Origin of the sequence: Actinacidiphila cocklensis (assembly GCF_907177275.1) — a bacterium.
Lineage (GTDB): Bacteria > Actinomycetota > Actinomycetes > Streptomycetales > Streptomycetaceae > Actinacidiphila > Actinacidiphila cocklensis.
Genome location: NZ_CAJSLV010000060.1, coordinates 1 through 57,413, shown reverse-complemented (window position 1 = coordinate 57,413; position 57,413 = coordinate 1). Strand labels below are relative to the sequence as shown.

The window sequence follows — 57,413 nt, the reverse complement described above, 5'->3', positions numbered from 1 at the left end:
GCAGTCTCTCCGCGAGGGCCGTCCGCGATCAAGAGCCGACGTCGATCTCCAGCCCCAACCGCGTGAGACGGTCGAAGATCGACCACACCTGGGCCGCCATTCGATCGATCCGCGCCGCCCATCCGGACGGCGCCCCGATCTACGTGATCCTCGACAACCTCTCCCACCTGAAATGGACAATCCGCACGTGGGCTGCCCAGAACAAGGTCGATCTGTGCTTCACCCCCACCTATGCCTCCTGGGCCAACCCGATCGAGGCCCGCTTCGGACCCTTGCGGCAGTTCACCGTGGCCAACTCGAACCACCCCAACCACACGGTCCAGACCCGCGCCCTGCACACCAGCGTGCGGTGGCGCGACCACATCCGCCGCCACCCCGACGTCCTCGCACCGCAGCGACGCGAACGCGCGCGCATCCGAAGCGAGAGGCACATCCGCTGGGGCGGCCGGCCCGCCACGATGACTGCCTGAGCAACTACACCTGCTCCTGAAACACCCTGATCTCGGCCGGCGTGAATGCTCTGACCGTCGTCCAAGCCGAGCGCTCGGTCAGCTCTCGGGCCCATTCTTCGAGATCAGCTCCATCACCGTGGAAGAACCAGGAGTCGAAGCTTCCCAGGGCTTCCAGGGCACGTTCGGATCCGTATCGGATCTCGCAGTGGACCTGCACGTAGTGGTCGTGATCACCATCGTCGTCGACGACCTCGAACTGCCGTGTGAGGTCCACCATGAACCTCGCCGGACCGTCGAAAGAGTAGGTCCCGTACTGGAAAAGGAGGCCATCAGTATCAGGAGCGTCCGAGACGTCGAACCGCAGTCGGCTGAAACGGAGGAAGGCCCGCCAGACGCCCTCAGAGCCGAGACCAGCAAGCTCCTGATGCCCCGCTCCAAGCTCGCCTTCAAGCAGCGCCACAGCGTCATCTATCGGCGGCCTCCGCGCCATCCCGCCTCCTTCACCACAGCAATTCAGCCTACTCAACCCGGCAAAGGCTCCCGGTCACAGCACTCGTCATCGGTCGCTGCGGTCGGGGGCGTTGTGGAGGAAGCAGACCTCGGCAGCGGCCCACGCTCACCGGCTGCCGGTGCTGATCTGCAACGTCGACGTCCACCGGCGCTGCGGCAGGATCTGATGCGCCGCCACCCGCAGACCGGGGCGGTTGAGGCGCGAGCCGCGGCGGGTTTCTGTTCACGAGTTCCGTGTCTGGCTCAACTACTGTGGACCGGCAACCGACGTCGCCATGCTTGCACTGGACTAAGTTCCAGGTCGGCTGCGGTGCCGACGGGATTTGAACCCGCGGACGGATAGGGGCAGGCCCGCCCCGCCTCCATCAGTCGCCGTGAGAGGGACCTCGCTCACGGCGATCGCAATGGGCCGCTCTGCCACGGCACCGCAGCCTGCGAGAATGCGCGCCATCCCGCTCCGGCTCACGGTAGAGGATCGTCCTGCGTACGGCGAGCCGTTATCCACCACCGGCACCGGCTGCAGCAGACCCCAGAAGTTGAGCCAGAACCTGTTCTCGTGAACAGAGCCACGCGGCTGGCAGCTGGCGGAATTCACGGGGAAGACGGCATGGTCCCGTACCCCGTCCTCACCTGTGTGCCCCCGTGAGTTCTCATGCTGGTACGGCTTGTAGCATAAGCGAGTTCCTGCGCGCCGTATATCGGCTGGTGGCGGCAGTATGCGGGTACGATCCGCTTCCAGCCCCGCGATCCACCACCGTGAAGGAACGACTCATGTCTGAAGACCAAGCACCCAGTGTCAAGGCGCAGTACGCCGCCCAAGTGGCTGCAGACCTTCAGCGCAACGCCGAGGCACAGGAACGGGTAGCTGCCGAAGTTGCCTCGCTCGATGCGCAGTTGCAGGTGCTTCGGCAGGATCAGGTTCTCCTGCTGAGTGTGCAGCGTGCCCTGGATGATGAGGCGGCCGACACCACGGCTGAAGGTGAGGTTGCGCAGGTTCCTGAGCAGCGGTCTGGCACCTCCCGGTCCGCTCGATCCCCGCGTAGGAAGGCAGTTGCCTCCAGGCCCGGCAAGGGCAGTGCCGCAGGGACAAGCCCGAAGGTGCGAGGTAGGAGCGGCGGGCCGACGCTCGTCTCCTTGGTCGGCGGTTTCCTCGGTCAGAACTCGGGGCCACACTCGGCCGCCGAGATCACCGCCGCTCTCGCCCAGGGCCATCCTGACCGGGACATCAAGGCCACGGCGGTCCGCAACGCTGTGGAGGGGCTTGTTGCTAAGGGGCAGGCGGGCCGCACCCGGCAGGGTTCCTCCGTCTTCTACACCCCCGCGAAGGACAAGCCGGCCGATGCGCCCGAGCCTGTCACGGCATAAGTGTGCTGCCCGAGTTCCGCACTCCAGGGCTGCAGTTGGGGTTGAGGCCCGCAGGTCCGTGCCATCTGCCGACCACGGGCGCCCACGGCACAGCGCGAGCGATAGGGCCTGCCAGGGGCTCACCGGGGCGGTCACGGGCAGCGCCGGCCAGTCGTCCGCGGTGTGTCGCAGGTCCCCACGAACAGGGTGCCCAGCGGCGCATCGAGCGGCGCTAGGACATCCTCGGCCATGCGCGACCGGGGTCCGCGGCTGCGGGTGTCCGGTGAAGTGGCACAACGCTGGCACCAACTGGTCGACGGGTACAGCCAGCACGTGGGCGGCCCGCTCGATACGGAAGGACACGCCCTTCGTCTTTTCGCAGGGCGTGCGGCTGGGCTCTCGTGGTGACCGGTCGACGTCCGTTCGGCGCCGGCCGGTGTCGGGCGTTCTTCCCCTCGCAGCCGGGGCATCAGATCACTCGATCGGGTGGAGTCCCCGGCACAGGCCACGACTCAGCGTCAGGTGAACCACCCGCTGTTGCCTGGCTTGCCGACCGTGCGCAGGTCGCGCAGGGCCTCCTCGACTTGGAATCGCGCTTCGTGCTCGGCGGTGCGGGAATCGGCTACGGCGTCGCCTCGCTCCTCTACGAGCTCGTCGTAGATCGGTGAGTCGTGCTTGCTGTCCGACATGTCGTTTCCTCCCCGTGTCGCCCAGGCAGGGCGAGCTATCGATTCTACGAGGGCCAACAGCCGCATCGGATGGCGCCCCGGGGCAGGTTCGTGCCAGGCGCACGGGCCTCCGGCGGCGATACCTCGGAGCGTGCCGAGTCACACGGGCACCGGGACTGGTCAGGGGCCGCTCGCGCAGGAACGCCTGTCGTGAGAGGGCCGAGATGGTCTGTCCTGCGCGTTCTGGGGCTATCCCACCCTCACCGGCGGCGGCGACCTCACCCGCGACGGCATCGCCGACCTGTGGCTCTGCGCAGGAACCGGCCAAGCCGCGCCTCGCGAACCGCACCTGGATCGGCGGCGGACGGCGGGGCTACAACCTGATCCTCCGAAGACGGCAGCGGACCCGGCGTCCGAAGGGGCGTGTGACGGGGGGGCAGTCGACCGCTGTCGTTCGTCACGGCGCGCAAGCGACCTGCGCGAACGAGGGCGCTGAGACCGTGCCGCATGCTCAGCGCCTTCGTCACAGCGGTGCCGGATTGGTCAGAGGAGCGTGTTGTAGATGTTCATGCCGCCGCCGGCGAGGGTGCGGCCGGCGTAGGGGGCGGCGGGGTTGCCGGTGCCGCGGTAGTACCAGAACGTGCCGGCGGAGTCGCGGGCGACGAGGTCGGGGTGGCCGTTGCCGGTCATGTCGCCGATGCCGACGATGCTGGTGTAGCCGTGCCAGCCGCCGCTGATGCGGACGCGGCCCGCGTAGGGGGCGGCGGGGTTGCCGGTGCCGGGGTAGTACCAGAGGACGCCGGAGCTGTCGCGGGCCAGCAGGTCGGGGTGGCCGTCGCCCGTGATGTCTCCGGCGCCGACGATCCGGTCGTAGATGGTCCAACCGGTGCCCACGCGGATGCGGTTGGCGAACGGGGCCTGGCTGTTGCCAGTGCCGCGGTAGTACCAGAGGACGCCGGTGGCGTCCCGGGCCAGCAGGTCGGGGTGGCCGTCGCCCGTGATGTCTCCGGCGCCGACGATCCGGTCGTAGATGGTCCAGCCGGTGCCGACACGGATGCGGCGGGCGAGCGGGGCCTGGCTGTTGCCAGTGCCGCGGTAGTACCAGAGCGCGCCGGAGCTGTCCCGGGCGACGAGGTCGCCGGTGCCGTCGGCCTTGAGCGGACCGAGGGCAGTGATCATGTTGTAGATGTTCCAGCCGGTGCCGACGCGGGTCCGCGGAGCGAAGGTGCCGGGACGGGAAGCGATCGGGGTGGCCTGGTGCTGCCACAGGACGCCCGCACTGTCGCGGCCATAGAGGGTGGCGCGTTCGCCGGCGGGGATCGAGTCAGCGGTCAGGTCTACTCCTCTCGTGGACTCGGCGTAGGGTCTGCCGTCACCGCCGATGGTCTGGAAGTGGATCCACAGTCTGCCCGCGGGCAGGCCCCAGTCCGCTGTGAGATGGAAGGACTCTGTGCTCATGCCGTTACCGGTCCACGGCCTGAGAGGGACCTGCACGCTCAAGGACCCGTCGGGGTCCAAGGTCCAGGGCTCGGAGGCGTAGGAGGTCCCGTCGGGTGAGTACCCGACGTGGAGGCCGGTGGCCAGTTCCTCCACGGTGTAGCCGGCGGCGGCGAGCATGCTGGCGTGGAGCGTCAGGCGGGTTGCTGTTCCGCCCGCTACCGACAGGCCGTCCTGTGTCGCCACCATGACCGTCACCGCCTGGGTATTGCCCGTCGCGATCGCAGGAGGTGATGCGGCCGGCATGGGCGCCCCGTCCGGGGTGTACCAGGTCGTCGACACTTTCGGCTCGCTGACGAGGATCTCGCCGCCGGCGTAGGGGCCGCTGTGCGCGATCATCGTGTCGTCGGCCCCGTTCAGCACCCGTGCACTGACGTAGATGGGGCCCGGGATCGGGGCCTGGGCTGAGACGTGCAGGTGCGTCGTTCCTGCCGGCAGCGGTGCGCCGGGGATGCCGTTGTGGTCGCTGTCTTCCTTCCCGAGGGTGAGGGTCGGGTTCTCGCCGGCACTGACGGCGATGGGCAGGACCGTGCCCGCGTCGTCGGTGATCCGCAGGCGGTTGCCGCCGCCCGAGAACTCCAGGCGTATGTACGCGTCAGTCGCCGTCGGCTCTGCCACGGTGAGATCGAGATTTCCCGGGTCGCCGTAGAGGTCGATGTGGGTGTCACCGACGGAGATGCCCGCCGCAGGGGGCGGGGTGTCCGCCGCAGCCGATGACGATGCGCTCACAGCCGTACCCGCGGCCAGAACCACGGCGGCCGCAGCCGCAACGCGAGAAGAGGAAACGTGCTTCACGTGCGCAATCTCCAGGATTGTCGGGCGGGAACATGCAGTACCCAACTGGAATGATAGGAGCAGGCAGGAGAAGCCCGATCGCCCGCCCGGAGGGCTCCGCGTGCCGGGATACCAGGCCGTCGTGCTCGGGTCAGAAGCGCGGAGGCCCGGCCGGCGGCAACGACCACGACTCCGCGTCTGCGTCCGCCCTTCGGACGCCCATGCCGCACAGAGCGCGGTCGCAGTGCCGGGGAGGCTCGGCAGATACCTGCCCCGCCCTCAGGGGGTGTCAGGCCGCCGCCAGGTCCCACCTCGTTGGGTACTTGTCGCGGTGTGCGGCACGTCCATGACGACGCGGTGGGCGATGCCGGGTCTGTGCTCACCTCGAGCGCCCGGCGAGCCCGGTGGCGGTCCCGACCTGTCCGGCAGCCCGTGAGATGCGAGCTGCCACCTGGCGTTCACCCCTACGGCTGCCGGCCTGTGTCGCTGCCGCGCGGACAGCGGCCTTGTGCATCTCGGCGACCGGGGCCGGGAGTTGCTGGTGCAGGAGTCCATTGGGGCTCGCACGTCCCAGCGGGCGCCGTGGCCTCTCCTGCCAGGGCTCGGGTGTGCAGGTGCCCGCCGATGAGCCACCAATGATTGCGTTCGCTCCTTTTGATTCTTGTGGACCCTCTGAGTACATGATCCTTTCTGAGGCGAATCGACCCGCGCGTGATCTAGAGCACACTACGACCCGGTTCTGATCAATTGTGCAATTGCATCTGACGTAGCGCCAGGTCAGGAGCACGAACCTCGATGATCGTTCAACTCGTTGTATCCAGTGATCATCTCTGCGTGATTTTCCTGGGCGTCCCATGCGTGACGCCTGCGCGTAATCGCTTAGGTGGTGCCAAGGCCGCACTCCCCCGGCAACGACGCGGGGCGGGGCGCGGCAACCCTCAAGGAACGGGACAGCGATGACGCCCATGCACCGCCGGAGGCCGGCATGAACAACGACGCGCCGAACCAGGCCGCCGCGGCCCCCGACAGCCAAACCGTCGGTGCCCTGCCGCACCTGCCGCTGGAGTACGAAGCCTTCTACCTGGGCCACCAGGCGGCCTTCCACGACTACGCCGAGGTCAACCTCGGCCACCACGAGAACGCAGTGGAGACCGTGCACCGCGGCTTCCTGGAGATCCTCGGCAGCTGGGAGACCCTGCTGAGCGCCGGCAACCTCGAACAGCAAGCCTGGGCCATCATGCGGCGCCTGGTCACCACACAGCTGGAGGCCGACGGCCGCCCACCGGCCCTGGTGATCAACGGCCCCATACACCGGGCGCTGAGCACCACCCAGATCCTCGATGCGGCCCGCGACCAACTGCAGTTGATGGACAGCAGCCGCGGCCTGTATGCCGCGATAGCCGACCTGCCCGCCCGCCAGAGCGACGTCATCGTCCTGCGCTACGTGATCGGTTACGACAGCGCCCGGATCGCCTGGCTGCTGGGCCTGAAGAACGAGCGCACCGTCGACTACCAGCTGCGCAGGGCCAGGGAACGGCTCCGCGTCCAACTCGGCCTGCCCGCCGAGACCGCACCCCGGAGAGGAGCACGCCCGTGACCCCCAGCCTCGACACCCTCCTTGCAGACGCCCGGATCCCCACATCCTCGCACGCCTTCGACGTCGCGGCCGGCCTGCGGCGCCTGGCCGCGGACGCCGTGACCGGCGCACCCACCCTTGAGGTCGTCCGCGCCTCCCAGGCCGCACGGCGACTGAGCATCATGTGCCGGTGGGCGCTGAACGCCCCCGACGCAGCCACCCACGTCGGCCGGCTCGTCCAGGACCCGGCAGAAGACCGCCGCGCCGCCGACACCGACGCTGCGAACCTGCCCACCGCCGAGCGCCACGCCTTCGAAGACAAGCTCGACATCCAGGGCGCAGCGGTCTTCGCGTGCCTGCTCAGCCTGACCGACCAGCCCGAGAGCGCGCAGTTCTGGTGGCAACTGGCCGCGGGCGCCGGCAACCGGGTCGCCGCGTACTGCCTGCACCTGCACCACCTCGTCCTCGGCGAGACCCGCGAAGCACAGCACTGGTACCACCAGGTCATTCGGACCATCGAAGACTGCGTCGACCTCGCTGATACCGCCTTCATTGACGGACTGGGCACGGTCGCCGGCTACCGCGGCCGCCACAGCCCGGCCACCGGCGCTCCGCTCGCCAATGGTCTGGAGGTCGAAGTCGACCGGCTGGCCTCCCGCCATCCCAGCGGCATCGTCAGCCGCCCCGACCGCCAACTCGCCGACCGGCTGGCGGACTTCGCCAAGGGCCGCTGAACCCCACAGCAGACCCCGCCAGCCCTTCCGGCAGAAAACAGCAAGGAGTCCTGTCCGACCACGGTTTGCCGGCCCCGGCCGAACGGACTCCTCACCACAGCGTTCCCGAGAACAGGACCACTTCATGCAGGATAGGACGTTGTAGGTGCCGAGAACCACGTCCGCGCTGGTCATGCGGCATGTTGGTACTCGTGGAGTATGCCGCCGAGGCGATCGTGTCTGCGGACGTCGAGGTGGGCGAGTTGGTTGGATTCGAGGGTTTCCGGGAGAGGGCGTAGGGGTGCGGCGCCGGTGAGTGCTCGGTGGGGTCTGTGTTCGTTGTGGAACTGTTCGTATTCGCGTAGGGCGTGCATGAGGTGGGCTTGGTCCCAGATGAGGGTGCGGTCGAGTAGTTCGGCTCGGCAGGAGCGGATCCAGCGTTCCATGATCGCGTTCATGCGGGGCATCTTCACCCCGGTCTTGACGGCCTCGACGCCCTGATCGGCGAGTACGGAGTCGAAGCTGCTGGGGTAGCGTACGTCGCGGTCGCGGATCAGGTATTTGATCCTTGCTCCGGAGTCTTGGATGTCCATGGCCAGGTTGCGGGCGAGTTGGGTGACCCAGGCAGCGGTGGGTTGCGTAGTGGCGCCGAGGATGCGGACGCGTCGGGTCGCGTGCTCGATCACCGTCAGGACGGTCAGGGTCGCGCCGGTGAGGGTCTTGGTCTCGAAGAAGTCGGCGGCGAGGATGGCTTCGGCCTGGGAGCGGAGGAAGGTCGCCCAGGTGGTGTGTTGCCGGTCGGGCGCGGGCGGGATGCCGTGTTCCTTGAGGATGGTCCACACGGTGGAGGCGGCGACCTTGATTCCGAGTGCGGCGAGTTCGCCGTGTACGCGTCTGTACCCCCAGCTGGGGTTCTCGTGTACGAGGCGCAGGACCAGGACGCGGATGGACCGGACGGTGCGGGGCCGGCCCGGGCGCTTGGGACGGGAGGCTTTCGCGTGGCGGCGTCGGAGCAACTTGCGATGCCAGCGCAGCACGGTGTCGGGGGAGACGATCAGGTGGAGCTGACGCAGCCGCTTGTGGGGAAGGTGGTGGAGCAGCGCCGCGAGGAGTGCCCGGTCGGGCCAGGTGAGTTGCGGTTTGCCTGTCTGCCGCTGCAGGACGACCAGTTGGTGGCGTAGGGCCAGGATCTCCAGGTCTTTCTCGTGGCTGCTCATCGGCAGCAGTCGTATGAAGCTGACGGCGGTCGACAGGGTGAGGGATACGGAAGTCGCAACAGCACAGTCGAGCATCCTCGCAGCCGGCCGAGGCGGCTCCACGAGCAGCCTTCCCTGCATCGGACGCTCAACTGCCAGCGCGCACCGCTGACCCCGAACCAGGGCTGTGACCGGCGCGGATGCAATATCCGGCACCTACAGGGTGTGGGGCTGTAATTTTGAAGAGGTTGTCGCCGTGAGCGCACCCCCGACAGGTGTGTGGCGCCACTCCGACCGTTCGGCCGGGCGGAAACGAAATCGTGGCCGAAGTCCAAAGGGCTCCGGCCACGACCGCGATGATCAGGGTCAGTCGCCTGAATAGCCGAAAATGCCCACGTGGGTGGGCTGGTCGTCGGTGTGCAGGATGACGTAGATGCCGGTCCATCGCATGCGGCACTCTTCGAGCAGGGACTCCTCGAAGCGGTGGGCCCGGTGGGCTGCGGCGATTTGCTCCTCATATTGCTGGACCGTGGGACGGTCGGTCCCGAAGTAGTGAGCGAGGCGGCCCGGGGCCAGCGGACGCAGGCTGTTGTAGTCCTCGTCCTTGTCAGGGTCCGGGACGTCGGTCGTGTGGACGACGCGTTGGATGTCGAGGATCGAGTGGGTGCCTTCTTCGCCCATGAAGTCCTCGTCAGCATGCAGGTCTGCGAGGCTTCGGTAGGTGCGGGCGTCGCCGTACTTCTGGTGGAAGATCTGTGCGTGCAGGGCCTCCAGGGAGGCCTCGACGCTCCCTGCGTAGGGGGTGATGTACTCCCACGTGCTGGCTCCCATTGCGCCGCCTTTCCTTGAGCGAGATCGGCGTCACCCTAGATGAGGGGTGTGACAGGCGGCGGTTCGGCCGGACGGTGGCCGAGATTCCGGGTCGTTCTAGCCTCGGCACCTCTTCTGGGTGCGATGTGCCGCCTGTGAGCAGGCATCTCTGTGTCAACCGGCAGAACCGGCCGTGGCCGGACGACGACAGCCTCGTGACAGCAGACCGGGCTCACACAACTGCACGCCGCCAGGCGGAACAGCGCTTCCTACCGCTGACGCCCACCCGCTGTCACCAAGGTGTCTGCTCACACCCCCGACAGCGGATTCTTCGTCGCAGGTCAGGCTATCTGGCTGGGGCATCGGGTGATCGTGCTGCTCGCGATACGGGCGCGGCCCCGGTGTGCTGCCAGGCCAAGGGGCGCCCTTCGTCGTCTCAGAGTTGCGGAAGGTGATTCCGCGAGTTCGGGGCGTGCTCCTCGTTCTCCCTGGGCAGGCGGGGAGGTCCGTCCTGCTCATTCAAGAGCAGGACGAGACGGGTGCAATGGCCACCCTCTTGTGCAACATCATGTGGACGCCTCCACCCGTCGCTGACCTACTCGACGACGGTCCCCCCCAGCACCTGCGCAATGCGGGGTGCCATTTTCCTGCTGAGGGCGAGGGCGTCGTCCCCGACGCTGGCGAGGCTGACGGCCCAGGTGTCGCCGATGACGGCCACCCTTTCTGCGCTCTTGGAGAGGTCGGCCCACTTGGTCACTGCTTCGTGGTTGCGGAACAGGTTGATCCCGGAGTCGCCGGGCGCCGGCCCGGGTGTCTCGGTGATGAGGACGTCCCAGGAACTGGTTATGTCCTTGTTGGTATCGGTGAGGTCGTTCCAGTAGAGGTTCGCTACGGCGAATCCGGCGGCTTCGAGCGTGTCGGCAATGGCCCGCGCAGTGGTGTAGTGGCCGGTGGCGTCGTTCGCCGCGGGCGTTCTGGCGGCGCCTTGTGCGGCTGAGGGCGTCACGGTCTGGGTTCCGGTCGGCTCAAGGGTGGCCCAGACGACGGCTCCGATGATGAGCCCGGTGATGCCCGTGGTCGCGATGACGGTGCGTCTGTGCATGGTCCCCCCATGGTGCTTTGGTGCGGTGCGCCGCACTTTCTCATGTCTGCGGCTGCCGAGCAGTAGATTCTTACCCATCGCCTTGTCGCGGCGGTGCTCCTTGCTGGGGTGGGCGCCCCACCTCCGGGCGCCCGTGGGCGGCTCAGCTTGTTGTTTAAGTCGCTGTTGTCGTTCCGACCGTGCGGGATGCGGTTCGAACCGGGGTTCCCGTTCAGGTGGTGGTTGCGGGGTCGGCGCATGAAGGTGGGGCCTTCTGAACAGTTCGATGGTGTCGAATCAACGAACAACGTCAGGAGGCCCCGGTGTTGGAGTGTTCCGTGTCGATGGCAGGGCAGTCCAGTTCCGTCACCCCGGGGTGTGACTGCCTGGCGCACCAGTTCGGAAACGCCGCCGACAACGGCACGCGCCGGCCCCGGTACCCGTCGGACATGACGGACGCGGAGTGGGTCGTGGTCCGGCCGCTGCTGCCGGTGCCGGGCTGGATGCGGGGCCGGGGCGGGCAGCCGGAGGCATACTGCCACCGGGCCATACTGGACGCCATCCGCTACCTGGTCGACAACGGAATCAAGTGGCGGGCCATGCCCGCCGACTTCCCGTCCTGGGACCGCGTCTACGCGTTCTTCCGCCGCTGGCGCGACCACGGCCTGGCCCGGGAGTTCCACGACCGGCTGCGCGCGGCAGTTCGCACTCGTGCGGGCCGGGACAGCGAGCCGACGGCCGCCGTGATCGACTCCCAGTCGGTCAAGGCCGACGCCGTGGTGGGCGCGGACAGTCGCGGCTTCGACGGCGGGAAGCTGATCAACGGACGCAAGCGGCACCTGGTGGTCGACACGCTCGGCCTGCTGCTGGGCGTGATGGTCACCGCTGCGGATGTCGGGGACCGCACCGCCGCGAAGGTCCTGCTCCAGCAGGTGGCCGGCGCGCATCATCGGCTGGCACTGGTCTGGGCGGCGGCTACACCGGCAGCCTCGTCGAGCACTGCCTGGCCGTACTCGCGCTGGTCCTGGCCATCGTCAAACGCAGTGACGACCGGAAGGGCTTCGTGGTGCTGCCCAAGCGGTGGATCGTGGAGCGCACCAACGCCTGGCTGATGCGCACCCGACGCCTGGCACGCGACTACGAACGCCGCACCACAAGCGCCGAGGCGATCGTCTACTGGTCGATGAGCCTGCTCATGACCCGCCGCCTGGCCCGGCCACACCCTTCCCGAGCATGAACTGGCCCGGCGAGAGTTCGGTCAGCCAGCCCCGCGCGACCAGGCGTTTCGCCTTCGACCGCAAACCCTCCACTCGCGCCGGCACCACGTCCATCCCGAACACTGCGGCCATCTCCTGGCAGATCAGGTGCCCTTGATGCAGCCGGGACCGGTCCGCGAGGATCTGCACGATCCGTTGGTAGTCCACCGACAGCACCGACCAGGCAAGCCCTTCACGCCACACCGGCACCTGCGACCTCGGCTTGACCCCATCCCCGGGCGGCGACGGCGCATCCGCGTCCATCGGGATCGAGGTGACCTCCGTCCCGGTGGTGCCGGCGCCGGGGGCCAGGACAGCGTCGACCCGCCTGCGGGCACCGTCCATTCCTGCCATTCCAGCTCAGCCGCAGCCAGCTCGGCCTGGATCCGATCGGCTTCCTCCCGCAACCCGTCGACACGACGGCGAGCAGCGAGCTCGTGCTGTTCCAGCAGTCCGACAACTGACGGCATCCAAGCCTCCCAGGCGAGCGACAACCCGACAGACCACAACTCCCACCGAGTCACCGTCCCTATGCCCGACCAGGCAAAACGCCGCCCTCAAGCTCGGAACGACAACAGGGACTAAGCGCACGATCTGACGCCGATGTTCCTCAGACCCCGTCTTCCACACGTTGTAGAGGAAGGGAAGGATCGAAAGGCCGAGCAGGAACGAGCTGATCGTGGAGATGGTGGCAGCGTGGTGAAGCCGTCGGAGGCCAGGTAGTCGGCGTACCGGCGGGGCATGCCCTCGGCGCCCAGCCAGTGCTGGACGAGGAAGGTGCCGTGGAAGCCGAAGAAGAGCGTCCAGAAGGTGATCTTCCCGAGCCGTTCGTCGAGCATCTTGCCGGTCATCTTCGGCCACCAGAAGTGGAAGCCGGCGAACATCGAGAACACCACGGTGCCGAAGACCGTGTAGTGGAAGCGCGCCACCACGAAGTACGAGTCGGACACGTGGAAGTCCAGTGGCGGCGCGGCCAGGATGACACCGGTCAGGCCACCGAACAGGAAGGTGACCAGGAAGCCGACCGACCAGAGCATCGGGGTCTCGAAACTCAGCGACCCCTTCCACATGGTGCCGATCCAGTTGAAGAACTTCACACCCGTCGGCACCGCGATCAGGAAGGTCATGAACGAGAAGAACGGCAGCAGCACACCGCCGGTGACGCACATGTGGTGCGCCCACACCGTGATGGAAAGCCCGGCGATGGAGATGGTCGCCGCGACCAGGCCGATGTAACCGAACATCGGCTTCCGTGCGAAGACCGGAATACCCTCGGAGATCATGCCGAAGAACGGCAGCGCGATGATGTACACCTCCGGATGCCCGAAGAACCAGAAGAGGTGCTGCCACAGCAGCGCGCCACCGTTTGCCGCGTCGAAGACGTGCGCCCCGAACTTCCGGTCGGCTTCCAAGGCCAGCAGCGCACCGGCCAGCACCGGAAAGGCGAAGAGAACCAGAAGCGAGGTGAGCAGCACGTTCCAGACGAAGATCGGCATGCGGAACATCGTCATTCCGGGTGCGCGCATGCAGATGATCGTGGTGATGAAGTTGACCGCACCGAGGATGGTGCCGAAGCCGGACAGCGCCAGACCCATCACCCACATGTCCCCGCCCACGCCCGGCGAGTTGACCGCGCTGGACAGCGGCGAGTACGCGAACCAGCCGAAGTCCGCCGCGCCCTGCGGGGTGACGAAGCCGCCGATCGCGATCAGCGACCCGAACAGATAGAACCAGTAGGCGAGCATGTTCAGCCGCGGGAACGCCACGTCGGGCGCACCGATCTGCAGCGGCATGATCCAGTTCGTGAAGCCCGCGAACAGCGGCGTCGCGAACATCAGCAGCATCACGGTGCCGTGCATCGTCTACGCCTGGTTGAACTGCTCGTTCGACAGGAACTGGGTCCCCGGCCTGGCCAGCTCTGCCCGCATCAGCAACGCCATGACCCCTCCGACCAGGAAGAAGCCGAACGACGTACACAAATACAGCGTGCCGATCATCTTGTGGTCGGTCGTGGTCAGCCACGAGACCACCACGCCACCCGGGCGCCTGAGCCTGGCCGACACTTCGTCCTCGTAAGTATCGTCCAAGCTGGCCGGTTCCGCTGTATCGCTCGTTGTCATCTGCTGGTGCCCCCGGTCGCATCAGCACCGGTCCAGGCTCTCGTCAGACCGCCGCTTGACAAACCAGCCCCGCCGATCCGTCAGCCCAATGGAGCAGCCAACGGCCGCCGCCTCACGGCGGCCTTCCCTCGATACCCGGGCGGGTATTTGCGTCACCCCTGCGTACCCCTTTACGGTGGTCGGTATACCCCATAGGGTATTCCATCGTTCTGGTAGAGCACGACAAGGAAGGCTTGTTCCATGACGTCCGCACCATCACGAGGAGTCGGGTCGTCCTGCCGGCCGCCTCATGCCCCTGAGGCGGGCGGCTCCCCCGGGCCGTTCGGCCGCCTGGGTGTCTGGTCGGCCACCCACACCAGGAAGGTCTTCCTGCTGTGGGTGGTAGTCGTGGCCGTCCTCGGCGCATTCGCCCCGAAGGTGGAGTCCGCGCTGTCGGGCGCCGGCTGGCAGGCCAACGGTTCGCAGTCGGTGGCCGTGCGGCAGATCGCCCAGGACCACTTCGGCGGCAACGCCTCCTCCGCGATCCAGGTCGTGGTGCACGCCGACCGGCCAGTGACCGATCCCTCGGTGCAGAAGGTCATCACCCAGGCCGAATCGATCGCGCAAGGGGACTCCCGCATCGCGGCCGTCGTGCCGCCGCAGCCCGGCGCCACGATCAGCCCCGACCGTCACACCGCGATCGTCCTGGCCGGAGCCAAAGCCGACCCCAACGAAATGGTCCGCGCCGCAGACGACCTCAAGGGGCCGCTCGGGGCACTGTCCGGGAACGGCGTCACCGTCAACGCCACCGGCGCCTCTGTGCTGTGGAGCGACTTCAACACCGCCAACCATAACGCGATGATCCACTCCGAGATCCTGTCCTGGCCCGTGACCCTGATCATCCTGGTACTGGCCTTCGGCTCCCTGGTGGCCGCCGGACTGCCGCTGCTGCTGACCATGGCCGGGCTCGGCGCCTCCGCCGGATCGCTGGTCCTGCTCACCCACCTGACACCGGTGTCGATCTGGGCGATGAACTTCGCGATGATGTTCGCCCTCGCCCTGGGCATCGACTACGCCCTCTTCATGGTCATGCGGTTCCGCGGCGCCCGGATGGGAAGGGCCCGCACCACCGTGCAGGCCGTCGCCGAGACAATGGACACCGCCGGCAAGGCCGTCGCCCTGTCAGGCGCCACCGTCCTGGTCAGCCTGTCAGCGGTCATGCTCGTACCCTCGCCCGCCTTCCGCTCGATGGCCGGCGGCATCATGCTCGCCGTCGCGTTCGTCCTGGCCGCGACGCTGACGCTGCTGCCCGCGGTGCTGGCCAAACTCGGACACCGCATCGACGCGGTGGCACTGCCCTGGGCGAAGGTCGGCGAGCACCGCTCGCCGCGGTTCGCCGCCTGGGGCGAGCGCCTGTGGCGCCGCCCCGTGGCCTACGGCGCCGCCGCCCTCGTCGTGCTGCTGACCCTGGCAGCGCCGGTGATCGGCCTGCGTACCGCCATGCCCTCCATCACCGTCCTGCCCAAGGACGCCTCCGCCCGCTCCGGCTACACCGCCGTACAGGACGCCTTCGGCCCCGGCGCCCCCGGCACCCTGCAGATCGCCGTCCCCTCCGCCTCGGCCGACCAGGCCGCGCAGGTCGCCCAGCACACCCCGGGCATCGCGACCGTCATGCCGCCACAGACCGCCGCCGACCACTCCGGCTGGTCGATGATCCAGGCCGTCCCCAAGGTCGACCCCTCCGACCCCGCCCTGTCACAGACCATCCACACCCTGCGCGCCGGCCTCCCCCACGGCAGCCTGGTCGGCGGCGCATCCGTGGAGAACCTCGACCTGCAGCACCTGCTCACGCAGAAGACCCCGCTCGTCATCGGCGTCGTCCTCGCCCTGGGCTTCCTCCTGCTGCTCATCGCGCTGCAGGCACCCCTCGTCGCAGCGCTGGGCACCGCGGCCAGCCTGCTTTCCACCGGCGCCGCCTTCGGCGTCGCACGCCTGGTCTTCCAGGACGGCCACGGCGCCGGGCTGCTCGGCTTCGCCTCGCAAGGCTTCCTCGACGGCTGGGCACCGGTGTTCTTCTTCGCGATGATCTTCGCCATCGCCATGGACTACACCGTCTTCCTGCTCGCCTCGGCCAAGGAACACTACGAACGCTCCCGCGACGTCAAGGACGCCATGGTCGGCGCCATGGCCCACTCCGGCCGCGTCATCTTCGCCGCCGCAGCCGTCATGGTCGCCGTCTTCTTCACCTTCGCCATCTCCGGACCCCTCCCACCCAAGGAGATGGGCATCGTCCTCGGCGTGGCCGTCCTGCTGGACGCCGCCCTCGTACGACTCGTCCTGCTGCCCGTACTGCTCCGCCTCACCGGCCACGCCGCCTGGTGGAGCCCCGCCTGGCTGCGCCGGATCCTGCCGAACGTCCGCTTCGCCCACGACTGACCGGCCGGCTCCCTACGGGGCGCATCCGCGTCCGGCCGAGCAGCACGCGGCCGGACGCGGGCCGGGCGACACCGCAGACCGGTCCTTATACCCCCTGGGGTACAATCAAAGCAAGTGGAACCACTGAAGGAGGTGCGGTCATGGGAATGGCAGTGGACGAGGACTCGGTCCAGGCAGTCCTCAACCGCCTGCGCCGCGCGCAGGGCCAGCTCTCAGGCGTGATCGCCATGATCGAGGCCGGCCGCGACTGCAAGGACGTCGTCACCCAGCTCGCCGCCGTGTCCCGCGCCCTCGACCGCGCCGGATTCAAGATCGTAGCCAGCGGCATGCGCCAGTGCATGACCGCCGCCGATGGCACCCAACCGCCCATGACCGAGGCCGAACTCGAAAAGCTCTTCCTCACCCTGGCCTGATCCAGCACCACCGCCGAGCCGGGCACGGCAACCAACGGCGCGGGAGAAGACACCGCCGAAGAGGTGACGTCCCCGCGACCTCATCGACTGCTTGCCGGGCGGAGCCTGGACTCATTGCCCCTTCTACTCAAGGGGAGCGACGGGCCTGCTCTTCGTGCCATGGCGGAAGACCCTCTCGATGCCCACCGGCGACGATGCTGCCGCATTGGCCCAAGCCGCAGATCACGCGGGTCAGTGGGCGACGCGGGCTTGGCTGCCGACGACAGCCACGGGGCAGCGCGCGTGGTGCAGCACCGCCTGGCTCACCGATCCGAGCAGCAGCCCCGTGAACCCGCCACGTCCGCGGGCTCCGACGACCAGGAGCTGGGCGTTGCTGCTCTCGGCGACAAGCGTCTCCCGCGTGGCCGCACGGACCGACCGCAACTCGACCGGGACCTGCGGATACCGCTCCGCACAGCCGACGAGCGTCTCAGCGAGAAGACGTCCCTCATCCTCCCCGAGCAGACCGGGCTCGTAGGCGTACGGCATCGTGGGATCTTGTGGCGGTGGGGGCACGGGGACTGTCCAGGTCGTCCACGCGTGCAGCGCCACCAGGCCGGTTCCGCGCACAGCGGCCTCGTCGAAGCGAACGCGACCGCCGTCTGCCCGGCCGGAGAACCGTCGACTCCCACCAGCAGTCCGGCAAACGCCCCCGAACTCGTCACCGCTCCGTAGCCGCGCCCCGCCCGTGAGTGGACGGCGCTTGTCGAAGGTGGGGGCGGGTCAGTGGGCGCCGGTGAGTTCTCCGCTGAGGTTGCCGTGCATCTTGGCGCTTTCCTCGTTGAGGCCGATGACGGTGACGGCCTTGCCGCGGACGGCGTATTTGGTGGTGATGGCGTCCAGGGCGGCGACGGAGGAGGCGTCCCAGACGTGGGCGCCGGTGAGGTCGATGCCGACCTTGTCGGGGTCGCCTGCGTAGTCGAACCGGGTGACCAGGTCGTTGGAGGAGGCGAAGAACAGCTCGCCGGTGACGGCGTAGACGACGCTGTTGCCGTCGGGGTCGGTGACGGCGGTGACGTGGGTCAGGTGGGCGACGCGGCGGGCGAAGATCACCATGGCGGTGATCGTGCCGGCGACGGCCCCGATGGACAGGTTGCTGGTCGCAACGGCGAGACCGTGGTGACGGCCATCACCACGGTCTCGCCGATCGGCATCCGCTTCAACGTGGGGGGCTTGACGGAGTGCCAGTCGAAGGTGCCGACCGACACCAGCACCATCACCGCGACCAGGGCGGGTCTGTACGGTGACTGGCCCTGCCTCACTTTCGGTGGTGACGGAGCGTGCCGCTATCCGAGGAGCAGGCCGCGGTGAGCTTGGCCAGGAATTCGTGTTGCTCGGCCTTGAGGTTGTCCGGCCTGGTGAGGAGCATCCGGGCGAGACGGCGCGGGGAGATGTGGCTGCGTTCGGCGTCCGCGCGGCCCTGGTTGATGTACTTGTGCAGGAGGTTGAGGCAGCCGGTGAAGCCGAGGGCTTTGATCTCGTCGAAGAGGTGCCTGACGGGGACGGCGGGGTCCTCGGCCCGGCGTTTGCGCAGGTGGTCGCGGTAGGGGTTGACGAGGCCGGCGCGGTATTTGGGGACGCGGAGCATCCGCTCGGGCCGGTCGGCTCGGGCGTAGCGTTTGACGGTGTTCAGGGCCAGTTGGAGGCGGCGGGCGCATTCGAGCAGGCCCACGCCCTGGTCGAGGAGACCGTGGACCTGGGGCCAGCGTTCCAGGGTGGTCTGTGCGCGGGGCCCATCGTAGATCGGTGCGTCCAGGACGGTGGCCCAGCACGTGCTGTGTGTCTTCACCTCGCTCAGGGCTGCTTCGCGCAGGTTGTGCCACAGATGCCAGCGGTCAGCGACCTGCACCGCGTCGGGCAGAGCGCGGCGGATCGCCTGCGCATAGGTGGCCGATCCGTCACGGCAGACGACCTCGACGTTCGGATGCCCGCGCAGCCACGCTTCGAGGGTGTCGGCGGTGCGGTCGGGCAGCACCTCGATCCGCTCATGGGTCTCAGCGTCGATCACCACAGTGGCGTAGCGGTGCCGCCGGCGCAGAGCGAAGTCGTCGACGCCGATCACACGGGGCATCCGCCCGGTGGGCAGCGGAATGCGCAGCAGGGCACGCAGAGCCGTGTGACGGGACAGGCCCACCGCAAGCCCCGCCAACAAACGTGACCCCGCCCGGCCCGCTAACTCTCTGACCACGGCCTTGACCTGCCAGGTCAGACGGGCCGTGCGCCGCTGATATCGCTCCAGCACCCCGGGCAGTTGCTCGCGGAAGGTCTGCCGGCAACCGCGCGTGGGACACACCAGGCGCCGCACCCGCACACGGACCACCACACGCCGCCCGTCGACCGGCACATCGGCCACCGTCCGCAACTGGTAACCGTGCACCTGCCTCGACGACACCGCGCACACCGGACAGACCGCGGCATCCTGCGGAGTCCGCGCCCGCACCACGATCCGCTCACCCTCGTCCAGCACCCCCTCGATGACCAGCGGGGACAACCCCGAAAACACCGTCCGCACAAGCTCGTTGACTTCCCTCACACGAAGGTCAACGACCCTCAACACGCTCCGTCACCACCGAAAGTGAGACAGGGCCAGGGAGGCGGCCTGGTCGACCGCGGCGGTACTGGGCAGCGCCACGTAGGGGAACGTCGCGCCGGGCGGGCGCGGCGCCTTCCAGGGCCTGCAGTTCGATGTCCAGGACATCGTCGGTGCTCGGCAAGCGGTTCGCTTTCACCGGTGCGCAACCCTTCCGGCGCTTCCTACCGGGAGTTCGTCGACACTCGGAAGCGCGCCGGGTGGCGAGGCGAGACACGTCCCCCGTGCGACTGCTGCAGCAACCCTCCTCGACGATGTCCGTACGCGACGGTCTGTCCATGGCTGGACCGATCGCTCGCGATGACGGGTGGGCACAGGAGAGGTCGCCGAGGCGCCACCGGGGGCGCGTCCAGGGCGCATGGGGGCGAGAATCACCGCGTCCCCGCGAGAATCGCTGAGGGTGGTTTCTGCATGCCGGAGGCCATCTCGGAGGGGGGTTGGCCCAGGTCAGAGCAGGTGCGTTGAACGTTTCGGTTCATCGTGGAGCCGAGCGGGCGGGAGGCCGTCCGGCCCGGGCGGAGTGGGCCGGGCGGGGCACCCGGTCTGTGGATGAGGAGGTGCCGCGGGCGCGCGGGTTCGTCGCCGGATGGGACGGCTGCCGTGGGTGCGGCAGCCGTCCCGGACCGGAGCGCCTGCGGGATCAGAGTGTTGCGAGGCTCGCGAAGGCGGCCAGGGCGGCCAGCCCCGCGCCCGTGACAGTCTGGACCCGGCGGTCCATCACGCACATCATCGAGAGGAAGCCGGGCATCGAGCCGCCGCGCCGGCTGTGCAGGATGGCCAGCAGGCTGGGCAGGCAGCGGCCCAACGCCACCAGCGTGAACAGCGCGGCGCCGAGGTCGGGCGAGCCGGATGCCAGGACACCGAGGACGAGCAGGTAGTAGGCGCTGGACCGGATGAAGATCAGGAAGCCGGGGCCGATCATCGTTCCGAAGAGCAGGGAGACCTTCCAGGGTTCGGTGGTCTTGCGCAGGTGGCGCGGCAGTTGGCGGCGCCGCATGGGGGTCGGCATCCGCACCATCCCCAGCTCGTGCAGCCCGTAGGCGATGGCCGCCGCGGCCCAGACGAGGAGCAGGACGGTGACGGGAACGGCCGCGGTGACCGGGGCGCCGAGGAGGCCGAGCAGCGCTCCGGTGGGGACGGCGGTGGCGACCGAGCCCACAGCGTGCCAGCCCAGCCGCCGCCACGGGGTGGAAGCGCCCTTGCGGCCCGGCTGCTTGGGCGCGGCGACCACGCCGGCCACCGACATGCCGCAGGTGGACCAGTTCGCCGCCAGCGCCGTCAGGGCGGCGGCGCCCGTCGCGGCGGCGGTGAGGGCGGTGCCGCCGGCCGGGTCCGACGCAGCGGTGGCCGCGCCGGCGGCGACGGCGCCGGCCAGCAGGGCGGCGCGGGTCCGGCCGGATACGGCCCGCCGCAGCGTCGGGCGGATGTCGGGGACGTCCGCGGTGAGCGGCGGGTGGGCGAGCGCGTCGCGGACGCGGGTCCCGGCAGCCGGGGCGGGCCGGGTGAGTGTCTGTGTCATGGTTCCTCCGGGGTCGGGCGGTGGTGGTGGGACGAGGCGGGCGGCGGCGCCGCGGCCGGGGGCGGCCGGCTCAGTTCTCGACGACGACGCTGCCGGTCATGGCCGGGTGCGGGGTGCAGTGGTAGGTGAAGGTGCCGGTCTTGTCGAAGGTGTGGCGGTAGGTGCCGGCGGTGCGCAGTTCGCTCTTCAGCACGCTCGCGTTGGCGCCGTCACCGGACACGTCGTGCGGCATGCCGCCGTCGTCCCAGCGCCACTCGACCGTCTGGCCCTTGGCGACGGTGATGCGGGACGGGTTGAAGGCCATGTTCTTGATCGTCACGATCACCGGTGCCTTGTTCACCGGCTGGGCCTTGGCGTCGCTGCCGCACGCGGTGAGGACGGGTGCCAGGGCGACGGCGAGCACGAGGGGGACCAGCTTTTTCACGGTGTTTCCTTTCAGCGGATGTAGTGCAGGTCCGCGGCCATGCCGGCTTCGAAGTGGTAGGCGTTGTGGCAGTGGAACATCCACTCGCCGGGGTTGTCGGCGTCGAACTCGACGGCGAGCGAGGTACCGGGCAGGACGTTGACGGTGTCGCGACGCAGTCCGCCGTAGGCGGGCACCGCGAAGGTGTGGCCGTGGGTGTGCATGGGGTGCCACATGCCGGAGGTGTTGCGCATGGTGATGCGGACGCGCTCGCCGGTCTTCATGACGAGGCCGCCCGCGTCCCGGCCGGCGATGCCCCACTGGTAGCGGCCCTCGGCCCGGAGGAGTTCGACCTCGTAGGAGCGGTCCGGGGCCCGCTTGTCCAGGCGTACGGAGGCGGCGGGGCGCAGCGCGCTCTCCAGCACGAGGCGGCCGTCGAGCTCCGGGACGTCGGCCGGCAGCTTCCGCTGCGGGGCGGCGTCGGTGGTGCGCAGGACGGTGGCGGCGTGTCCCGGGCGGCCCTCGGCGCGGGCGACGACGGGCCACGCTCCGGAGCGGACGGTGACGAGGACGTCCACGCGCTGTGCCATGCCGAGCAGGACGGCGTCGGCCTTCTGCGGCTGCGTGTCGTACCCGTCGACGGCGACGACGGTCAGCTCGTGGCCGGCGACGGCGAAACGGTACGGGGTCTCGGCGCCGGCGTTGACAATCCGCAGCCGCAACCGGGTGCCCGGCTTGCACCGGATGGGCCTGGGGTCGTTCGGCGGGCGGCCGTTGATCAGGTGCAGCGGGTAGGCGATGTGCTGGGTCATGCCGCCCAGCACCTTCGAACGGCCTTCCCCCTGGCCGACCAGGCGGGCGGCGGTCCGCTGCTCCGGGGTGCCGCCGCCCGTGCCCGCGCCGGTGGTCGAGGCGGACGGGGAACCGGAGTGGTCCATGCCCGCCATGCCCCCCATCCCCGCCGTGCCGCCTCCCCCGAGCGCCGGGTTGAGGGCGGCGAGGACCGCGTCCGGAGTGGTGCCCAGCCCGTCCAGCCAGTCGTCGAGGACGAGGACCGCGTCGGCGTCGGCGCCACTGCGGTCGTCGGGGTCCTCCACGACGAGGGCGCCGAACAGGCCCCGGTCGGCCTGGAGTCCGCTGTGCGAGTGGTACCAGTAGGTGCCCGGGTCCGGCACGGTGAAGTCGTACGTGAACCGGCCGTCCCCCGCCGCGATCGCCGCCTGAGTGACGGGGGCGTTGCCGTCCATGTCGTTGCGGATGCGGATGCCGTGCCAGTGCAGGGTGGTCTGCTCCGTCAGACGGTTGGTGACGGCGGCGCGGACCCGGTCGCCCTTGCCGACCCGGAGTTCGGGGGCGACCGCCTCGCCCCCGTACGTCCAGGTGTGGGCGCGCCGGCCGCCCAGGTCGACGGTGGCGGCGCCGGCGGTGAGGGCGAAGGACGCTGTGCGGCCGCTGCGGTGGCGGGCGGCCTCGGCCCGGCGCACCTCGGGGTCGGTGGGCAGGATGAACCGCCGGGCCGCCTGGTGCGTACCGCCGCTGCACGCGGCGAGCAGCCCCAGGCCGCCGAGCCCGGCCGTGCCCGCCGCGAGAGCGCCCAGCCGCAGCACCTCGCGGCGGCCGAAGGGCTGTTCGCCGGGCAGCGGGCCGCTCATCCGATCGCCTCCGGGGTGATCAGGCCGCCGATGTCGCCGAGAGCCCCCTGGATCGTCTTCGACGACACGACACGGCCGGTCGCGGCGTCGACCCCGACGACCTTCTGGGTGGGCCGGCCCTCCTTCTCGGCGCCCGCGCCGACGACGTACAGCGTCTTGCCGTCATAGCCGTAGGCGATCGCCGCGATGCCGGTCACACCGAGCTTCTTCAGCGGCAGGACGGTGATGGAGCGGAAGGCGGCGGCAGCGTACAGGACGACCTCGGACTTGTCGCCGGCCTGCGCCGAGTCGGGATTGGCGGCGGAGTCGGTGTAGGCGACGGCGACGCTGCCGGCCGTGGAGTTGATCACGCTGTCGGCGAAGCGTCCCTCGGCGCGGCCCGCGTTGCCGACCGGTTTCAGCGGGGCGGAGGGCAGGCCGTGCGAGAAGTCCGGCAGGTAGACGTCACCGCCCGCGTCGATCAGCAGGCCCTGCTTGGCGTCCGCGGCCCAGCCGACGGTGCGGGCGCCGGTGAAGTCGGCGGGAAGCACCTTCGCGCGGCCCGCCACCTTGGGCCTGCCCTGCGCGTCGATGCTGATCCTGACGAGTTCCCGGGTGTCCTGGCACACGCTGTACACGTCGTGTCCGACGGTCCAGGTGAAGGGACCGCAGCCGCGCAGGGCGAGGGCGCCGCTCTCCTTGTGCTCCTTCAGGTCGATCACGCGCAGGCCGTAGAGGCCGTCGTCCCAGGAGACGAAGTACCGGCCGTCGGAGGTGACGGCGTGGGAGCCCGTACGGGAGTGCAGGCGGGCGTAGTCGGGGAGCTTGATCTCGTCCGGCTTGAGGAGGTCGCCCGCGTAGGTGCTCACCGTGAAGTCGGCCTTGCCGCGGGAGCCGCGGGGCCGCCACACCTCGCCGGCGAGCACCGCGGGGTCGGAGGGCTTGGCGCCGATGAAAGCGTGCACGACCGGTTCCCAGATGCCCGGGCCGACAACGATCCGGGAATGCGTCGCGCCGGTGGTCGGGTCGAGGACCTGGAGTCCGTCCTCCAGGCTGCCGAAGCCGCCCGGCAGGGTGACCAGGTCGTTCTTGGTGATCGGGGTGATCGCGCCGACGTGGAGCTTCTCGGGGATGACCGACGGGATCGTCTCGTCCTTGCTGCCGAGAGCGGTGGTGGAGTCGGCGGGCGACCAGGCCTGGGGCTGGTAGCTGACGACGCCTTCGGGCGGCGCGGTCTTCTTCGTCGCGTCGCCGTCGTGGGAGGAGGAGGTGCAGGCGGTCAGCGCGAGGGCCAGCGCGAGCGGCGGGGCAGCGACGCGGAGAGCGCGCAGTCGGGTGCGTGAGGTCGGGTTCACGAGCCGGCACCCACCTTCGGACGGTCCGCGGGACGTACCTGGCAGTCCTCGCCGATGATCGGCGCCAGCGTGCAGGTGTAGGACTGCGACTCGTCGGAGACGCACCAGATGATCTCCTGGTCGTAGCTGCCGGCCGCAGGGTTGTACATCCGGGCCTGGACGTCGGGGTCACCGCAGAAGGCGTTGGTGCAGCCGGGGGCGCCGCAGCAGTCGTAGTACGCGATCAGGTAGGTCTTGCCGTCCTTCGGGTTGGTGCAGCAGCCGACCCAGAACTCGGCGCCCGGCTTGCTGCCCGGGGCGCAGGTCGTCACACCTCCGCCGTCGCAGGCGGCGCAGGCGGCGCCGTCCATGTTGCACCAGCGCCAGTACTCGCACTCGGCGGGGTCCTTGCCCTTGTAGGTGAGGGCCGCCGGCTCGTGGTCCCCGCCGGCCTTCGGCGTGGCGGCGACGGCCTCGGTGCTACGGGTGACCGGTAGCGCGCCGATCACGGCGACGCCGGTGGCGCCGACCGTCCAGCGGCCGAGCCGCCCGATGACCGAGCGGCGCGAGACACGTTCGGACATGCGGCGGCCCGCGCGCCCGACGAGGCTGCCGCCGCGGCCTGCCAGCCACTCGGCCTGTTCCTGCACGGTGTGTTGGTCGACCGGATACCGGTTCTCATGACTCTCCTGCTGGTGCTCCACCGAAGCGCTCCAATCTGAGGGAAGGGGGTGGGGATGGGGTCCGGGTATGTCGCCCCGCGGGTGCCGGCGATGTCCGGCGAGGTCGTCCCGGCGGTGTCCGCGGGACCGTCAGGCGGCGGCGTCCGCCTGGGCCTTGGCCTGTGCGTGCAGGTGCTGGAGCGACGGAGTGCCGGTCTCCAGGGCGTTGAGCAGGCTCTCGACCTGCGCCATGTGGTTGCACAGGCCCTTGCCGCGGATCTTGCCGTGTTCGTCGAGCACCACCGCGTACGGCGTGGTGCCCACCTGGTAGGCGATGCCCACGTCCCGGGCGTCGACGTAGGCGAGCTCCGCGCCGATGCCGCTGCCCGCGAGGAACTCCCGGTGCTCCTCGGGTGTGCCGTCGGACACCAGCACGACGTCGAGTTCCTTCTCCGCCCTGGCCATGCTGCGGATGCCCGGCAGCAGGCTTTTGCAGGTGGAGCAGGACGGTGCGGTGAACACGAGGAGCTGCGGCCTGGCACGGTGGCCGCCGATGTCCACCGTGCGGTCGAGCTGGTCGGTGAGGCCGCGGAAGGAGGGACCGGCCTGGTCGACTCTGGGCCCGGTGTCCATCATCCGGGCGCCGAGCGGGCCGAGGCGGACCTGCACCCGCCCGATCTCCCGGGCGAGCGCCAGCAGCATGAGGAACAGCAGTGCGGTGGCCGCCCCGAGTACGGCGACCGCGGTGAGCAGGAGCGTGTTCATGGTGTCCTTGTCGTCGGAGGAGGCGGACGCACGCGGGCGACGCGCGGGCCACGGCCCGCCGGGGCTCGGCGGGGCTCGGCGTACAGGTGGGGCGGGATCTCAGCGGCGCGAGGGGCCGGCCGGCGCCTGGCGGAGCGCCCCGGCCGCGCGGGACAGATGTGTGTCGACCGGACGGCGCCCCGGATGGACGACCTGCCGTACCTGGGCAGCGGCGGTCACCATGGCGAGCAGCAGGGCGGCCAGCGCCACGGCCACCGCGTGCCCCGCGAGACCGGGTCCCCGGTACGTCGCCACCGTCAGCCCCGCTACCAGGGCGAGGGCGAGCGCGCGCAGCGCGTGGAACCAGCCGATGTGCGGCACCGCGTCCTTGACGCCGAACGCGAAGCAGCCGCAGTCGAGTTCGCGGCGGCCGCGCAGGAGGTTGACCGTCAGCCCGGCGCAGAAGCCGAGGAACAGCAGGCCGCCGAGCGCGGCGGCCGGCCGGACGGCGACGCCCAGGACGAGCAGGGCGCCGACCGCGATCTCCGCGTACGGAAGGAGCAGGGCGACGACCCGTTCGGCGCCGGCCGGCAGCACCTGGTAAGCGCGTACGACGCGCAACAACCCCTCGCGGTCCCGCAGTTTGGGCACCCCGGCGACGAGCAGCGTGCCGCCCACGACGGATGCGAGTAGGGAACATGCCATGGAGAACACGCGGTCCACCCGTCCTGTCCTGCTGAGCTGCGTTGACGTGGCCGCCGCGCCCGGTGCGGGGCGGCGTCACGCGGCGCCGTGTCCGTCGGCGCCGAGTTCATCGTGGTGAGCCGGCGTGACGGGCCGGAGACAACGGCGAAACAATCGGCGGCCCGGCAAGCGGGAGGGGCGCGGGGGCCGCGCCGCGGGCGCATGTCGGACATGGTGGCCGATTACCGCCGACGAGACGCCCGGCGGGCGCGGATGCGGTCCCACTTGAGGATCGGCCTTGAGTTTCCTGCCGTCATGGCCGCGTAATCGGGCGGTTCTAAGCTCCCTTCCCGATACAGCATCGGGAAGAAGGGAAAGACCGAGGTGACAGCAGCTCTCCGGGCCGCCATCGACCGCGCACGCGGCGCCGGCCAGCCCAACACCACTGTCTACAGTCCACTGCGCGCGCTGGGCCGGCGTCAGCTGCCCGCGATCGACCTGCTGGCCCAGTCCCTGTCGACCATCGCCCCGGTCACCGGGATGATGTACATCGCCCTGTGGATGGCGACCCACCATCCCGGGGGCGGCGGGGTGGCCACCATCGCCACCACCACCTCGGTCGTGGTGGTCCTGGCCTTCTGCATCAGCCAGTTCACCAAGCGGCTGGCGGCGGCCGGATCACTCTACAGCTTCGTGTGCCAGGGCCTGGGCGCCCGCGCCGCGCTGGCCACCGGTGCGGCGCTGCTCACCGGATACCTCGGCATCTTCCTCTCGGGGCTCGCCGAGGGAGCCGAGACCGTCCTGCGCATCGCCGCGCTCCTGCGGTTGCCGCACACCGGAGGCCTGCCTGCCCGGACGGCCACCTGCGCGGTGCTCGCCCTCGTGGTCGCCGTGATCTCGCTGCGGGGAGCGCGCTATGCCGCGCGCGCCATCCTGGTGACCGAGACCTGCTCCCTCGTGCTGATCAGCGGCCTGATGATCGTGACGCCGGCCGGCTCCCCGGGCGGCGCCGCCCCGGTGTCCCCGACCTCGCTTGGCCCGCTGCCCGTGCTCGCCATGCTCACCGTGCTGTCCATGGCGGGCTTCGAGAGCGCGGCGTTCTTCGGGCCGGAGGCCAAGCGCCCGCTCTCCACGGTGACCAGAGCCGTCCTGGTGTCGCCGGTCGTGGTCGGGGTGCTGTTCGTGTTCGCCGCGTGCGCCGCCCTGACCGGGCACGGCACGGTCGTGGTAGACGCCTACTACGGCGGAACCCGGTCCGGGGGGCCGCCGTGGATGGTTCCCGCCCTCGACGTCGGCATGGCCTGTTCGTGGCTCGCCTGCACGCTGGGCTGCGCCCAGGCGGGTTCGCGGCTGCTGTACTCGATGGGTGTGGAGCACGTGGTGCCCGGCCTCCTCTCCCGGGTCCACGCCCGGCTGCGCACCCCGTATGCCGCCGTCGCGGTCTTCATGGCCACCGGTCTCGTGGGGGCCGGCGTGTACGGTCCGGCCGGCAGGCACGACGTCGGGATGTTCAACAGCGTGGTGGAGACCGCTCTGGTGGTCGCTTACACGTTGGTGGCGTACGCCTCGCTCCGGTTCCTGCGCAGGATCGGCGAGCACACGGTCCCCACGCTGGTCGCCGGCGGGGTCGTCAGTGCTCTGGGCGCGGGTCTGCTCGCGGTCATCGCCGCCGAGGGCGCACTGCACGGTGAGTGGGCCGCACCCGTCGCGCTGGTGCTCCTCGCCTCGTCCGGGGCCCTCTGGCATGCGGTACTGCGACGGGTGCGCCCGGCGAGCCTCACCCAGATCGGCGCGTTCGACTCGGTGGAGACGGCGGACATCCTCCCTGGCGCCGGCGTGCTCGTCCTCGACGCCCAGGGGCGCCGCCGGATCGTCGCCGGCCCCGCCGGCGACTGCCGCGAGGAGAGAGCCGGGTGACACCGATACGGCGGCGGGCCGGCAACGACGACGCGAGCTTCAGCGGCCAGCAGCCCGGGGCGGTGCAGAAGGCGCTGAGCATGCTGGAGGCCGTGGCCCACCTCGGTCCCGGCACCTCGGCCCGGGACATCGCCGCCTTCGCGGGGGTACCCAGCGCGACCGCGTACCGGATGCTCAACCTGCTGGTGGCCGACGGCTACCTCGTGCGGATGCCCGACCTGTCCGGCTTCGCGCTCGGCCGTCGCACCGCCGAACTGGCGTACGCCGCCAACGGATCGGCTCCGTCGTCCTCCGTCCACAAGGTCGCCGAGGACCTGCGGCGCCACACCCGCTTCGGCCTGCACATCGCCTCGTTCGCGGACGGCCGGCTCCGTTTCGTCGACCAGGACCCCGACCACGACGCCGTCGGCATCGCCCTGCTCCGGCACTTCCTGCACGCCAATGCGCTCGGCAAGCTCCTGCTCGCCCACCATCCGAGGCTGCGGCCCGCATCGGCCCTGCCGGCCGTCACCGAGCACACCATCCGCGACCACGGCGTCCTCGACCGCGAACTGGACCACGTACTGCAGACCGGCTACGCCTACGAGGACCAGGAGGCCCTTGTCGGCCGCGCCGCCCTCGCCGTACCCATCCGCGACGAGACGGCGCACGTGGTCGGCGGCCTCTATCTGCACGGCGCCGCCCGCCGCATCACCCCCGACGACGGCGGCCTCCTGCGTTTCGCCCTCGACGGGGCATCCCGGCTGACGGGCCGGCTGTGAGCGGTCGGCGCTCGCCCGGGGAGGGGCACAGGCGGACGTCACCGACCTGAAGGAGTAGGGCCGGCCCGGGACGAACTGACCGGCGCTGCGGCCGTGTCCGTAGGCGTGGCGGAACAACAGGTCCGGGCTGGTGCGGTTCGCAGGGGGACGTCGCCCGACGCAGAGGCCACCCGGGCTTGTTAGGTAAGGCTGCACTGATTTAGGGTCTGGTCCGCTTTGCCGTTCCCTCGTCGTCCTTCGCTCGGAGCACCTCCATGTCGTCGTCCCAGATCGCCTTGCTCGGTGCCATTGCCGGTTTCACCATCTACCTCGGCCTTGCCCGAGCAGGGTCGGCAAGCGTCCCACCTTCATCGCCAACGTGGAGACCCTGGCCCATGTCCCGCTGATCGCCCGCTACAGGCCGGACTGGTTCCGGGAGCTCGGCAGCCGTCAAGCACCGGGAACGACTCTCGTGACGCTGTCCGGCGCCATTCGGTCGCCTGGCGTGTACGAGGTGCCCATGGGCAGCCCTGTCGGCCAGGCGCTGGCAGCGGGCGGCGGGCCCACCCGCCGGCTCGGTGCGGTGCTGGCTGGTGGCTTCTTCGGAAGCTGGCTTCCGGTGCCGCTGGACCCGGCGGCACCGGCCCGGGGCGCGGGAGTGCTGGTGGCACTGCCCGAAGACACCTGCGGTCTGGCCGAGACTGCTGCGGCGCTGGCGTACCTGGGATCGCAGAGCGCCCGGCAGTGCGGCCCGTGCATGTTCGGTGTGCCCTCGGTGGCCGAGGACTTCGCCGAACTCGCCTGGGGACGGCCCTGCTGGAGCGGCTCAACCGGCGGCTCGGGCTCCTCCCCGGCCGCGGCGCCTGCCGCCACCCCGACGGCGCCGCCCGCCTGGCTACCTCCGCCTTCCAGGTCTTCGCCGACGACGTCCACCAGCACGTCCGGTACGGACCGTGCGCCCACGCCCACGACCCCCTGGTGCTTTCCGTGCCGGATGCCCGCCCGCCCACGGAGAAGGAGTGGCGATGAACCGAGAACAAGAACTGAGCATCGATTTCGCCGCCTGCGACGGCCACGGTCTGTGCGCCGAACTGCTGCCCGAGCGCATCGGTCTGGACGAATGGGGCTACCCCGTACTACGGGACGTCGCTATTCCTTCCGTACTGGTCGACCACGCCCGCCGCGCGGCTGCGGCCTGCCCGGTGCTGGCCCTGCGCCTGACCTCCGCCGCCCGCGGGGCGCGACGGTCCGCGCCCCGGCGCTGAGCGCGCCGTATGCGCGCGACTTTCACGGTGTGAGGGAGAAGTAGCTCTCCTCCTCCTGTGCGAAGTGCAGGCGCAGGAGAGTGTGGAGCCCGTACAGGGTTGCGCGCAGGTCGTCGAGCTGCTCCGGCTGCAGCGCCCCCGTGCCGTCCGCCAGGCGAAGGTGGGTGGTGATGCGGCGCGCGAGGCGCTCGATCTCGGTGTGGGCGCGGCTCATGGTCTCCGTGACCTCGGGGCTGCCCAACCGCTTCTCCAGCGCAGGGTAGAGCTGGTGCTCCTCCGCGAACTCGTGCGGAAGCAGCCGCTCGGTGAGCATGCGGTCCACCCGGCGTACGGCCGCCAGGTCCTGCGGGCCGTGGTCGGCGGACAGCGTCGCGGCGGCTTCACGCATCGCGTCGAGGGTGTCCCTGAGGTCGTTGTGCTCGACGGCGAAGCGGTCGATGAGGGCCTGGGCCCCGGCTCGAGGGAGTGGCCGGTCCCAGGCGCGGGCAGCAGAACGCGCAGTGCGTTGAGGATGACGGCGACGTCGATCCCCTCCTGCAGGAGCGCGCCTGCCGCCGGCGGCAGCCATCCGAGCAGTGCGGCGATCATCGCGACTAGGGACATCGCCATCCCTCCGCCGGCGCTCTGCACGGCGATGCGGCGCGCCCGTACCGCGATCTCCATGGCATCGGCGAGACGGTCCACCCGGTCGGTGGTGAGGACGATGTCGGCGGCCTCCGATGTCGCGGTGGAGCCGCGGGCGCCCACGGCCACACCGATGTCCGCGGCGGCCAAGGCGGGGGCGTCGTTCACCCCGTCGCCCACCATCACGGTGACCGCGCGGGCGCTCTCCTCCCGTACGGCTGCGACCTTGTCGGCGGGGAGCTGTCCGGCCCTCACCTCGTCCAGTCCCAGGACCGCTCCGACTTCGAGGGCCGCTTCGGCGCGGTCGCCGGTGAGCATCATGAGGCGGGTCAGCCCTGCTGCGCGAAGGCGCCGCACGGTGCGCGGAGCGTCGCGGCGCAGCGGGTCCTGCAGCAGGACGGCACCGGCGAGCAAGCCGTCACTGGTGAGCCAGGCAACCGCTGCTCCGTCGAGCAGTGCGCGGTTGTCCACCGCGCGCGCCCAGGCGGGAAGTGTCCCTGAGACCGGTCCCCGCTTTCCGACGCCGAGCCGGTGGCCGTCCACCGTGCCGAAGGCTCCGCTGCCGGGCTCCTCCGTGGCGTCCGCCGGCATCGAAAGGTCCAGGTTCCGGACGCGCGCTTCGCGAACGATCGCTTCGGCCAGCACATGTGCCGAGACCTGGTCGAGCGAGGCGGCCAGCCTCAGCACCTCGGAGGAGGACCAGCCGGGAGCGGCGGCGACCTCGGTGACCCGCGGCCGTCCGGCGGTGAGTGTGCCGGTCTTGTCCATCACCAGCGTGCGCGCCCTGCCCAAGCTCTCCAGGGCGCCGCCGTCCCGGACGATGACACCCTAGCGGGCCGCCCTGGATAGCCCGGAGACGATGGCAACCGGGGCGGCGAGCAGCAAAGGACAGGGCGTCGCCACCACGAGGACGGCCACGGCCCGGACCGCCGATCCGCTCAGCAGCCAGGCCAGACCGGCCATCCCTACCGACAGGGGGAGAAACCAGGCCGCGTAGCGTTCCGCGAGCCGCACCGTTGGCGCGCGCTGCGCCCCGGCGTTCTGCGCCAGCCTGACGATCTCCGCGTAGGTGCTGTCACGGGCGGTCGAGGTCGCCCGGAGCTCGAAGGCGCCGCCAGCATTGAAGACGCCACTGCGCACAGCGTCGTCCATGCCGCGCTCCGCCTGGGCGGACTCACCGGTCAGCACGGACTCGTCCAGCACCGCAGAACCGGCAGTGATCCGGCCGTCGACCGCGTCCGGCTCGGGGTCGCCGGCCGGATCGATGATCACGAACGGGATGGACCTGGACCGCAGCTGCTGCTTGAACTCGTGCGCCGGTCCCAAGCAGGTCCGGGCAGCACCGGACTGTCCTCCGTGCTGTCGACCGGGAGGAACCGGCAAGCTCAGCCCTGCCCCGACGTGGAGGAGATCCTGCCCTGCCAGGTGGCCTTGGCACCGGAATCGCCGACGCGGTACACCTGCACGATCGCTCCGGCCGCCACAGCCACGGACAGCACCACCGCCACGACCCGCACCCTTGTCCCCACCGCCGGCGCCGACCCCCGCACAGAGCTGGTCACGGGTGAGGCGGTCGCCTCCGCCCTGCGGTGGGTGAACCGCCGCACCGAGGCGGCGGTCGCCTCCGCTCCGCGGTAGACGAACCACACGGCGGCCGCCAGGACGAGCTGCCCCACGGTCCAGGGCAGGAGCTCGTCCCCGATTCCCGTATGCCGTTCCACCAGGGAGGTCTCCGGGACACGCTCCTGCAGCCACTCGCCGGAGTCTGTTGTCAGGGGCACCGCGATCAACGTGACCAGCGCCAGCACCGGCAGGAACACGCCGAACCGACGCATGATCTGCGGCCACACGGCACAGACCACCAACGCCAACGCCGTGAGCGGCACCAGAACCACCATCGCATGCACCAGCAGGACGTGTGCCGGAACGCCATTGATCAGTCCCACGGGTCCAACTCCCTCGACTCGAAGCAGCCGGGCCGGCCCCTCCGCCCCCGCGCTACCGCCATCAGCACCAACGGCCCCGGCGACAGACCCCTCCCGGCCGATGCACCTACCCCATGGGCACGCCAACCCACCGAAGTACCACCACGATGGCATCAGAGTTCGCCGGAACCCGGCCCCGCCCGGGTGCACCGCGGGACAACAGAGCCCAACGGATGACCCCCCTACGCCGATCAGCTCTCTCACCCACCATCTCCGCCGCAGCCGGATGTCGACACAGCCGTCGGACCGGGCACACGTGCGTCACCCCCACCTCCTGGCGATCGAAGCAAAGGGAGTCGCAGTCGCCCGCGCCCTGCGCCGGCCACCTCCGGTCCCACAGCGGGAACGCGGCGGACCGGTTTCGGAAGCACCGTGGGGCGTGTTCGACGCTGTGGTGATCGGTCTGGGGTCGATGATCGGCGCGGAGGTCTTCGCTGCGCCGGCGCCGGCGCGGCGGGGTCCGGGCTGCTGTTCTGGCTGGCGCTGGCCGCAGTGGTGGCGTACCGCAACGCCACCTCCTCCGCGCGGCTGGCGGCCCGTTATCCGCAGTCTCCTGCAGACCGTCCCGCCCCCTGGTCCTCACAGCCGGTCGGGTACCGCAGCCGATCTGCGTCGGGCATGCTGGTGAGTATGAGCAGGTACGCGATGGCCAAGCCGTACACCCTGCCGGAGTCGCTCGCAGAACTGGACGGGCCGACCACCGGCACGCTCACGCTGCCCCGCTCCATCGACTGGGGACCGCACTACACCTACGACCTGGGCGACCACGCCGATCTCGTACTGATGTACGAGCGCGTCATCCGGGAAGCCCCGACACCTGAAGACCTCCGCGCCTACCTCCACGGCCCGACACTGTGGCGCCTGTGGCCCCACCTGTTCCTCCCCGTAGAGGCGCGGACCGCCTGGCTTGCCCGCTTCCCCGCACTCGGCTCAGCGGCGGCAGCCGCGTAATGGACGAACAGCACCACCGCCTCATCCGCATCGCCCTGGACGCACTCGCGGACGACTACGGATACGCCCTCGCCGGCGGCTATGCCATCCAGGCCCACCACATCGTGCAGCGCGTCAGCGAGGACGTGGACCTTTTCGCCCCCTTCGCACGCGCCCGCCAGGAGATGCCCGAAGCCACCACACGCGTCGCCACCGCGTACGAGGCCGCCAGTTACAGCGTCGACGTGGCGCAGCAGGTCGAGACCTATACGCGCCTGACCGTCACCGACCCGGCCACCGGCACGCGGACGAAAGTCGAACTGGTCGCTGAGTTCCTCCACGACTCCGACCTCGGACCGGTCCTGCATCCCGACGACCTGGCCGCCGGCAAGACCAGCGCACTGTTCAGCCGCACGGAAGTCCGCGACGCCATCGACGTCGACGGCCTGATCAAAGCCGGCTACACCCGGGCCCGCCTCATGGAACTCGCCGCCGAGAATGACGCAGGCTTCGACCAGCGCATGTTCGCCGACTCCCTCGCCCGCGTCCAGCGCTACACCGACAAGCAATTCGCCGCATACCGCCTCACCCCCGCCGAAGCCGGCGCCATCCGCCAGACTTTCGCCACCTGGCAGCACGAACTGGCCCAGCCCCCTTCCCCGGGGAACGAGGCGACCGACACCCACACGAGCACCGCCAACCTCCACTCCCCCAGCACCCCCGCCGGGCCCACCTCGAACCCCGCTCCACCCACCGGCGACCCACCGCCTCCACGACTCCCCCACCTCGGGCCGCCCTCACGAGGGAGATGACACCCGAGCAATGCGGGAGGAGTCCGACGGGGCACGACGAGTCGGATTTCGGTCCGGCTCAACGCACGCGTGAAGCACGCGTCGGCGCGACCTCGGAACCTGACGCCACCTGTCAACCGTTGGCGGGACCTGTGCCGTTCGGAAACTCGTCGCTGCTGGTCAGGCCGCGTATCTGTACTCGTTGATCACGCCGCCGAGCACTCGGGTGCGTAGGAGCCGGTGAGGGGTTGGAGCGGTCATGGGCGCTGTGTGTTCTCGGGCGAGCGGAGGGAGCTGGCCCCTGGCCTGGTGTGGGCGATGACCGTTGTAGTGCCGGGCGTAGGTATTGAGGACTTGCCGGGCGTGGGCCTCGTTCCCTATCAGCAGGTGGTCGAGGGCCTCGCGGCGCAGGGTGCCGATGACCCGTTCGCAGTGCGCGTTCATCCGGGGAGCCCGAGGCGCGGTCTGCATGACCTCGATGCTGTCGGCTGCGAAGACCGGTCAAAGGGCTTGGTGTATTTCGCGTCCCGGTCGCGGAGCAGGAAGCGCAGCGACTCGACCCGCACACCCGATTCGACGGCAGGATTTCTCGCCTGCTGTGTCGTCCACGCCCCCGTGGGGTGAGCGGTTACGCCGGCGATGTGCAGCCTGCGTGTCCCGTGCTCGAGGAACACCAGCGCGTACACCCGGCGCAGGTCGACCAGGTCGATGTGTAGGAAGTCGCAGGCGACGATGCCTTCGGCCTGCGCGGTCAGGAACTCACGCCACGTCGGCCCGCTGCGTCTGGGGGCCGGATCGATGCCGGCGGCCGTCAGGATCTCCCAGACCGTCGTCGAGCCGACCGGATGCCCGAGCCGAGCCAGTTCGCCCTGGATCCGACGGCAGCCCCACCTCGGATTCTCCTTGGCCAGCCGCACCACCAGAGCCTTTACCGCTCCCGCCGTCGAGGGTCTGCCGGACCTGGTCCGGCGCTTGCTGTAGTCCCACTTCCGGGTGATCAGTCTGCGGTGCCACGCCAACAGCGTCGCGGGCGTCACCGGGAACACCTGCGCCCATCGACGCCGCGGGATCAGCGAGGACAGTGCCGCGAGCCATAGCCGATCCGCCGGCTTGTACCGCACAGGACCGGTGAGCTGCCTGCGCAGCACCGAGTTCTCGTGGCGCAACACCAGCAATTCCGCCTCCTTGGCCATGTCCCGGCGCATCAGCACCGCCGGGACCGCGAGGAGCTTGCGTACCACCCGGTACACCAGCGAGACGATCACCCGGACAAGGTTCCAGCAAACCGTGATGCCGCGCCAGACGCCCGCGCCAGACGCCTACCACCAGCAGCGATGAGTTTCCGAACGGCACAGGATTTCCCCGTCAAACGGGACGAACTCTCCGGGCACTACTACCACTTACGCGAAAAGCGCTCACAAACGCGTACGCCGCGTGGTCCCCAGACGGTCCCCGACAGGTCACGGGATCCTCCTCTTTCAGCTCCGCTATTCCGGCATCGCGCCGTTGGCAGGAATACACAACCCCGACATCCGTTCGACGGCACCGAGTAGGCACGGGGAACGACCAGCCACCAGACCGGAACCACATCTGGAATTACCGCCACCCCGCTCAATGTCCCGCGCGAGTCTGAACAGTTCCGCGACGGGCATCGCCCGCCCCCGAGCATCGCCGACGCGAGGCCTCTGCACCGGTTGCCGCCGCCTTTCGCCGACCCAGCGAAGATCGCCCGCCTCACGGTACAGAAACGCGACCGACACGACAGCATGTGCGGTGTTCAGCGGGGAGAGAAGGAAAGGCTGAGTTGCGCGTGCATCGCATCGGCCAGTCGGGTCAGCATCTGGACGGTCGGGCTGACCCGGCCCTGCTCGATGCGGGAGATCAATGCCTGCCCGGTGCCCGCGGCCTGGGCGAGTCGGGACTGCGACCAGCCCAGCTCTTCACGACGGCGGCGGACCAGTTCGCCCGGGGTCACGCGCCTGCGCCGCCGTAACGGGGAAGCTCGGCTGTCTCGATGATCAAGCCCCCCACGGGGATCGTGTCCCCGAAGACGTAAGCGACGTGATTGTCGTAGGCGGGGTTCCCGTGCTTGGTGACCACACTCCAGTGGTGGTGCGCGGTCCCGTTGCGGGGGTCGATGATCAGGTAATGAGGGATGCCCATCGCAGGGTAGTCGCGGATCTTGCCCTCGTAGTCGTTCTCAGGATTCGACGGGGAGACGATCTCCACCGCGATCTCGACCGCCTCGGCCGGGAAAGCGTCGTCGGTGTCCGTCGCGGCAAAGGGCAGCACGACCAGATCCGGGCGCCGCAGGATACCCAGGGCGGCGTCCTCCACATCTCCGCCGGTGTGGGCGATGACGCCGTCGGGGAGCTGCGGCTGGAGCTGGTGAGCCAGCATCCAGGCGGCGCGTTCATGCCGGCCCGCGGGGCTCATCATCATGACGATGGCGTTGCCGCTGATCTCGAACCGGTCGGAGAACGGCGGCGGAGGCGTGAGGTGCGCTGCATACTCGCGCAGTTGCCGGTAGACCTCTTCGCGTGTCGTCACACTCCCACCATACATGTCATATCTGTCATAGCCGAGGGAGCGAGGCAAAACGGCCTGTGACAGTCCGCCGCCGAAGAGCCCGGCGCCGTCCCCCTCTACTGAGCTTGTAGCTGGGATGTCGTTGGGGGCAGGCTGACAGTGTGTGATTGTCGCGGTATGCCGTCTGTATGAGGTATCCGCAAGGTGGCGGGCTGACGCCCGAGCGGCAGGCGTTTCGTGAGCGGATTCGGTTGGAGGCCGCCGAGCGGTTCGCCGCGGGAGCCTCCACTGCAGAAGTCGCCAGGGAGTTACGGGGCAGCGTGCGCTCGCTTCAACGGTGGCCGCGGGCCTGCCAGGAGGCGGGCCGGCCTGGGCTGCGTTCGACAGGGTCGGTGTCGCTGCCCAAGCTGAGCGACGCGCTGTTCGCTGTGCTGGAGAAGGAGCTGGACAAGGGCCCGGTGGCGCACGGATGGCGGGATCAGACCTGGACTTTGGCCCTGCGAGTGCCAATAACTCATCCGCGCAGATCAGCAGCCTACGAACGACCTGCATGGGTGCACAAAGAGGGCAAGAATGGAACGCGTTCAGCAATCCATAACTTGATAGCTGAACACGTTCAACAATGCCATCCGCTCAGCACCCAGGTCACCAGCCCGCAGGCTGCTGACCTGCGCGGACGAATTATCGGCACCCACACCGTTCCGGTGCCGGTGGGATACCGGCGTCCTTCAGGATTTCCCAGACCGTGGAGGCGGCTACCTTCACTCCGAGTACCAGCAGTTCGCCGTGCACGCGCCGGTAGCCCCAGTTGGGGTTCTCACGGGCCAGGCGCAGTACCAGGCCTCGGATGGAGCAGACGGTGCGTGGTCGGCCTCCGCGGTGGGGCCGGGATCGCGCGGCGTGCTGGCGGGCGACCAGGTCCCGGTGCCAGCGCAGGACCGTGTCCGGCCGCACCAGCAGCCGCATACGGCGCAACGCGTCCTTCGGGAGGTGGTGCAGCAGCGCGGCCAGGCACGCCCGATCAATTGCTGTGAACCGCGCCCGCTGCCCGGTCAGCTGCCGCTCCAGCACAGAGATCTGATGGCGTAGCGCCAGGATTTCGACGTCCTTGTCCCGGTCACTCATCGGCAGCAGGCGCAGCATCGCGAACATGTTCGACACGCCCAGGTAGGCGAGTTTCAAGAGCACAAGTAATCATCATGCCGGGGTGATCGTCATCCCCGCCAGAGCGCTGCGTCAGCCTCGGCATCCGACAGCACGGAGGCCACGGCAAGTAGGCTCTGACCAGGGTGGATGAGGTTATCGGCATGCGCAGGATGCGCAAGGGTCTTTCAAACGGCACCGTCAAAGGATCGAGTACACCGCCGGAGTACCGTTGGACCACGTGACGGTGCCGACATACAGCATGAAGTCGGACGAGGAGTCCGGGTAGCGGCCGGAGAAGAAGATGCGCCACGAGTCGGTCGGCAGGCCGGGAACGACCTGGGCGTCGCCGGTCCCACAGGTGTTCGTGCCGGACGGGAACGACAGCGGGGTGCCGGTAGCGGGCCAGCTCCAAATACTCGTCGACTGGCGCCATTCGGTATGGTAGCTGCACAGGGTGTAACCACCGACCGACGTGAACAGCGTGAATGTGCCGCCGCGCTGCACCAGTACCGGATTTTCCTCGATCGGGTTGTCGGTGCGCTCGGTGAGTTGGTGACTGTCGCCGAGCACCTCAGTCGCGTAGCTGTCGATGTTGACCCGCGCCATCCGGATCGTCGAGTAGTAGTGCTTGTTGCCGCTGGAGTCGACGTACGCGGTGTGCTGGGTCTTGTACAGCAGGTAGAGCCTGTTCTCCCCGTCGATGGTGACGTAGCTGGCGGTCGGGTCGATCGTGCTGTCAGCGTTGATGGTGCCGGGCTCGGGATCGGCGGCGCCGTGCCCCGCGATGCAGGAGATCGGCGTGTCCCGCGGCACGAACGGACCGGTCGGGCTGGTCGAGACGCCCGAACCGATACAGCGCTTGGATGTCTCGCCGGCGATCACCGCCGCATAGAACACCACGTACTTCGTCCCGTCGGTGCCGTCGATCTTGACCTCCGACGGCGCCCACACGCTGTGGTCGGTGCTTGACGCCCAGCCCGGACGCCGCGTCAGCAGCGTGTGGCTGGACAGACTCCACGGCCCATCAGCCTCTGGCGCGGTCGAGATCGTGCGGGCCGTGTCCCACGCCCCGGTCGCCAGTGTCACCCACTGACCGCCGGCATAGATGACGCCCGGGTCAGCGATCTTGTATGAGGCCACCGGCGCACGATAACCGGCAGCCGGCGCCGGTGCGGCAGCCACCATCATCGACCCGATGGTGACGGCACCAGCCACCGTCGCGACCAGGGCCCGCCGCAGGTTCCCTCGCATGTGACCGCCTCCATACAGTGTGATCAACCGTCACTTCCAGCAAGCGCACATCGTAGGCGGACCGGCCACGCGCCCGCCATCCCCGGTGACCGCGGACGCCGGCGACGAACCCGGCGCTGCGGACTTCTCCCACGGCGAGACGGAGACGCACGGCGCCGGCCCCGCAACCCGCCCGCCGAACGCCGCCGACCGGACGCGTACTGGGCCCCGTCCGGCTACCGCCTGCGCGCCGGCCGTACCCCGGTGGAACCTGTCGTCGCGCGGTCAGTCGGCTCCGTCGCCCAAGAGCTGGACCCGCCGGTGGAGGACGAGTTCACCGTCCACCTCCCCACCGCCACCTGTGGGGCTCGTAAAGTCATCGCTGCAGGTGGCAGCTCTGGAGTGGCCTGGGCTGGGACCATGTCCGCGTGATCGTCTCACTGCTGTACAGGGCAACTCGCAAGCTGTTGACCATCCCTGGGGTGCTGCTGCGCCGAGACATCGCCAAGGACGCGGAGCTGCTTGTCCTCCGGCATGAGAACGCGGTACTACGCCGTCAGATCGCCGGCCCGGTCCGCTACGAGCCCGCGGACCGGTTCTGGCTGGCCACCCTCTCCAGCCTGATACCCCGTCGGCCGCTGGCCCGAGATCTTCCCGGTCACGCCCGGCACGCTCCTGGCCTGGCATCGCAGGTTCATCGCGATCAAATGGGACTACAGCGCCCAGCGCACCCGCACAGGACGGCCGCCGACCAAGGCAGCGCTCAAGAAGCTCATCCTGCAACTCGCCCGCGAGAACGCACAGTGGGGCCACCGACGGATCCAGGGCGAGCTGGCCCGCCTCGGCCATCCGATCGCCGCGTCCACGGTCTGGGAGATCCTGCACACGGCGGGCATCGACCCGGCACCGCGACGCACCGGCCCATCCTGGAAGGAGTTCCTCACCAACCAGGCCCAGGGCATCATCGCCGCCGACTTCTTCCACTCGACACCGCTCTCGGCCGCAGGCTGTACGCACTGGCGTTCCTCGAACACGGCACCCGGCGCCTGCACATCACCGGCGTCACCACCAATCCCACACGAGAGTGGGCGGTACAACAGGCACGAAACCTCACCGCTGACCTCGGCACGCGAACGGAGCCCCTGCGCATCCTCCTCCGCGACCGCGACGGCAAATACGGGCAGTCCTTCGACGCCGTCTTCGAGGCCGAGGAGATGGGGATCCTCAAGAGCGCACCGCAGGCACCTCGGATGAACGCCCACTGCGAACGAGTGATCGGCACCATCCGGCGCGAGGTACTCGATCACGTCCTCATCCTGAACGAAGCCCACGCCCGACAAGTCCTGGCCACCTACGAGCGCCATTACAACGAGCACCGCCCCCACCGAGCCCGCAGCCAACTACCACCCGCTACCGACCAACAGCCCGCCACCGTGCACAACCTCGGAGGAAGCCGACTCCTCCGCACGCGCATCCTCGCCGGCGCCATCAACGAATACCGCTACACAGCCTGACCTGCAGCGACGACTTTCCGAGCCCCACAGGCATACTCCACGAGTACCAACATGCCGCAGGACCAGCGCGGACGTGGTTCTCGGCACCTACACCGTTTCGGACCCGGCCGAGCTGCGCGTTTACCAACTCTTGAACGTGAGTGCCCGTCAGTTCGACGCGTGGGCCTCGTCGCGGGACCGGGCGACCAGGTCGCCGCGTTCCTCGCTGCGCTCCACCGGCAGGAGGTGGTCGGCCTCCCTGACCGTGGTGAACCAGGCGCCTTTCAGGCAGCGCGCGGCGGCCAGGCCCATCTCGGGTCGGGTCGACGTGGCGTGCACCCCCGTCAGACGAGTGCCGGGACCGCCGGCACCGGCTCGGGCACGCACCAGTCGTGGGTCAGCAGCTGGCGGTTGTGCTCCACGTCCCTCCTGACCTCTTCCGTGGAGCGCTCCGCGAACTGCCGGTACAGCAGCCGGGACACGGGCGCATGGCGCCGTACGGTGCCGGTGCCGGGCGGCGACATGAAGCGGTCCACCAGCTCGCGGGCGATCTCGTCGCCGCGGCCCTCGGCGAGCATCCGCATCCAGTGCGGTACGCAGTCCGTGTAGTCCTCCGGCAGGTCCCGGGTCATACCGACGAGCATCAGCGGCCCCACGTGCGCCGGGTGGCTTATGGTCCGTCGGCGAGACCGACTCGGCGGGACACTCCACGAGTACCAACATGTCGCATGACCAGGCCGGATGATTTATCGGCACCCACACTGCTCCTGGTGCCAGTCGAGTCCGGTCTCCCGGACGAGTTCGGCGAGCAGGTCGGCGGAGTCGTCGAGGCCGGGGCGGGAGGCCGGGTCCGGGGAGGGGCGCCGCGCGGTCGGCGACGACAGGGTCATGACGGTGGTCCGGCAGTGGCACGCCGTGCACCCCGCTCTCGGGACCGCGCCGATGGAGCTCATCGGACGGCTCAACCGGTCTGCCGCGCTCCCCCAGCAGGCGCAGGACGCGCCGCTGCGGTCGGCCGGGCTCAGCCGCGCCCAGTTCGACCTCATGTCCACCTCACGGATGAGGGCCGCGACCTCGTGGACGGCATCCTGCCCGGCCAAGGGCCTGCGCCCTCCTGGGCGTCGGGCCGTCCCACGCCGAGGACGAGGTCGGCCCCGGCCTGGTCGACGCCGATAGGAAACGGGTGTTGCTACCGGTCGCCTGCGGCTTTGACCGCGAGGTAGACGGTGTTGGCGGCGGTGCTGTCCTGCAGGGGGTTGGCGAAGGCGACCGTGCGGGCTTCGGCGTGGGCGAAAGTGGTGCCGAGCAGGGAGGTGAAGGCATCGCTGGGCGGGTCGTTGGACCACAGCGCGAAGACACCGCCGGGGTGGAGGTGTTCTGCCAGAGCGCGCAGTCCGTCGGGCCGGTAGAGCGCGGCATGCCGCGGATGGAGGACGTGCTCGGGTGAGTGGTCGACATCCAGCAGAACGGCGTGGAATCGGCGCCCGGGCACAGCCGGGTCGAAGCCGTCGGTTCCGGCTGCCAGGGCGAAGAAGTCGCCGTGGACGAGGCGGCACCGGTCGTCGGTGGTCAGCCGCGCGCCCAGCGGTACGAGGTGCTCGTGGTGCCACTCGATGACCTTGCTGATCGCGTCGACGACGATCAGTGACGCCACACGCGGGTCGTCGAGTGCCGCCGCGGCCGTACAGCCCAAGCCGAGGCCCCCAACGGCGACATCCACCTGCTCGTTCGGCAGCGCGGCCAGGGCGAGTTCGGCGAGTGCGATCTCGCCCGCGATGAAGAGGCTGGACATGAGGAACTCGTCCCCGAGCTTCACCTCGTACACGTCGTCGCCCGAGGAGGGGTCGCGCCGCCTGCGCAGGCTGATGTCGCCCATCGGGGTGGTGGCCCAGTCGAGTTCCTCGAAACGCAAGCTCATCCGCTCTTCCTTCCGGGCGGCCGCTGAGCAGTGCCGGCTCGGGGTGCGCCGCCGTGAGGCCTCGATGATGACAGGCTTGCCGCCCCCGTCTCCGCCGACGGTCAGTACACGGCCTCCGGATCACCGTGACCCCCACACCCGGCATTCCCGCGTCCTCTGCGTTCTCCCTGGAGCACTCGTCAGCCGGCCGGCGCTGCCACGGAACGGAAATCGGCTGGGTCCGTGGCTCCGACTGCTGTCACGTCGGAAGGAGGAGGCCCCGGCCGGCGTGAATCTTCCGCTCGCGCGGGGGCAGACGGACGCCAGGTTGTGCTGTCGGTGGAGGGTCCCGGGCTGCGGCATCGCGGAACCGACTCCAGGACCGTCCTCACGAGAGGGGATGACGCAGTGCCAGACATGCCTGCCCAGGCGTCATCGCGGCCCGGATCCGCCGTCTCCGACCCGCACCGGCGGGACGGCGCCGAGGCTCCCAGGGAGCAGAGCGGCACCGAGGCGGCCGGTCCCGCAGACGCAAGCCCCGAGACGGCCCGGCGGAAGGGCGACCCGCCCGAGAGCGCGGCCGCCGCGGCCGACCGGCGGCCACCGGCGGGCGGCGGACAGGACGCAAGTCCGGTTGCCGAAGCGTGGCGGCGCAGGCTCGGCGGGGTGCCCGCCGCGCGGCGTTCCTGGTTCCAGATCGGCTTCGGGCTGGCCCTCGGCGGGAGTCTGGCATGGCTCCTGGTGCAGACCGTGCTCAGGCTCAGCGAACTGCTGACCCTCCTGCTGCTGGCCGTCTTCATCGCGGTCAGCCTGGAGCCGGTGGTCGCCTTGCTGGGACGGCTCGGCCTGCGCCGCAGCTGGTCGGTGGCCGCGGTGCTCGCCGGGTTCGCCGGTGTGCTGGCGGGATTCCTGGCGCTGGTCATCCCGCCTGTCACCGACGCGGTGAACGCGCTGAGCGACGGGATACCCCGCTGGCGCCAGCAGTTGCACGACCACCACTCCACCCTGGGGCGGCTGGAGGACCGTTACCACATCATCGAGAAGGCGCAGTCGCGATTGAGCGCCGGGGGCGCGTCCCAGGTGGCCGGCGGGGTGCTGGGGGCCGGCCAGCTGGTGATCAGCCTCATCACGTCCGCCGTCATCGTGATCACCGTCACCCTCTACGTGATGGCGGCGCTGCCCACGATCAAGCAGTTCTGCTACCGCTTCGTCCCCGGCACCCGGCGCCCCCGGGTGGAGGCCGTCACCGAAGAGATCCTCAGCCGCGTCGGCCGGTACATGCTCGGCAACATCGCGACCTCCGCGATCGCGGGTCTCGCCACCTTCGTGTGGTGCGAGGTCGTCGGCGTACCCTACGGCGCCGCGCTGGGCTTTTTCGTGGCGCTGATGGACATGGTCCCCGTGGTGGGCTCGACGGTCGGCGGCATCGTGGTCAGCCTGGTGGCACTGACCGTCTCGTTTCCGGTGGCCCTGGCCACCGCGGCATTCTACATCGGATTCCGGGTCGCCGAGGACTACCTGATCATGCCGCGGGCCATGAAATTCGCCGTGGACGTGCATCCGGTGGTGACCGTCGTCGCGGTCCTGGCCGGCGGCTCGCTGCTCGGCATCATCGGCGGCCTGGTGGCCATCCCGGCCGCCGTGGCCCTCGGCATCGTGCTCGACGAGTACGTCTTCCCCCGCACCGACGCCTCCTGAGCACGCTCGCCGCCAAGGCGCCGGGCGCAGCGAAGAAGCCGTCGCCCGGCCGAACCCGCGCACGACTCCGTCATCGCGTTGTCCAGGCCGTCTGCGACCGTACCGAACGATGGCAGGGGCCCTGGAGGTGCCGGGTATTGCATCCGTGCTGGTCGCAGCGCTGGGTCCGGGGTGGGCGGTGCGCGGTGGCAGTTGGGCGTCCGATGCAGGGAAGGCAGCCCGTGAGCCGCTTCGGCGGGCTGCGAGGATGCTCGCGAAGCGGACTCGTTGCCCGTTCAGCTGTCACCGCAGCGGCGGCCCCGTTGCGGTTGCGGCTCGGCAGGGCCGGATGGACCCGCGGCATTTCGCACTCCTCGACGAGGTCCGCAGGAGCCTTGTGGGTGCCGAGAATTCCATCCGCGCAGTTCAGCAGGCGTTTCAGCGGCCTGTGCCGGTTGCAGAGGACAGGGTTGTTTTGAACGCGCTCATACCGTGCCTGACGCTCCATTGAACGCGTTCAAGCGGATCCGCGCTCGGTCGTCACCCTGGATAAGGTGATAGTGGTGCTGAGCTGCACGGATGAGGCTTTCGGCAGGGGCACCGTCCGCGTCGAGTTCCCGACCGGCGACTTCAACCTCGACTACTGGACCGTGACACGCACCTGACCGCCCGTGCGGCCGGCCCTGCCCTCGGGTCCGCCGCCACCGGCCCCGCGCGCGGCAGGTCAGGAGGGAGCCGGGACCGCTGCGGGCTTCAGCGTGCGGACCCCCGTGCGGAAAGCATTCCGCGCCGCCGTGCTGGAGGTGAACGTCCAGTCGGCGCCGGCGCCTTGCTCGCGCGTGTACTGGAACCAGACGAAGCCGATCACGTCGGGGTGCTTGCGCAGCCACGGGAAGAACGAGGCGATCCAGCCGGCCTTCCGGGCACCCGGCTGGGATCCGGTCTCGGTGATCAGCAGGGGACGCTGGGTGAACTTCCGGACGGCCCGCAGGGTCGGGTCCAGCGTGTCGCCCGCCGCCGCTTCGGAGACGCCGTAGGCGGACATGCCGATCCAGTCGACGTAGGCGTCCCCGGGATAGAGGGACGCGAGGCGGACCGGGTCCGCACCGCGCAGCGTGTTCGGCGCCCACACCCAGATCACGTTGTCCGCGCCGACCTTGTCGAAGATCGCGTGCACGTGCTTCCAGGCGGCCGCGAACTGCCCTGGCTTGTTGACGCCGTTGTGCTCGGCCCATGGGTACCAGTGGCCGTTCATCTCGTGGCCGAAGCGGATCGCGACGGGCCAGCGGCCCGCTTTGACGGCCTCGGCGAACGCGGTGATGTAGGCGTCGTGACGGCCGTCGATGATAGTGGACAGCGCGTACGACGGCTGCTTCGTGCCCTTGCCGGCGCCGGCCCACGGCTCCCAGGTGATCACCGGGAGGGCGTGCTGGGAGTAGGCGGACCGGACGGCGCCCTCGTCGAAGCCCTTGGTCCAGTTGACGAAGTACTCGACCATGTCCGGCCGGACGCCGCCGGCGTCCTCGGCGATACCGGAGAGCACCGCGGACTTCCAGGGGGCGTCGGGTGCGGCGACGCCGACGTAGGTGGTGCCGCCGGGGGGACGGAGGAAGCGCGACTTGTCGGGGACGGTCTCGGTCGTCCGCGTCGAAGGCAGGGCGACGCTGCGCCCGGCGTGGTCCTTTCCGGAGCCGCCGGACGAGCCGCCGCCCAGCGCGAACGCGCCCAGGCCGACGGCCACCGCGGCGGTGACCGCGAGCGCCGCCTGCACCAGCCGGCGCGCCCCACGCCGCGGCTCGGGCATGTCTCCGCCGTCAGCCACGGCCGCCCGCCTTCGCGGCTCGCTGGAACAGGGTCACGCGCAGCCCTCCGCTGAACTTCCGCCCGGCGGAGGCCTTGTACTCGGTCCGGAGGAACGTGCCCTCGTCCGTGGTCATCCCCGCGTAGGGGGTGGCGGCCGGCGCGGTCGACACCAGCCAGATCCGGTCGATGCCCTTGGTGCACACCACCGGAGCCGAGCAGGGCTCGCCGGTGTAGGTGCCGTCGCGCTGCGGCGAGACCATCACGTACACGTCGTCGAGCGGCCGCGGGGCGTCGCGCAGCTGGTAGGACATGGCGCGGGTGGCGACGTCGAGCTGGCCGCTGTAGACGATGCCGTCGCCGGGCTTCTGCTGCAGAGCGATGTAGCGGGCGGCCGCGTGGAAGTCGTACGCACCGGACCGCGGGTCGTCGCGCAAGGCGGACAGGGCCGGCACGGAGACCGCGGCGACCGCTGCGAGGGCGACCAGTCCGGCCCCCAGCTGGCGCGGCACGACCGACGATGCCGCGCCCGGCAGCGCGCGGCCGAGCCCGCACACGCCCGCCCCGGTGAGCAGGGCGATCGCGGGCAGGGTGAAGACGAAGTACGACGGCGTGAACAGGTTGCCGTAGGAGCGCAGCAGGAAGACCACGACCGGCGGCAGTACGGCCCAGACCAGCAATGTGATGCCGTTCCTGCGGCCGAGCAGCACTCCGAGCACTGCCAGGACGCCGACCGTCAGCACCACGTGGGTGGAGCCGAGCAGGTCCTGCGGCAGGTGCCGCAGCGCGTCGAGGCCGGTGCCCCCGTTGGGGTGCTGGTGGTTCTGGCCGCGGGCCAGCATGAGCACCGCGACCAGCGGGGCCACCGGGACCACCGTCACCGAGAACCAGGCGCCGGCGCGCTGTCGGTCGGTGGCGAACACGATCAGCAGGTACGCGACCACGACGCTGGCGGCCACCGGATGGAACAGCCCGGTGCCCAGCATGCCGAGGGCGTAGCCGCCCCACCGGTCGGCGCCGTCGTGGTCCAGCGCCCGGTACAGCAGCAGCGCCCCGACGACCACGGCGAGCGCCGACATCGCGTAGGGGCGGGCGTCCTGGGCGTAGCGGGCGGTGGCCGGCAGCACGGCGAAGACCAGCCCGCCGATCAGGCCGGTCGGGCCGTCGAACATCCGGCGGCCCAGCAGCGCGAGGGCGGCGGCGGTCGCGGACATTGCCAGCAGCGAGGGCAGCCGCAGCACGACCGGCGAGGAGCCGGCCACCGCCACCCACAGGTGCATCAGCACGTAGTAGGGGGCCAGCACCACGTCGGTGTTGTCCAGCAGGCGCCCCAGGTCGCTCCACGACAGGTGGGCGGCCCACCAGGTGGCCGACTCGTCCTCGCGGACCTGCGGGGTGCCGATCTGGTAGGCGCCGAGCGCGAGGGTGACCAGCGCCGGGGGCAGCATGGTGTTGGTGCGGCTCAGGCCGCGCCTGCGCTCGCGCTCCCGATGCTCGCGCTCTTCCCGTCGGGTGGGCCGTTCCTCCGCACGCTCGGTCCTGGGCTGCGGGATGATCGCGATCGGAATGGTCTCCGGGGAGTCGAGGACTTCCCTGTCGCTCACGGCGTGCTCCCTGTACTGGAGGCGGACGGGCTCGCCGGTGGGCTCCCGCCGGACGTCCGCGTGGGGCTCGTCGTGGTGGCCGGCTGGCCGGTGGTCAGGTGCAGGGTGGCCAGGCCGGCCTGGAACGCCTCCTTCTCGGCCGGGCTGGAGGTGAACAGCCAGTTGGCGCGGGCGCCGGTGTCGCGGTCCTTCTCCATCCAGACGAAGCCGATGATCTCGGGGTGGCGTTTCAGCCACGGGAAGAAGTTGTTGACCCACTGCAACTGGCTGGTGTCGATCTGCGCGCCGGTCTCCATGATGATGATCGGCTTGTCGGTGATGGCCTGGATCTGCTCGATCGTCGGTCCGAAGGTGATCGCTGGCGACTTCTCGTGCACGCCGTAGCCGGTCATGCCCACCCAGTCGACGTAGGCGTCACCCGGGTAGAGCGGCTTGAGCTTGGTGCGGGGCACCGGGCGGACGATGTTCGGCGACCAGGTCCAGATGACGTTGGTGGCGCCGGCTCGGGTGAACAGGTCGTGCACATGCCGCCACATTTGGACGTACTCGCCCGCGTGGTTGCCGTTCACGTTCTCCGACCACGGGTACCAGACGCCGTTCATCTCGTGCGCGAAGCGCAGCACCAGCGGCCACTTGGCATCGGCGATCGCCTTGGCGGTCTCGGTGATGTAGGCGTCGTAGCGGCCGCCGATGATGTCGGCGAGCTGGTAGTCGGGCTGGTCGGTGTTGGACGTGAGGATCTCGTCCGGCTTGGGGTTCTGCGTGCCGCCCTGCCACGGCTCCCAGGTCAGCACCGGCAGGGTGCCGTGTGCGTAGGCCGCGGTGATCGAGTACGGCTTGAACTTCTGGTTCCACGACAGGAAGAACGAGGTCATGGTGGTCCGGACGCCGCCGGCGTCGGTGGTGAGCTGGTCGAGTTCCTGCGTGTCGTAGGGCGCCTTGACGGTGGCCGCACCGTAGTAGATGCCGTCCGGGCGCAGGAACTGCTCCTTGCTCGGGACGGTCGGCTCGTTCTTGCCCTTGAGCCGGTCGAGCACGCCGGGGCTGCTCGGGGCGTTCCCCAGGCCGGAGTAGCCGGCGCCCTGGGCGTTGGAGGTCACCGCCGCGTAGACCGCGTAGGACAGCGCTGACAGCAGTACCGCGTTGACGGCCATCCACACCCGCAGGCGGATGCCGGAACCGCGGCTCCACCAGTGGACCGGCCTGCGGCGGCGGCTGCTTCGCGACTCAGACACTCATCATCACCGATCCCCCCAGCATCAGCCCGCCGATGAGGTACGGCACGAGCACCAGCGGGCTGTGGGTCTTCTCGCCGGCGAAGCTGTCCGCGCGGGTCCCCCAGCTCGCGTTGTGCGCACACCGGAAGAAGCCGAGCAGCCGCACCGGAAGGAGCAGCAGCGTGTTGATGACCATGAACGTGGGCAGGAACAGCAGGTCCTGCGGCCGGTAGGCGAAGTGCCGGCCGAACCGGACCATGAGCGAGAACAGCGACATCACCGCAGCCAGGCTCACCAGCAGCACCAGGGACTTGGTGGGGTCGGACGGCAGTGGAAGGTCGGTGTAGATGCCGGGGCGGCCCTTGTGGAACGCGGCGACGACCCAGGACGCGAAGGTGCCGAGGAGCACGAACGGCACGGCGACGTCGGCGAAGTAGAACAGCGCCAGCATCTTCGCGTGCTTGAGCATCCACGGCATCATCCGCAGCGTGTTGTACTGCGAGCCGCGGGCCCAGCGGTACTGCTGCTTGGCGAGCTTCTTCAGCTGCAGCGGGGCGTCGGTGTAGACCAGCGACGTCGACTGGTAGACCGTGCGGTACCCGGCCTTCAGCGTGTAGTTGGTCAGCGTGCGATCGTCGCTGACCTCCAGGAAGACGCCGAGGAACTTCTCGCCCAGGAAGTCGTCCATGCAGTCGAAGAGGATCGAGCTGCGGAAGGCGATGGTGCGGCCGGGCAGGCAGCCGACGGTGCCGAGCACGCTCATGGCCGGCATGGAGTACTGGCAGCGCACGCTCTCCAGCCAGTCCGCCCAGCGGGTGAGCACGGTGCGGCTCGGCTGCAGGATCCGCTGGCGGGTCGTCACACCGCCGATCTTGGGGTCGCGGAAGGGCTTTATCAGCTCGCTGAGGGTGTTGGTGGTCCAGATGGTGTCGGAGTCGACCAGCACGGCGATCTCGCCGGTGGACGCCTCAAGGCCGACCTTCAGGGCGTTGCGCTTGCCGGGGATCTCCGTCCAGTACCAGAGCACGCCGAGGTCGTCGCATATCGCTTCGAGGGCCACGTTGCGGCGGCCGTTGATCACCACGATGATCTCGGTCGGCTGCTGGGCGATGATGCGGCCGACGACCTCCCGGAACAGCTCCTCGGGTTCGTCGACCACCGGAATGATCACGGAAGTGGTCGCGTGGAATGGCCGCTTCCATGGCTTGTAGCGCCGCGCGAGCACGATTTTGATCACCCACAGCAACCAGATGAGCGCCATGAATGCCGCAAACGGGTACACCACGCCGCTGATCCGCAGCTCGCGGATCTCCAGCAAGAACGCCAGCATGCCTTCCCCAACGCGCCGATTTCCCCCAGGCCCCTGACGACGCGGTATGCCGCAGAGAAGCTGTCTCGTCGGGAATGTTTACCATATGATCTGCACAGCATCCTCACGCAGCCCGGTGATTGCCGTACGATCACCGCGCGTCCCGTGCCCCTGTCTCCGGAAGGGGGTTCGGAAGGCCGCTCGGCCTGTGCCATTGCTGTGTGCAACGACATCGGATCCGGCTCGGGGAGCGGCGGAGCGGCCTCTGCGCCGTGGTGCTCGCCTTGCCTCATTCGCGCTTGGTCCCCACGTACCGGAAGGGCAGCCGAAACATGCGGCTCACTGTCATCGGCACCGGCTACCTCGGCGCCACCCATGCCGCGTGCATGGCCGAACTCGGCCACGAGGTGCTGGGCGTCGACGTCGACCCGGACAAGATCGCCGCACTGCAGTCCGGCAGCGTCCCGTTCTACGAGCCGGGGCTGGCCGAACTCATCGCCGAGCACGTCGCCTCGGGCCGGCTGCGGTTCACGACCTCCTACCGCCAGGCCGCCGCGTTCGCCGAGGTGCACTTCTCGTGCGTGGGCACCCCGCAGCTGCCCGACGGGCAGGGCGCGGACCTCCGGTACGTCGACGCGGTGATCGAGTCGCTGGCCCCGTATCTGGACCGGCCCGCCCTGGTGGTCGGCAAGTCCACGGTGCCGGTGGGCACCGCGGCGCGCCTCTCCGGCCGGCTCGCCGAACTCGCCCCGGCCGGGGCGCGGGTGCGCCTGGCATGGAACCCGGAGTTCCTGCGCGAGGGCTTCGCCATCGAGGACACCCTGCGGCCCGACCGCCTGGTCATCGGGTTCGACGACGGCGACAGCGCGTCCGAGCCGCTGCTGCGCGAGGTGTACCGTCCGCTGCTGGACGCCGGGGTGCCGCTGGTCGTCACCGACTTCCCGACGGCGGAACTGGCCAAGACGTCCGCGAACGCCTTCCTGGCCACCAAGATCTCCTTCATCAACGCCATGGCCGAGGTCTGCGAGGCGGCCGGGGCGGACGTGGCGCAGCTCAGCGCCGCACTGTCGTACGACACACGGATCGGCGGGCGGTTCCTGCACGCCGGCGTCGGCTTCGGCGGTGGCTGCCTACCCAAGGACATCCGCGCGTTCCGCACCCGTGCGGAGGAACTCGGCGTCGGGCGGGCGCTCGCCTTCCTGGACGAGGTCGACGCGATCAACCTGCGCCGCCGGGACCGGGTCATGGAACTGGCCGCGGAACTGCTGCCGGGCGGGCTGTCGGGGCGCCGGGTCGCGGTGTGGGGCTGCGCTTTCAAGCCCGACTCCGACGACATCCGCGACTCGCCGGCGCTGGACCTGGCGGGCCGGCTGCACCAGGCTGGCGCCTCGGTCAGCGTCTACGACCCCCACGCCATGGACAACGCTCGCAAGCTGCGGCCCGAACTGGACTACGGCACCGGCCCGTTGGAGTCGGCGCAGGGCGCGGAGCTGATCCTGCACCTCACCGAGTGGCGGGACTTCCGCGAGCTCGACCCGCGGGCGGTGGCCGAGGTCGTGGCCCGGCCCCAGATCGTCGACGGCCGCAACGTCCTGGACCGCGACGGCTGGCGCGCCGCCGGCTGGACCTTCCGGTCACTGGGCCGACAGTAGGACCGCCGCCGTCCGATGCCCACTTTTCCACGCAGAGTGTCGTGCTCCCACCCGCCGGCGCGGCCCTGGCGCGTCCTCGTCGGTCTGCTGGTGAGCCTGCTGACGGTCACGCTGGCCGCCTGCTCGTCCTCCGGCGGCGACCCCTTCCACGAGTCGGCCGCCACCGGCACCCCCTCGTCGCGGGAGACGCCGGTCCCCGCCCCCAAGGGGCTGACCAAGGCGGACTACCTGCACCCGAAGGGCCAGTACTACGGCGTGGCCACCTTCCATGCCCCGGCCCGGGCGACCACCGACTCGGCGACCGTCGCCGCCGGCGTGCACCCGCGGATCCTCGAGTACTACCAGAGCTGGAACAAGCCCTTCTCCCTCGGCGACTTCGACCTCAGCTACCAGCAGGGCGCGCTGCCGCTCCTCACCTGGGAGCCGTACGGGACGTCGCGGGCCGCGGACCAGCCGCAATACGCGCTGAAGAAGATCGCGTCGGGTTCCTTCGACCGGTACATCATCACCTTCGCCCGGCAGGTCAAGGCCGCCGGCCGGCCGATCCTGCTGCGTTTCGCGCACGAGATGAACGGGGACTGGTATCCCTGGTCGGAGCAGAACAGCGGCAACGCCCCCGGTGACTACGTCAAGGCGTGGCGGCATGTCCACGACCTCTTCGACGCCGTCGGCTCGACCCAGGTGATCTGGGTCTGGAGCCCGAACATCCTCCGCGGCACCAACGGGGTGCAGCTGCAGCCGCTGTATCCGGGCGACCAGTACGTGGACTGGATTGGCATCGACGGCTACGGCACCGGGGAGAAGTCCGCCCGGGACGTGCTGCAACCCACGGTCGACGCCGTCGAGAGCTTCTCCGGCAAGCCGATCCTACTGGCCGAGACCGGCAGTTCGACCGGGCCGCAGCAGGCCGAGTGGACCGCCGACCTCTTCCGCTGGCTCAAGAGCACGCCGAACGTCATCGGCTTCGTGTGGTTCCAGCACAGCCAGGACGAGGGCGGCCGCTACGACTACCGGTTCGACATAGACCCGCAGAACAAGGCGGCCTACCGCCAGGGCCTCAATGCGCTGTCCCTCGTTCCCTGGCCCGCCACTGACGCTAAGATCCACCCGAATGGGTGACCGGAAAGGTGAAGTCCCGAGGCTATGAGCACACCGCAGGGGCCACAGGACCCCCGTACCCCGCATCAGGACGGCGCCACAGCCCCGGCCGAGCCGCAGCAGCCGCAGTCGGTGCCCCCGCAGCAGCAGCAGCCGTCCGGTTACGGCCAGCCGCAGGGCCCGTACGTCCCGTTCGCCCAGGGGCCGCCGCAGTGGCAGGCCCAGCCCCCGGCGCAGACCGGCTACCCGTACGAGGTACGGCCCGGCTACCCGCAACCGTACGTGCCCAACCCCAACCAACCGGACTGGTCGGCGATGGCGGACCGCCAGCAGGCGGACCGCAAGGGCAGGCGCCGGATGACGATCGGCATCGCCACCGGCGTCGTCCTGGTGCTGGCCGCGGCCGGCACGCTCGTCGCCCTGACCATGGGCAAGAACGACGACAAGGTCGCCGACGGCCCCAAGGACCACCCGTCCTCGTCCTCGTCCACGAAGACGTCCGCCAGTCCCTCGCCGAGCGGCTCCGCCACCGGGTCCACCGGTCAGCCGACGCCCACGCTTCGTGGCAGCGACCTGTTCACCGCCACGAAACTCTCCGTCGACGGCCAGTCGTTCGCCCGCAAGGCCACCTCGCACAAGACCCCCTGTTGGCAGGGCACCCGCGGGGGCCTCGGCCCGCAACTGGACCCGCACCACTGCTCCCAGATCGTGCTGGCCACCTACGTCTCCGGCAAGGACGCGGTGACCGTCGGCGTGATGGTCTTCCCGACGGCTGCCGACGCCGAGGCGGTGAACACGGACTTCAAGGGCAACCTGATGCCCGTGACCGGGCACGGCATCCCCGATTTCTGCAGTGACAAGGTGGCCTGCGCAGTGACCCACGCGGTGCACGGGCGCTACCTGTACACCACGGTCTCCGGGCCCAACTCCGGAGCCGCCGGCGACACGGATGCACAAGCCATTGCGGCCGGCCGGGGAATTGCGGGCTACGCGCTCTCCAGGCTGCTCGAAATGCACTGACGCCAAAGGGCGTTCGACCGCTGAATGCGGGAGCCATCCTTCCGCTATCGCGTTGAGGTGCGCTTCCGCCCGAGACCCCCTGGGACATGTGCTTATGATGTGAGCTTACCGCTCACGCCCAGGGGGGAGTTGTCGCCGGATTTCGGCGGCTTATCGCGCATGTCAACCAACCGAAGATCACCGCACATTCCGCGCATCTCCAGGGCCGTCATACCCGCCGCGGGCCTGGGGACCCGATTTCTTCCGGCGTCGAAGGCGACCCCCAAGGAGATGCTGCCGGTCGTCGACAAGCCGGCGATCGAATACGTCGTCGAAGAAGCCGTGGCCGCAGGGCTCACGGACGTCCTGATGGTGACCGGACGCAACAAGCGGGCACTTGAGGACCACTTCGACCGCAACCACGAACTCGAGGAACTGCTCGGCCGGCGCGGCGACACCGAGCGCTTGGAGAAGGTGCGCGCCTCCAGCCGGCTGGCGATGATGCACTACGTCCGGCAGGGCGACCCCAAGGGCCTCGGGCACGCGGTGCTCTGCGCGGAGCCGCACGTCGGCGATCAGCCGTTCGCCGTGCTCCTGGGCGACGACCTCATCGACCCGCGCGACCCGCTGCTGCCCAGGATGGCGGAGATCCAGCAGCGGTACGGCGGCAGCGTCGTGGCCCTGATGGAGGTCGACTCGGCCCTGATCCACCTGTACGGATGCGCCGCCGTCGCCCCGGTGGCCGGCGAGGACGGCGACATCGTCCGGGTCACCGGCCTGGTCGAGAAGCCGGAGCCGGGACGGGCACCCTCCTCGTACGCGGTGATCGGGCGCTACGTGCTCAGCCCGGAGATCTTTCCCGTGCTCACCAAGACGCGGCCGGACCAGCGGGGCGAGATCCAGCTCACCGACGCCCTCGGCGAACTCGCCCAGCGGCGGAACGACGGCGGCCCAGTCCACGGCGTGGTCTTCTCCGGGCGCCGCTACGACACCGGCGACCGCGGCGCCTACCTGCGCGCGACCGTCCGGCTGGCCTGCGAGCGCGAGGACCTCGGCCCGGAGTTCCGGGCGTGGCTGAGGGAGTTCACCGCCACCGAGCTGGGCTGAATCCGGGTACGCCGGCGGCGCTCGCAGCCGCTGGGCCTGTGGGGTCGCCCGATCCTGTTGCCCATTGGTTTATGCGGTGAGGGTGAGTTCGAGTCGGGTGAGGTGGCTGGTGCGGGTGCGGTCGAGGGGTTGGTTGTGCCACCAGGCGTGGAGTCTGATCAGGTTGAGTGCGACGGCGGAGTAGACGTGTTCGAGGTGGGTCTTTTCCAGGCCTCGGTAGCGCGCTCGGCGGACGCCGGTGACGGCAGTGGCCTGTCGGATGGTTCCCTCGATGCCGGCCCGTAGGGCGTAGTTCTTGTTCCAGTCCTTGGTCTGCTGTTGGGCGCGGGCGTTGCGTAGTGCTTCGGTCATCTCGCGTGGGTGCAGGGTGATTTGGCGTCGGTTGCTCTTGGCGCTGGTGCACTGGCTCCGGTGCGGGCAGGGGATGCAGTCCAGGGCGGCGAAGGTGGCCACCGTCTTGGGCAGGCCTGCTTGGACGACGGGGTTCCAAGTGACGCTGGTCTTGCCTGCGGGGCAGGTGGCCTGCTCGGCGTGCCAGTCGATGGTGAAATCGTGGGCGGCGAAACCGTTGCGGTCTTTGGCCTGCCGGGAGGTGTCCAGCAGAACTGGTGTGACCAGGGCGACGCCGTAGGTTTTTAAGGAGCCTTGGATCAGTTCGGCGGTGGCGTAGCCGGAGTCGAGGTAGTGCTCTTCGGGGAGGAGCCGGCGCTGCTGAAGGGTGTGGTGGACGGCGTCGAGGGCTTTACTGTCGGGCAGCGTGGAGCTGGTGGTGGCCACGTTCGTGATCAGGTTCGGGTGCTTGCGCCCGGATTCCGGTGCGGAGGTGCAGGTCTCGCTGATGTGGAGCTTGTAGCCGTTCCACAGGGTGTCGCGTTTGACGCTCCAGCGGGAGTCGGTGTCATAGGGCGAGGACAGCCGTAGGTGGCCGGGCGGGCGCCCGTCGCCACCGTCCTCGGCCTTCTGCCGCCGCTTGACCACCTCCCGCCCGCCTTTGATGGTGCGGGTGTAGTTCTGCAGCAGCACGATTCGCAGGACCTGCACCGCGGGAAGTTCCCGCAGCCAGACCGGCGAGTTTGGGTGGTAGACCGCGCCGAGCAGGGCGAAGCCGTCACGGGCGAAATCCACCGCCAGCTGTTCCTGCTTGACCTGCGACGTCGGCAGTCGCCAGCCGTCCACTCGTGCCCCGTATCTCTTGCTCCACGAGGCCACGTCCACGACCTGGGCCACCCAGTCCGGCGCCGCGCAGGTCAAAGCCTCCACAGCGGCCCGCACTGCCTCGCCGGCCAACTCCAGTCGGTTGAGATCCCGCACCGCGGCGACCACGTGGGTGGAGTCGGTGCGCTGCTTGCCGCCCGCGGCCAGCAGGCCCCGCTCGAGCAAGGCGGCCAGCAGCAGGTCCAGGACCTTCTCCTCCAGGTGGTGTGCGGCCACCCGGGTGCGGAACTGCGACAGAACGCTGAAGTCGAACCCTGGATCTTCCAGCCCCAGTCCGAGCGCATAGGCCCAGGAGAGTTTGTCACGCACCGCCTCGGCAGCCTGCCGGTCGGTCAGGTTTTCCGCCATCTGCAGCACCGTGACCAGCGCCAACCGCCCCGGTGACCAGCCCCGCGGACCGGTCGCTGCGAACGCGGACGCGAACTCGGCGTCCGCGAAGACCTCACCGAGACCGTCACGCACCGCGACCGGCAGCGGCACCGGCCGGCCGCGGTACTTGGCCCGCACCGCCCGCACCACGCCAGGCGCAGGCTCCGGCCACGGCTGCGACTCCATCGACACCAGCCCCTCCCACCGTGACCGGGAACGATGAGAGGACCGGCCACACAACAAGCCTGCCGTAATGATCAAGACCCTGACCAGTACACCAACAAATGGGTGAGGTGCCCCGAGGTCTCCGGACAGGGATCCAATAGGATCCCTGTGTAAGGAAACGAGAGGCACGACGTGGCACCACCCAGCAAGTACTCGCCGGAGT

Annotated in this window: 41 protein-coding genes, 1 tRNA gene and 14 pseudogenes; 22 read left to right on the top strand and 34 right to left on the bottom strand. The window is 69.7% G+C overall.

Going from position 1 to position 57,413, the window contains the following annotated elements:
* Positions 1-65: 65 nt before the first annotated feature.
* Positions 66-470 (top strand): annotated as a pseudogene (locus NFU81_RS21325) (transposase); the annotation flags it as partial.
* A 4-nt stretch (positions 471-474) separates the two neighbouring features.
* Here NFU81_RS21325 and NFU81_RS21320 read toward each other — a convergent pair.
* Both NFU81_RS21320 and NFU81_RS21315 read right to left on the bottom strand, forming a co-directional pair.
* Positions 475-942, bottom strand: coding sequence for a hypothetical protein (locus NFU81_RS21320; protein ID WP_251492270.1), 468 nt, complete (start codon positions 940-942; stop codon positions 475-477).
* 328 nt (positions 943-1,270) lie between these two features.
* A tRNA-Glu gene (locus NFU81_RS21315) sits at positions 1,271-1,389 on the bottom strand.
* 344 nt (positions 1,390-1,733) lie between these two features.
* On the opposite strand from NFU81_RS21315, the gene NFU81_RS21310 reads away from it, so the two are divergent.
* Positions 1,734-2,327, top strand: a complete 594-nt coding sequence (locus NFU81_RS21310; RefSeq protein ID WP_251492268.1) for a hypothetical protein — start codon at positions 1,734-1,736, stop codon at positions 2,325-2,327.
* A 497-nt stretch (positions 2,328-2,824) separates the two neighbouring features.
* Here the strand turns inward: NFU81_RS21310 and NFU81_RS21305 are convergent, their stop codons facing one another.
* Complete coding sequence (locus NFU81_RS21305) at positions 2,825-2,995, bottom strand: hypothetical protein (RefSeq protein ID WP_251492266.1); 171 nt, start codon at positions 2,993-2,995, stop codon at positions 2,825-2,827.
* A 522-nt stretch (positions 2,996-3,517) separates the two neighbouring features.
* A complete protein-coding gene (locus NFU81_RS21300) occupies positions 3,518-5,200 on the bottom strand; it encodes an FG-GAP repeat domain-containing protein (protein WP_251492264.1) in 1,683 nt (560 codons plus the stop codon).
* Between the two features lie 1,030 nt (positions 5,201-6,230).
* On the opposite strand from NFU81_RS21300, the gene NFU81_RS21295 reads away from it, so the two are divergent.
* Together NFU81_RS21295 and NFU81_RS21290 are read left to right on the top strand one after the other, a co-directional pair.
* Complete coding sequence (locus NFU81_RS21295) at positions 6,231-6,842, top strand: RNA polymerase sigma factor (RefSeq protein ID WP_251492262.1); 612 nt, start codon at positions 6,231-6,233, stop codon at positions 6,840-6,842.
* A complete protein-coding gene (locus NFU81_RS21290) occupies positions 6,839-7,555 on the top strand; it encodes a hypothetical protein (RefSeq protein WP_251492260.1) in 717 nt (238 codons plus the stop codon). The genes NFU81_RS21295 and NFU81_RS21290 overlap by 4 nt, the downstream gene beginning before the upstream one ends.
* Before the next feature lie 170 nt (positions 7,556-7,725).
* Here NFU81_RS21290 and NFU81_RS21285 read toward each other — a convergent pair.
* The 3 genes and pseudogenes from NFU81_RS21285 to NFU81_RS21275 form a co-directional block, all read right to left on the bottom strand.
* Positions 7,726-8,816, bottom strand: a pseudogene (locus tag NFU81_RS21285) (integrase core domain-containing protein).
* Positions 8,817-9,096: 280 nt separating this feature from the next.
* Positions 9,097-9,561 carry a hypothetical protein gene (locus tag NFU81_RS21280; RefSeq protein WP_251492256.1) on the bottom strand — a complete coding sequence of 155 codons (465 nt, stop codon included), beginning with the start codon at positions 9,559-9,561 and terminating at the stop codon, positions 9,097-9,099.
* A gap of 574 nt (positions 9,562-10,135) precedes the next feature.
* Entirely contained in the window at positions 10,136-10,642 is a 507-nt protein-coding gene (locus NFU81_RS21275) for a hypothetical protein (protein WP_251492254.1), read from the bottom strand.
* 428 nt (positions 10,643-11,070) lie between these two features.
* Between NFU81_RS21275 and NFU81_RS21270 the strand changes: the two genes are divergently transcribed.
* Positions 11,071-11,733: an IS5 family transposase gene (locus tag NFU81_RS21270; RefSeq protein WP_251492252.1), complete on the top strand. Its 663-nt coding sequence runs from the start codon at positions 11,071-11,073 to the stop codon at positions 11,731-11,733.
* Positions 11,685-11,858, top strand: coding sequence for a transposase (locus NFU81_RS21265; RefSeq protein ID WP_308208310.1), 174 nt, complete (start codon positions 11,685-11,687; stop codon positions 11,856-11,858). The genes NFU81_RS21270 and NFU81_RS21265 overlap by 49 nt, the downstream gene beginning before the upstream one ends.
* Here NFU81_RS21265 and NFU81_RS21260 read toward each other — a convergent pair.
* Positions 11,815-12,347 (bottom strand): annotated as a pseudogene (locus tag NFU81_RS21260) (hypothetical protein). The gene NFU81_RS21265 and the pseudogene NFU81_RS21260 overlap by 44 nt on opposite strands.
* Before the next feature lie 148 nt (positions 12,348-12,495).
* Positions 12,496-13,997, bottom strand: a pseudogene (gene ctaD / locus NFU81_RS21255) (aa3-type cytochrome oxidase subunit I); the annotation flags it as partial.
* Positions 13,998-14,237: 240 nt separating this feature from the next.
* On the opposite strand from ctaD, the gene NFU81_RS21250 reads away from it, so the two are divergent.
* On the top strand, positions 14,238-16,412 hold the full coding sequence (locus NFU81_RS21250; RefSeq protein ID WP_251492250.1) for an MMPL family transporter: 2,175 nt from the start codon (positions 14,238-14,240) through the stop codon (positions 16,410-16,412).
* Positions 16,413-16,558: 146 nt separating this feature from the next.
* The gene (locus NFU81_RS21245; protein WP_251492329.1) at positions 16,559-16,825 is read left to right on the top strand and encodes a metal-sensitive transcriptional regulator; all 267 of its coding nucleotides are present in this window, start codon (positions 16,559-16,561) and stop codon (positions 16,823-16,825) included.
* Positions 16,826-17,056: 231 nt separating this feature from the next.
* On the opposite strand, the pseudogene NFU81_RS21240 reads toward NFU81_RS21245, so the two are convergent.
* The 10 genes and pseudogenes from NFU81_RS21240 to NFU81_RS21195 all read right to left on the bottom strand — a co-directional run.
* Positions 17,057-17,502, bottom strand: a pseudogene (locus NFU81_RS21240) (universal stress protein); the annotation flags it as partial.
* An 85-nt stretch (positions 17,503-17,587) separates the two neighbouring features.
* Positions 17,588-18,096 (bottom strand): annotated as a pseudogene (locus tag NFU81_RS21235) (STAS domain-containing protein); the annotation flags it as partial.
* Between the two features lie 65 nt (positions 18,097-18,161).
* A pseudogene (locus NFU81_RS21230) lies at positions 18,162-19,397 on the bottom strand (ISL3 family transposase); the annotation flags it as partial.
* 697 nt (positions 19,398-20,094) lie between these two features.
* Entirely contained in the window at positions 20,095-20,973 is an 879-nt protein-coding gene (locus NFU81_RS21225) for a hypothetical protein (protein ID WP_251492249.1), read from the bottom strand.
* A 70-nt stretch (positions 20,974-21,043) separates the two neighbouring features.
* On the bottom strand, positions 21,044-21,397 hold the full coding sequence (locus NFU81_RS21220) for a cupredoxin domain-containing protein (RefSeq protein WP_251492247.1): 354 nt from the start codon (positions 21,395-21,397) through the stop codon (positions 21,044-21,046).
* A gap of 11 nt (positions 21,398-21,408) precedes the next feature.
* Positions 21,409-23,028 (bottom strand): multicopper oxidase family protein, encoded by a 1,620-nt coding sequence (locus tag NFU81_RS21215; protein WP_251492245.1) that lies wholly within the window; start codon positions 23,026-23,028, stop codon positions 21,409-21,411.
* Positions 23,025-24,362 (bottom strand): hypothetical protein, encoded by a 1,338-nt coding sequence (locus tag NFU81_RS21210; protein ID WP_251492243.1) that lies wholly within the window; start codon positions 24,360-24,362, stop codon positions 23,025-23,027. Before NFU81_RS21210 ends, NFU81_RS21215 begins: the two co-directional genes overlap by 4 nt.
* Positions 24,359-25,045, bottom strand: a complete 687-nt coding sequence (locus NFU81_RS21205; RefSeq protein WP_251492241.1) for a methylamine dehydrogenase light chain — start codon at positions 25,043-25,045, stop codon at positions 24,359-24,361. The genes NFU81_RS21210 and NFU81_RS21205 overlap by 4 nt, the downstream gene beginning before the upstream one ends.
* A gap of 108 nt (positions 25,046-25,153) precedes the next feature.
* Positions 25,154-25,768: a redoxin domain-containing protein gene (locus NFU81_RS21200; RefSeq protein ID WP_251492239.1), complete on the bottom strand. Its 615-nt coding sequence runs from the start codon at positions 25,766-25,768 to the stop codon at positions 25,154-25,156.
* 99 nt (positions 25,769-25,867) lie between these two features.
* On the bottom strand, positions 25,868-26,452 hold the full coding sequence (locus tag NFU81_RS21195; protein WP_274038179.1) for a MauE/DoxX family redox-associated membrane protein: 585 nt from the start codon (positions 26,450-26,452) through the stop codon (positions 25,868-25,870).
* Positions 26,453-26,815: 363 nt separating this feature from the next.
* Between NFU81_RS21195 and NFU81_RS21190 the strand changes: the two genes are divergently transcribed.
* From NFU81_RS21190 to NFU81_RS21180, 3 genes are all read left to right on the top strand, one after another.
* Complete coding sequence (locus NFU81_RS21190) at positions 26,816-28,348, top strand: APC family permease (RefSeq protein WP_251492235.1); 1,533 nt, start codon at positions 26,816-26,818, stop codon at positions 28,346-28,348.
* On the top strand, positions 28,345-29,109 hold the full coding sequence (locus tag NFU81_RS21185; RefSeq protein ID WP_251492233.1) for an IclR family transcriptional regulator: 765 nt from the start codon (positions 28,345-28,347) through the stop codon (positions 29,107-29,109). The genes NFU81_RS21190 and NFU81_RS21185 overlap by 4 nt, the downstream gene beginning before the upstream one ends.
* Positions 29,110-30,113: 1,004 nt before the next feature.
* Positions 30,114-30,353 carry a ferredoxin gene (locus NFU81_RS21180; RefSeq protein WP_251492231.1) on the top strand — a complete coding sequence of 80 codons (240 nt, stop codon included), beginning with the start codon at positions 30,114-30,116 and terminating at the stop codon, positions 30,351-30,353.
* A gap of 22 nt (positions 30,354-30,375) precedes the next feature.
* On the opposite strand, the pseudogene NFU81_RS21175 reads toward NFU81_RS21180, so the two are convergent.
* Together NFU81_RS21175 and NFU81_RS21170 are read right to left on the bottom strand one after the other, a co-directional pair.
* Positions 30,376-32,231 (bottom strand): annotated as a pseudogene (locus NFU81_RS21175) (heavy metal translocating P-type ATPase); the annotation flags it as partial.
* 131 nt (positions 32,232-32,362) lie between these two features.
* A complete protein-coding gene (locus NFU81_RS21170; protein WP_251492229.1) occupies positions 32,363-32,923 on the bottom strand; it encodes a DUF2231 domain-containing protein in 561 nt (186 codons plus the stop codon).
* A gap of 418 nt (positions 32,924-33,341) precedes the next feature.
* Here NFU81_RS21170 and NFU81_RS21165 point away from each other — a divergent pair.
* From NFU81_RS21165 to NFU81_RS21155, 3 genes and pseudogenes are all read left to right on the top strand, one after another.
* Positions 33,342-33,514 (top strand): annotated as a pseudogene (locus tag NFU81_RS21165) (amino acid permease); the annotation flags it as partial.
* A gap of 78 nt (positions 33,515-33,592) precedes the next feature.
* Positions 33,593-33,913: a hypothetical protein gene (locus tag NFU81_RS21160; protein WP_251492327.1), complete on the top strand. Its 321-nt coding sequence runs from the start codon at positions 33,593-33,595 to the stop codon at positions 33,911-33,913.
* Positions 33,913-34,704, top strand: coding sequence for a nucleotidyl transferase AbiEii/AbiGii toxin family protein (locus NFU81_RS21155; RefSeq protein WP_251492227.1), 792 nt, complete (start codon positions 33,913-33,915; stop codon positions 34,702-34,704). The genes NFU81_RS21160 and NFU81_RS21155 overlap by 1 nt, the downstream gene beginning before the upstream one ends.
* 159 nt (positions 34,705-34,863) lie before the next feature.
* Here the strand turns inward: NFU81_RS21155 and NFU81_RS21150 are convergent.
* From NFU81_RS21150 to NFU81_RS21140, 3 genes and pseudogenes are all read right to left on the bottom strand, one after another.
* Positions 34,864-35,948: pseudogene (locus NFU81_RS21150) on the bottom strand (integrase core domain-containing protein).
* A 512-nt stretch (positions 35,949-36,460) separates the two neighbouring features.
* Entirely contained in the window at positions 36,461-36,658 is a 198-nt protein-coding gene (locus tag NFU81_RS21145; protein ID WP_251492225.1) for a helix-turn-helix domain-containing protein, read from the bottom strand.
* Positions 36,655-37,233, bottom strand: a complete 579-nt coding sequence (locus NFU81_RS21140) for a Uma2 family endonuclease (RefSeq protein ID WP_251492222.1) — start codon at positions 37,231-37,233, stop codon at positions 36,655-36,657. Before NFU81_RS21140 ends, NFU81_RS21145 begins: the two co-directional genes overlap by 4 nt.
* A gap of 167 nt (positions 37,234-37,400) precedes the next feature.
* Here NFU81_RS21140 and NFU81_RS41325 point away from each other — a divergent pair.
* Positions 37,401-37,709, top strand: a pseudogene (locus tag NFU81_RS41325) (helix-turn-helix domain-containing protein); the annotation flags it as partial.
* A 199-nt stretch (positions 37,710-37,908) separates the two neighbouring features.
* On the opposite strand, the pseudogene NFU81_RS21130 reads toward NFU81_RS41325, so the two are convergent.
* Both NFU81_RS21130 and NFU81_RS21125 read right to left on the bottom strand, forming a co-directional pair.
* A pseudogene (locus NFU81_RS21130) lies at positions 37,909-38,400 on the bottom strand (integrase); the annotation flags it as partial.
* Positions 38,401-38,556: 156 nt separating this feature from the next.
* Complete coding sequence (locus NFU81_RS21125; RefSeq protein WP_251492220.1) at positions 38,557-39,609, bottom strand: family 43 glycosylhydrolase; 1,053 nt, start codon at positions 39,607-39,609, stop codon at positions 38,557-38,559.
* A gap of 407 nt (positions 39,610-40,016) precedes the next feature.
* Between NFU81_RS21125 and NFU81_RS21120 the strand changes: the two are divergent.
* Positions 40,017-41,102: pseudogene (locus NFU81_RS21120) on the top strand (integrase core domain-containing protein).
* Between the two features lie 147 nt (positions 41,103-41,249).
* Here the strand turns inward: NFU81_RS21120 and NFU81_RS21115 are convergent.
* Both NFU81_RS21115 and NFU81_RS21110 read right to left on the bottom strand, forming a co-directional pair.
* Positions 41,250-41,420, bottom strand: a complete 171-nt coding sequence (locus tag NFU81_RS21115; protein WP_251492218.1) for a hypothetical protein — start codon at positions 41,418-41,420, stop codon at positions 41,250-41,252.
* 5 nt (positions 41,421-41,425) lie between these two features.
* Complete coding sequence (locus NFU81_RS21110) at positions 41,426-41,713, bottom strand: hypothetical protein (RefSeq protein WP_251492216.1); 288 nt, start codon at positions 41,711-41,713, stop codon at positions 41,426-41,428.
* A gap of 109 nt (positions 41,714-41,822) precedes the next feature.
* Here NFU81_RS21110 and NFU81_RS41320 point away from each other — a divergent pair.
* Positions 41,823-42,132: pseudogene (locus NFU81_RS41320) on the top strand (hypothetical protein); the annotation flags it as partial.
* 138 nt (positions 42,133-42,270) lie between these two features.
* Here the strand turns inward: NFU81_RS41320 and NFU81_RS21095 are convergent.
* Complete coding sequence (locus NFU81_RS21095) at positions 42,271-42,999, bottom strand: polyamine aminopropyltransferase (protein WP_251492212.1); 729 nt, start codon at positions 42,997-42,999, stop codon at positions 42,271-42,273.
* 396 nt (positions 43,000-43,395) lie between these two features.
* On the opposite strand from NFU81_RS21095, the gene NFU81_RS21090 reads away from it, so the two are divergent.
* Positions 43,396-44,676 carry an AI-2E family transporter gene (locus NFU81_RS21090; protein ID WP_251492325.1) on the top strand — a complete coding sequence of 427 codons (1,281 nt, stop codon included), beginning with the start codon at positions 43,396-43,398 and terminating at the stop codon, positions 44,674-44,676.
* 703 nt (positions 44,677-45,379) lie between these two features.
* Here the strand turns inward: NFU81_RS21090 and NFU81_RS21085 are convergent.
* Genes NFU81_RS21085 through NFU81_RS21070 form a run of 4 tightly spaced genes read right to left on the bottom strand, consistent with a single transcriptional unit; the run spans position 45,380 to position 50,606 of the window.
* Positions 45,380-46,477: a glycoside hydrolase family 26 protein gene (locus tag NFU81_RS21085; protein WP_251492210.1), complete on the bottom strand. Its 1,098-nt coding sequence runs from the start codon at positions 46,475-46,477 to the stop codon at positions 45,380-45,382.
* Positions 46,470-48,059 carry a glycosyltransferase family 39 protein gene (locus NFU81_RS21080; RefSeq protein WP_251492209.1) on the bottom strand — a complete coding sequence of 530 codons (1,590 nt, stop codon included), beginning with the start codon at positions 48,057-48,059 and terminating at the stop codon, positions 46,470-46,472. Before NFU81_RS21080 ends, NFU81_RS21085 begins: the two co-directional genes overlap by 8 nt.
* Positions 48,056-49,294, bottom strand: a complete 1,239-nt coding sequence (locus NFU81_RS21075; protein WP_251492207.1) for a glycoside hydrolase family 26 protein — start codon at positions 49,292-49,294, stop codon at positions 48,056-48,058. Before NFU81_RS21075 ends, NFU81_RS21080 begins: the two co-directional genes overlap by 4 nt.
* The gene (locus tag NFU81_RS21070; protein ID WP_251492205.1) at positions 49,287-50,606 is read right to left on the bottom strand and encodes a glycosyltransferase family 2 protein; all 1,320 of its coding nucleotides are present in this window, start codon (positions 50,604-50,606) and stop codon (positions 49,287-49,289) included. Before NFU81_RS21070 ends, NFU81_RS21075 begins: the two co-directional genes overlap by 8 nt.
* 311 nt (positions 50,607-50,917) lie before the next feature.
* Between NFU81_RS21070 and NFU81_RS21065 the strand changes: the two genes are divergently transcribed.
* From NFU81_RS21065 to NFU81_RS21050, 4 genes are all read left to right on the top strand, one after another.
* Complete coding sequence (locus NFU81_RS21065) at positions 50,918-52,237, top strand: UDP-glucose dehydrogenase family protein (RefSeq protein ID WP_251492203.1); 1,320 nt, start codon at positions 50,918-50,920, stop codon at positions 52,235-52,237.
* 90 nt (positions 52,238-52,327) lie between these two features.
* The gene (locus tag NFU81_RS21060) at positions 52,328-53,356 is read left to right on the top strand and encodes a glycoside hydrolase family 26 protein (protein ID WP_251492201.1); all 1,029 of its coding nucleotides are present in this window, start codon (positions 52,328-52,330) and stop codon (positions 53,354-53,356) included.
* 24 nt (positions 53,357-53,380) lie between these two features.
* Positions 53,381-54,355 carry a hypothetical protein gene (locus NFU81_RS21055; protein ID WP_251492199.1) on the top strand — a complete coding sequence of 325 codons (975 nt, stop codon included), beginning with the start codon at positions 53,381-53,383 and terminating at the stop codon, positions 54,353-54,355.
* A gap of 159 nt (positions 54,356-54,514) precedes the next feature.
* Entirely contained in the window at positions 54,515-55,441 is a 927-nt protein-coding gene (locus NFU81_RS21050) for a UTP--glucose-1-phosphate uridylyltransferase (RefSeq protein ID WP_251492198.1), read from the top strand.
* A 69-nt stretch (positions 55,442-55,510) separates the two neighbouring features.
* Here the strand turns inward: NFU81_RS21050 and NFU81_RS21045 are convergent, their stop codons facing one another.
* Positions 55,511-57,211, bottom strand: a complete 1,701-nt coding sequence (locus NFU81_RS21045) for an IS1182 family transposase (protein ID WP_251492197.1) — start codon at positions 57,209-57,211, stop codon at positions 55,511-55,513.
* Between the last annotated feature and the right edge of the window lie 202 nt (positions 57,212-57,413).

Coding starts and splice junctions, on each gene's coding strand:
- NFU81_RS21320 (WP_251492270.1), bottom strand. CDS start 942: ATGGCGCGGAGGCCGCCGATAGATGACGCTGTGGCGCTGCTTGAAGGC.
- NFU81_RS21310 (WP_251492268.1), top strand. CDS start 1,734: ATGTCTGAAGACCAAGCACCCAGTGTCAAGGCGCAGTACGCCGCCCAA.
- NFU81_RS21305 (WP_251492266.1), bottom strand. CDS start 2,995: ATGTCGGACAGCAAGCACGACTCACCGATCTACGACGAGCTCGTAGAG.
- NFU81_RS21295 (WP_251492262.1), top strand. CDS start 6,231: ATGAACAACGACGCGCCGAACCAGGCCGCCGCGGCCCCCGACAGCCAA.
- NFU81_RS21280 (WP_251492256.1), bottom strand. CDS start 9,561: ATGGGAGCCAGCACGTGGGAGTACATCACCCCCTACGCAGGGAGCGTC.
- NFU81_RS21275 (WP_251492254.1), bottom strand. CDS start 10,642: ATGCACAGACGCACCGTCATCGCGACCACGGGCATCACCGGGCTCATC.
- NFU81_RS21270 (WP_251492252.1), top strand. CDS start 11,071: ATGACGGACGCGGAGTGGGTCGTGGTCCGGCCGCTGCTGCCGGTGCCG.
- NFU81_RS21250 (WP_251492250.1), top strand. CDS start 14,238: ATGACGTCCGCACCATCACGAGGAGTCGGGTCGTCCTGCCGGCCGCCT.
- NFU81_RS21245 (WP_251492329.1), top strand. CDS start 16,559: ATGGCAGTGGACGAGGACTCGGTCCAGGCAGTCCTCAACCGCCTGCGC.
- NFU81_RS21225 (WP_251492249.1), bottom strand. CDS start 20,973: ATGACACAGACACTCACCCGGCCCGCCCCGGCTGCCGGGACCCGCGTC.
- NFU81_RS21215 (WP_251492245.1), bottom strand. CDS start 23,028: ATGAGCGGCCCGCTGCCCGGCGAACAGCCCTTCGGCCGCCGCGAGGTG.
- NFU81_RS21200 (WP_251492239.1), bottom strand. CDS start 25,768: ATGAACACGCTCCTGCTCACCGCGGTCGCCGTACTCGGGGCGGCCACC.
- NFU81_RS21195 (WP_274038179.1), bottom strand. CDS start 26,452: ATGGCATGTTCCCTACTCGCATCCGTCGTGGGCGGCACGCTGCTCGTC.
- NFU81_RS21180 (WP_251492231.1), top strand. CDS start 30,114: ATGAACCGAGAACAAGAACTGAGCATCGATTTCGCCGCCTGCGACGGC.
- NFU81_RS21160 (WP_251492327.1), top strand. CDS start 33,593: ATGAGCAGGTACGCGATGGCCAAGCCGTACACCCTGCCGGAGTCGCTC.
- NFU81_RS21155 (WP_251492227.1), top strand. CDS start 33,913: ATGGACGAACAGCACCACCGCCTCATCCGCATCGCCCTGGACGCACTC.
- NFU81_RS21125 (WP_251492220.1), bottom strand. CDS start 39,609: ATGCGAGGGAACCTGCGGCGGGCCCTGGTCGCGACGGTGGCTGGTGCC.
- NFU81_RS21110 (WP_251492216.1), bottom strand. CDS start 41,713: ATGACCCGGGACCTGCCGGAGGACTACACGGACTGCGTACCGCACTGG.
- NFU81_RS21095 (WP_251492212.1), bottom strand. CDS start 42,999: ATGAGCTTGCGTTTCGAGGAACTCGACTGGGCCACCACCCCGATGGGC.
- NFU81_RS21090 (WP_251492325.1), top strand. CDS start 43,396: ATGCCTGCCCAGGCGTCATCGCGGCCCGGATCCGCCGTCTCCGACCCG.
- NFU81_RS21070 (WP_251492205.1), bottom strand. CDS start 50,606: ATGCTGGCGTTCTTGCTGGAGATCCGCGAGCTGCGGATCAGCGGCGTG.
- NFU81_RS21065 (WP_251492203.1), top strand. CDS start 50,918: ATGCGGCTCACTGTCATCGGCACCGGCTACCTCGGCGCCACCCATGCC.
- NFU81_RS21055 (WP_251492199.1), top strand. CDS start 53,381: ATGAGCACACCGCAGGGGCCACAGGACCCCCGTACCCCGCATCAGGAC.
- NFU81_RS21050 (WP_251492198.1), top strand. CDS start 54,515: ATGTCAACCAACCGAAGATCACCGCACATTCCGCGCATCTCCAGGGCC.
- NFU81_RS21045 (WP_251492197.1), bottom strand. CDS start 57,211: ATGGAGTCGCAGCCGTGGCCGGAGCCTGCGCCTGGCGTGGTGCGGGCG.